This window comes from Vibrio xiamenensis, from assembly GCF_900100015.1.
GTDB lineage: Bacteria > Pseudomonadota > Gammaproteobacteria > Enterobacterales > Vibrionaceae > Vibrio > Vibrio xiamenensis.
Window position 1 is genome coordinate 1 of the sequence record NZ_FNDD01000020.1, and the last position, 57,671, is coordinate 57,671.

39 protein-coding genes (1 of these 39 running past the window's edge) are annotated in these 57,671 nt (G+C 49.2%); 28 read left to right on the forward strand and 11 right to left on the reverse strand.

The window, feature by feature from the left end; all coding sequences use genetic code 11:
- The 6 genes from BLS03_RS15620 to BLS03_RS15645 all read left to right on the forward strand — a co-directional run.
- Positions 1 to 3,726, forward strand: a 3,726-nt coding sequence (locus BLS03_RS15620; protein WP_143015640.1) for a non-ribosomal peptide synthetase, incomplete at its 5' end; no start/stop codon positions are given.
- A complete protein-coding gene (locus tag BLS03_RS15625; RefSeq protein ID WP_176765612.1) occupies positions 3,719 to 11,881 on the forward strand; it encodes a non-ribosomal peptide synthetase in 8,163 nt (2,720 codons plus the stop codon). The genes BLS03_RS15620 and BLS03_RS15625, both read left to right, overlap by 8 nt.
- Before the next feature lie 93 nt (positions 11,882 to 11,974).
- Entirely contained in the window at positions 11,975 to 13,642 is a 1,668-nt protein-coding gene (locus BLS03_RS15630; RefSeq protein ID WP_093275935.1) for a cyclic peptide export ABC transporter, read from the forward strand.
- Positions 13,643 to 13,959: 317 nt separating this feature from the next.
- Entirely contained in the window at positions 13,960 to 14,436 is a 477-nt protein-coding gene (locus BLS03_RS15635) for a GNAT family N-acetyltransferase (protein WP_093275937.1), read from the forward strand.
- Between the two features lie 57 nt (positions 14,437 to 14,493).
- A complete protein-coding gene (locus BLS03_RS15640) occupies positions 14,494 to 14,943 on the forward strand; it encodes a GNAT family N-acetyltransferase (RefSeq protein WP_176765613.1) in 450 nt (149 codons plus the stop codon).
- A gap of 149 nt (positions 14,944 to 15,092) precedes the next feature.
- Positions 15,093 to 15,752: a Bax inhibitor-1 family protein gene (locus BLS03_RS15645; RefSeq protein WP_093275940.1), complete on the forward strand. Its 660-nt coding sequence runs from the start codon at positions 15,093 to 15,095 to the stop codon at positions 15,750 to 15,752.
- Positions 15,753 to 15,892: 140 nt separating this feature from the next.
- On the opposite strand, the gene BLS03_RS15650 is transcribed toward BLS03_RS15645, so the two are convergent.
- Positions 15,893 to 17,011 carry a hypothetical protein gene (locus BLS03_RS15650; protein WP_143015641.1) on the reverse strand — a complete coding sequence of 373 codons (1,119 nt, stop codon included), beginning with the start codon at positions 17,009 to 17,011 and terminating at the stop codon, positions 15,893 to 15,895.
- 681 nt (positions 17,012 to 17,692) lie between these two features.
- Between BLS03_RS15650 and BLS03_RS15655 the strand changes: the two genes are divergently transcribed.
- The 9 genes from BLS03_RS15655 to BLS03_RS15695 all read left to right on the forward strand — a co-directional run bounded on the left by BLS03_RS15655 (position 17,693) and on the right by BLS03_RS15695 (position 27,023).
- Complete coding sequence (locus tag BLS03_RS15655) at positions 17,693 to 18,043, forward strand: hypothetical protein (RefSeq protein WP_093275947.1); 351 nt, start codon at positions 17,693 to 17,695, stop codon at positions 18,041 to 18,043.
- Positions 18,044 to 18,401: 358 nt separating this feature from the next.
- Positions 18,402 to 19,316 carry an EamA family transporter gene (locus tag BLS03_RS15660; protein WP_093275952.1) on the forward strand — a complete coding sequence of 305 codons (915 nt, stop codon included), beginning with the start codon at positions 18,402 to 18,404 and terminating at the stop codon, positions 19,314 to 19,316.
- A 305-nt stretch (positions 19,317 to 19,621) separates the two neighbouring features.
- Entirely contained in the window at positions 19,622 to 20,851 is a 1,230-nt protein-coding gene (gene rbsK, locus BLS03_RS15665) for a ribokinase (protein ID WP_093275957.1), read from the forward strand.
- A 55-nt stretch (positions 20,852 to 20,906) separates the two neighbouring features.
- Positions 20,907 to 21,836 carry a dihydrodipicolinate synthase family protein gene (locus BLS03_RS15670; RefSeq protein ID WP_093275964.1) on the forward strand — a complete coding sequence of 310 codons (930 nt, stop codon included), beginning with the start codon at positions 20,907 to 20,909 and terminating at the stop codon, positions 21,834 to 21,836.
- 43 nt (positions 21,837 to 21,879) lie between these two features.
- The gene (locus tag BLS03_RS15675) at positions 21,880 to 22,833 is read left to right on the forward strand and encodes a tripartite tricarboxylate transporter substrate binding protein (protein ID WP_093275967.1); all 954 of its coding nucleotides are present in this window, start codon (positions 21,880 to 21,882) and stop codon (positions 22,831 to 22,833) included.
- A 99-nt stretch (positions 22,834 to 22,932) separates the two neighbouring features.
- A complete protein-coding gene (locus BLS03_RS15680; protein ID WP_093275971.1) occupies positions 22,933 to 23,370 on the forward strand; it encodes a tripartite tricarboxylate transporter TctB family protein in 438 nt (145 codons plus the stop codon).
- A gap of 9 nt (positions 23,371 to 23,379) precedes the next feature.
- Positions 23,380 to 24,891: a tripartite tricarboxylate transporter permease gene (locus BLS03_RS15685; protein ID WP_093275974.1), complete on the forward strand. Its 1,512-nt coding sequence runs from the start codon at positions 23,380 to 23,382 to the stop codon at positions 24,889 to 24,891.
- 103 nt (positions 24,892 to 24,994) lie between these two features.
- Positions 24,995 to 25,882 carry a LysR family transcriptional regulator gene (locus tag BLS03_RS15690; protein WP_176765614.1) on the forward strand — a complete coding sequence of 296 codons (888 nt, stop codon included), beginning with the start codon at positions 24,995 to 24,997 and terminating at the stop codon, positions 25,880 to 25,882.
- A gap of 106 nt (positions 25,883 to 25,988) precedes the next feature.
- The gene (locus BLS03_RS15695) at positions 25,989 to 27,023 is read left to right on the forward strand and encodes an alpha/beta hydrolase (RefSeq protein WP_218122014.1); all 1,035 of its coding nucleotides are present in this window, start codon (positions 25,989 to 25,991) and stop codon (positions 27,021 to 27,023) included.
- 84 nt (positions 27,024 to 27,107) lie between these two features.
- Here BLS03_RS15695 and BLS03_RS15700 read toward each other — a convergent pair whose 3' ends face one another.
- Positions 27,108 to 29,516: a putative inorganic carbon transporter subunit DabA gene (locus BLS03_RS15700; protein WP_218122015.1), complete on the reverse strand. Its 2,409-nt coding sequence runs from the start codon at positions 29,514 to 29,516 to the stop codon at positions 27,108 to 27,110.
- Entirely contained in the window at positions 29,516 to 30,883 is a 1,368-nt protein-coding gene (locus BLS03_RS15705; protein ID WP_093275983.1) for an NADH-quinone oxidoreductase subunit L, read from the reverse strand. The genes BLS03_RS15700 and BLS03_RS15705 overlap by 1 nt, the downstream gene beginning before the upstream one ends.
- 99 nt (positions 30,884 to 30,982) lie before the next feature.
- Here BLS03_RS15705 and BLS03_RS15710 point away from each other — a divergent pair, with 99 nt between their 5' ends.
- On the forward strand, positions 30,983 to 31,858 hold the full coding sequence (locus tag BLS03_RS15710; protein ID WP_093275986.1) for a LysR family transcriptional regulator: 876 nt from the start codon (positions 30,983 to 30,985) through the stop codon (positions 31,856 to 31,858).
- Positions 31,859 to 32,104: 246 nt separating this feature from the next.
- Here the strand turns inward: BLS03_RS15710 and BLS03_RS15715 are convergent, their stop codons facing one another.
- Complete coding sequence (locus BLS03_RS15715; protein ID WP_093275989.1) at positions 32,105 to 32,344, reverse strand: hypothetical protein; 240 nt, start codon at positions 32,342 to 32,344, stop codon at positions 32,105 to 32,107.
- Between the two features lie 231 nt (positions 32,345 to 32,575).
- The gene (locus BLS03_RS15720; protein ID WP_093275991.1) at positions 32,576 to 32,887 is read right to left on the reverse strand and encodes a hypothetical protein; all 312 of its coding nucleotides are present in this window, start codon (positions 32,885 to 32,887) and stop codon (positions 32,576 to 32,578) included.
- A 253-nt stretch (positions 32,888 to 33,140) separates the two neighbouring features.
- Here BLS03_RS15720 and glk point away from each other — a divergent pair, with 253 nt between their 5' ends.
- Complete coding sequence (gene glk, locus BLS03_RS15725; RefSeq protein WP_093275995.1) at positions 33,141 to 34,112, forward strand: glucokinase; 972 nt, start codon at positions 33,141 to 33,143, stop codon at positions 34,110 to 34,112.
- A gap of 114 nt (positions 34,113 to 34,226) precedes the next feature.
- Here the strand turns inward: glk and BLS03_RS15730 are convergent, their stop codons facing one another.
- The 3 genes from BLS03_RS15730 to BLS03_RS15740 all read right to left on the reverse strand — a co-directional run bounded on the left by BLS03_RS15730 (position 34,227) and on the right by BLS03_RS15740 (position 39,718).
- Positions 34,227 to 36,026, reverse strand: coding sequence for an ABC transporter ATP-binding protein (locus BLS03_RS15730; protein WP_093276001.1), 1,800 nt, complete (start codon positions 36,024 to 36,026; stop codon positions 34,227 to 34,229).
- Positions 36,023 to 37,762, reverse strand: coding sequence for an ABC transporter ATP-binding protein (locus BLS03_RS15735; protein ID WP_093276006.1), 1,740 nt, complete (start codon positions 37,760 to 37,762; stop codon positions 36,023 to 36,025). Before BLS03_RS15735 ends, BLS03_RS15730 begins: the two co-directional genes overlap by 4 nt.
- A 693-nt stretch (positions 37,763 to 38,455) precedes the next feature.
- Positions 38,456 to 39,718, reverse strand: coding sequence for a YeeE/YedE family protein (locus tag BLS03_RS15740; protein WP_093276009.1), 1,263 nt, complete (start codon positions 39,716 to 39,718; stop codon positions 38,456 to 38,458).
- A gap of 558 nt (positions 39,719 to 40,276) precedes the next feature.
- On the opposite strand from BLS03_RS15740, the gene BLS03_RS15745 reads away from it, so the two are divergent.
- Positions 40,277 to 41,821: an EAL domain-containing protein gene (locus BLS03_RS15745; RefSeq protein ID WP_093276014.1), complete on the forward strand. Its 1,545-nt coding sequence runs from the start codon at positions 40,277 to 40,279 to the stop codon at positions 41,819 to 41,821.
- Here BLS03_RS15745 and BLS03_RS15750 read toward each other — a convergent pair.
- Together BLS03_RS15750 and BLS03_RS15755 are read right to left on the reverse strand one after the other, a co-directional pair.
- Positions 41,761 to 42,423, reverse strand: a complete 663-nt coding sequence (locus BLS03_RS15750) for a nucleotidyltransferase family protein (RefSeq protein WP_093276016.1) — start codon at positions 42,421 to 42,423, stop codon at positions 41,761 to 41,763. The two genes, BLS03_RS15745 and BLS03_RS15750, sit on opposite strands and share 61 nt — an antisense overlap.
- A gap of 31 nt (positions 42,424 to 42,454) precedes the next feature.
- Positions 42,455 to 43,435, reverse strand: a complete 981-nt coding sequence (locus tag BLS03_RS15755; protein WP_093276019.1) for an XdhC family protein — start codon at positions 43,433 to 43,435, stop codon at positions 42,455 to 42,457.
- A 436-nt stretch (positions 43,436 to 43,871) separates the two neighbouring features.
- On the opposite strand from BLS03_RS15755, the gene BLS03_RS15760 reads away from it, so the two are divergent.
- The 8 genes from BLS03_RS15760 to BLS03_RS15795 all read left to right on the forward strand — a co-directional run bounded on the left by BLS03_RS15760 (position 43,872) and on the right by BLS03_RS15795 (position 55,044).
- On the forward strand, positions 43,872 to 44,555 hold the full coding sequence (locus BLS03_RS15760) for a (2Fe-2S)-binding protein (RefSeq protein ID WP_093276021.1): 684 nt from the start codon (positions 43,872 to 43,874) through the stop codon (positions 44,553 to 44,555).
- A gap of 6 nt (positions 44,556 to 44,561) precedes the next feature.
- On the forward strand, positions 44,562 to 48,179 hold the full coding sequence (locus BLS03_RS15765; RefSeq protein ID WP_093276023.1) for a molybdopterin cofactor-binding domain-containing protein: 3,618 nt from the start codon (positions 44,562 to 44,564) through the stop codon (positions 48,177 to 48,179).
- Positions 48,180 to 48,261: 82 nt separating this feature from the next.
- The gene (locus tag BLS03_RS15770; protein WP_093276026.1) at positions 48,262 to 48,951 is read left to right on the forward strand and encodes a TetR/AcrR family transcriptional regulator; all 690 of its coding nucleotides are present in this window, start codon (positions 48,262 to 48,264) and stop codon (positions 48,949 to 48,951) included.
- 612 nt (positions 48,952 to 49,563) lie between these two features.
- Positions 49,564 to 50,040 carry a MarR family winged helix-turn-helix transcriptional regulator gene (locus BLS03_RS15775; RefSeq protein ID WP_245696717.1) on the forward strand — a complete coding sequence of 159 codons (477 nt, stop codon included), beginning with the start codon at positions 49,564 to 49,566 and terminating at the stop codon, positions 50,038 to 50,040.
- A 203-nt stretch (positions 50,041 to 50,243) separates the two neighbouring features.
- Positions 50,244 to 51,479 carry an ABC transporter substrate-binding protein gene (locus BLS03_RS15780; RefSeq protein ID WP_093276030.1) on the forward strand — a complete coding sequence of 412 codons (1,236 nt, stop codon included), beginning with the start codon at positions 50,244 to 50,246 and terminating at the stop codon, positions 51,477 to 51,479.
- A 117-nt stretch (positions 51,480 to 51,596) separates the two neighbouring features.
- Positions 51,597 to 53,540 (forward strand): ABC transporter permease, encoded by a 1,944-nt coding sequence (locus BLS03_RS15785; RefSeq protein WP_093276032.1) that lies wholly within the window; start codon positions 51,597 to 51,599, stop codon positions 53,538 to 53,540.
- Positions 53,537 to 54,295 carry an ABC transporter ATP-binding protein gene (locus BLS03_RS15790; protein WP_093276035.1) on the forward strand — a complete coding sequence of 253 codons (759 nt, stop codon included), beginning with the start codon at positions 53,537 to 53,539 and terminating at the stop codon, positions 54,293 to 54,295. Before BLS03_RS15785 ends, BLS03_RS15790 begins: the two co-directional genes overlap by 4 nt.
- Positions 54,296 to 54,306: 11 nt before the next feature.
- Complete coding sequence (locus BLS03_RS15795; protein ID WP_093276037.1) at positions 54,307 to 55,044, forward strand: ABC transporter ATP-binding protein; 738 nt, start codon at positions 54,307 to 54,309, stop codon at positions 55,042 to 55,044.
- 132 nt (positions 55,045 to 55,176) lie between these two features.
- Here the strand turns inward: BLS03_RS15795 and BLS03_RS15800 are convergent, their stop codons facing one another.
- On the reverse strand, positions 55,177 to 56,229 hold the full coding sequence (locus BLS03_RS15800) for a 2,5-dihydroxypyridine 5,6-dioxygenase NicX family protein (RefSeq protein WP_093276039.1): 1,053 nt from the start codon (positions 56,227 to 56,229) through the stop codon (positions 55,177 to 55,179).
- 245 nt (positions 56,230 to 56,474) lie between these two features.
- On the opposite strand from BLS03_RS15800, the gene BLS03_RS15805 reads away from it, so the two are divergent.
- Both BLS03_RS15805 and BLS03_RS15810 read left to right on the forward strand, forming a co-directional pair.
- Complete coding sequence (locus tag BLS03_RS15805; protein ID WP_093276042.1) at positions 56,475 to 57,632, forward strand: FAD-dependent monooxygenase; 1,158 nt, start codon at positions 56,475 to 56,477, stop codon at positions 57,630 to 57,632.
- Positions 57,629 to 57,671, forward strand: the 5' portion of a protein-coding gene (locus BLS03_RS15810) for an alpha/beta fold hydrolase (RefSeq protein WP_093276044.1). Its footprint extends 776 nt past the window's final position; only the first 43 of its 819 coding nucleotides appear in the window; the start codon lies at positions 57,629 to 57,631; its stop codon lies off the right edge, out of view. The genes BLS03_RS15805 and BLS03_RS15810 overlap by 4 nt, the downstream gene beginning before the upstream one ends.

The window sequence follows — 57,671 nt, forward strand, 5'->3', positions numbered from 1 at the left end:
CTGGGTGAAATTGAAGCCTGCATTCGCGGCGTGAGTGGCATTACTGACGCGGCGGTGGTGGCAGATACAGGGGCCTCAGACCAACGTTTGGTGGCTTATTATGTTGGCGAGGTTGAGCGCGACACGCTGCGCAGCCATTTGGTGGCTGAATTACCAAGTCATATGGTGCCGCACGCGTGGATGCAGCTTGATGTTTTGCCGCTTACCAGCAATGGCAAGTTAGACCGCCGCGCTCTGCCAAACGTCAGCGCGGATGGTGTTGTGCGCCATGAGTATCAAGCGCCTAAGGGCGATGCGGAGCAACTGCTGGCGACACTTTGGAGTGAGCTGCTTGGCGTGTCTCAAGTTGGCCGCTTGGATAACTTCTTTGAACTGGGCGGCCACTCGCTACTCGCGGTGCAGCTTAGCGCGCGAGTGCGTACTCACAGCGATTACGAATTGTCGCTGGCAACCCTATTTGCTTATCCGCAGCTTGGTGAGTTGGCAACCCATCTGGTTAAGTCCAACGCCTCGCACATCGAGGCGATCACCGCGCGCCAAGACAAAACTCAAGCGCCGCTGTCACTGGCTCAGCAACGTTTGTGGTTTTTGGCGCAAAGCAATCCGAATCTTGGCGATGCTTACGTGATTCAAAGCGGCGTGCGCCTTACTGGCGCGGTGAATTGTGAAGCGCTTAAGCAGGCGTTAAATCATTTGTACCAGCGCCACAGCGCACTGCGCAGCCGTTTTTCTGACCAGCAAGGTAAACCATATCAATGGGTCGATGACAACGCGCAGTCGTTTCCGCTGCAGATCGTCGATAACGCCGCGCACTTTACGCCAAGCTTTGATTTACAACACGGCCCGCTGGTTGCCGCACAGTTATGGCGCCAATCGCAAACACGTTATGAGCTGCGCATCGCGATTCATCACATCGTGTGCGACGGCTGGTCGATGAGCAATTTCATCAGTGAATTGGCGAAAGTGTATCGCGGTTATGCGACGGGAGAGACCCGCGAACAAGTCGATGCGCAGCTGGAAACATTGAGCATCGATTACGGTGATTTCGCCGCCTGGCAGCAGCAAAACGCCAACGATGACAAACTCGAGCAGCAAAAACAGTATTGGGTCGAGCGTTTAGCGCCGTTCCCTCATGTGCTGGAGTTGTCCACCGATTTTGCGCGCCCAACTAAACAAAGCTTTGTGGGTAGTGAAGTCGCGGTGCGCGTTGATGGCGAGCTTACCCAGCAGCTCAATCAACTCGCTCAGCGCCATGGCTGCACTTTGTACATGGTATTGCTCGCGAGTTGGTCACTGCTGATGTCGCGCTTGGCCAATCAGGGGCAGGTGATTATCGGGTCGCCGAATGCCGGACGTTTGCATGTCGAAACCGAAAATCTGCTCGGCATGTTTGTCAATACGCAGCCGATGGCGGTGAACATCGAGCCAAACGCCAGCTTAGAAATGTTACTGGCCGAGGTTAAACAGCGCGCACTCGAGGCGCAGCAAAATCAAGACTTGCCATTTGAACGCATCGTTGAAGCAGTCCAGCCGCAGCGTAACACCGCATTTAGCCCGCTTTATCAAGTTATGCTGGCGCTGCAAAACTTACCAGCTGCCAATGTCGAGCTTGATGATGTCAGCCTTGAAATGCTGAGCGAGCCGGTGGAATCTGCGCAGTGCGATTTGAGCTTGCTACTTAGTGAGCAGCAAGGTGAACTACATGGCCAATTGGTGTTTGCCAGCGCACTATTTAGTCCGCAAACCGTGCAGGCGTTTGTCGATTATTGGCAGCAATTACTGCGTGGGTTTGTTGCCGAAGCACCATTGCCAGTGAACCAAATGGCGCTGCTCGATAGTGCCCAAACCAAGCAGTTGCTTGAAGAACTCAATTCGGCGGCAACTGAGCTCAACAATAGCCAGTTGGTTCATCAGCAAATAGCGGCGAATGCGGCGGCGTATCCTGATGCGATTGCGCTGCAAACGGCAGACCAAAGCCTAAGCTATGCCGAGCTTAACGCCAAAGCCAACCAGTTATCTCGCTGGTTAACCCAGCAAGGTGTGAGTTCGCAAAGCTGCGTGGCGGTATGTTTTGAGCGCGGGGTGAATTGGGTTATCGCCATGCTGGCGACGCTCAAAGCCGGTGCCTGCTATTTGCCGCTCGATCCGCATTATCCCGATCAAAGGCTCAAGTACATGTTGAAAGACAGTGCGCCAAGCATGCTGCTCACCGACGGCTATCGCGAGTTTGGCTGCTTGCTCGGCGAGCTAGATACTGAGCTTGCTGAGGTGAATATCACCAGCCAAAAGGATTGGCAATCTTGTCGCCAAGAAGAGCGAGATGATTTAGAGGTTAAAGCCAATCAGCTTGCTTACCTTATCTATACCTCAGGCTCAACCGGAGAGCCGAAAGGGGTGATGGTCGAGCATGGAAACTTGCAATGTTTGATTGATTGGCATGTACGCCGATTTGAACTTGGTCAAGCAACAGTGACATCATCGTTGGCTGGCATGGGCTTTGACGCCGCGGTGTGGGAAGTGTGGCCAGCGCTTTGCGCCGGAGCGCGCCTTGTGATGCCAGATCTTGCGACCTCACGAGACCCAGACGCGCTACTCAATTGGTGGGCTGCGCAGCCACTTGAAGTGAGTTTCCTTTCAACCCCCGTGGCTGAGCTTGCCTTTGCTCGCAGCGTTCAACCTGCGGCGCTGCGTTATCTGCTGGTGGGCGGCGATAGGCTTAATCGCCTGCCAAACTCGAACGCGACCTATACCTTAGTCAATAACTATGGGCCGACCGAAACCACGGTGGTAGCGACTTCGGGCGCGGTGCTGGCAAGTGATGAAGCGCTGCATATCGGTAAACCGCTGGATCATACCCGCATCTACATCGTTGATGAATTTGGCGAGCTGGCGCCGCGCGGCGTAGCCGGGGAGTTGTATATCGGTGGGCCGCAAGTTGCCCGCGGTTATCTAAATCAACCCGCGCTTACCGAGCAGCGCTTTACTGCGGATCGATTTGATTCTCGCCAAGGTCGCCGAATGTATCGTACTGGCGATTTAGCAAGATGGCGCAGTGACGGCACCATCGAGTATTTAGGGCGTAACGACGATCAAGTCAAGATCCGTGGTTTTCGTATCGAACTTGGCGAAATTGCCGCCAAGTTGCAGCTTAATGGTGATATTGAAGAAGCCTTGGTGGTGGTCAGTGATGATGGGGCGCAGCACTTGGTGGCCTACGTTACCGCCCGTGATGGCGCCAACATAGTGCCGAATGCATTGCAGCAAAGCCTTAGCGCGTTGCTGCCTGATTACATGGTGCCTCGTGCCTATGTACAGCTGGATAACTTGCCGCTCACCGCAAACGGTAAAGTCGATAAACGCGCGCTACCTGCGCCAAGCGAGAGTGCGTTCGTCCACCGTGAATACATTGCGCCGCAAGGCCCGGTTGAAAATTGGTTGGCTGAGGCTTGGTCTGAGCTGCTAAGCGTTACCAACGTCGGGCGTCAAGACAACTTCTTTGAACTTGGCGGCCACTCGCTGTTGGCGGTGCAACTGGTCTCGCGCCTCAAGCAGCAAGGCTTAACCGTCACGATTGGTGACCTATTTGAACATTCCACCTTGCAAGCGCTCGCAGCGCGAATTGCATACCTCAAATTATTAAATCTAAAACAAAAAAATACAACGTCAGTGGCTAACAACATGTCCAAAGTAAACGCGAATGGGCTTAAGGAGAACAGTAATGGCTGATATCACAGGAGTCGACCTCGACAGCTTATCACCGGAAGAGATGATGGCACTGCTTGAACAGTTAGAAAGTGATGGTGTTGCGCTGTTTTCCGACCAAGAACCCCAAGAAAGCCGCATTGAAGCGCATCATTTGTCCAGTTATCCCTTGTCTCTCGCGCAGCAGCGTCTGTGGTTTCTGGCCCAAATGGGCCAGGCGAGCGATAACGCCTACCTCATTGAGGGCGGCATTCGCCTCAAAGGACATCTAGATCACATCGCGCTTGAGCGCGCCCTCAATCAAATGGTGGTTCGCCATGGCGCGCTGCGCACTCGCATCGCTACTGAACACGGTGAACCTTGCCAGTTGCTTGACAACCAGCAACGCGAATTCGCCCTTGAGCGTGTTGCCATGAGCGAAACTCAGGCTAGGCAGACGCCATTTGCGCCCAATTTGTGTTTGCAAAATGGTCCGCTGGTTGCCGCGCGGGTAGTGGAAATTAGCCCTGATGAGCACTGGCTGCAAGTGGCGATGCATCACATCATTTCTGATGGCTGGTCGATGGGCGTGTTTACCCAAGAGTTTTGCGAATGTTATCGCGCTGAGGTGAGCAATAGCGCCGCGAATCTTGCGCCGCTTGCCATTGAATACGGTGATTATGCGCTGTGGCAACGTCGCTTTCGTGAAAGTGCGCTGCAAGAGCAAGCCGAATATTGGCAGCGCCAATTGCGTGGTGTGCCCGATTGCTTGTCACTGCCTTACGATTATCCGCGCCCCGAGGTGCAAAGTTTCGACGGTGGGGCAGTGGATGTGGCGCTTGATGCGCCGCTGACCCAAAAGCTCAAAGCGCTCAACAGCCAACACGGCTGCACGTTATACATGACGCTACTCGCCAGTTGGGCGTGTGTGCTGGCGCGTCTTAGCCAGCAAGACGATATTGTGATTGGTTCGCCGATCGCGGGGCGCCTTAGCCCGCAAGTGGAGCCGCTTATCGGCATGTTTGTTAACTCGCAAGCGCTGCGGGTGGATTTGTCGCAGCCACTTTCGACGCATCAACTGCTCAAGCAAGTCAAGCAGACCACGCTTGACGCGCAAACGCATCAAGAGCTGCCGTTTGAACGCGTGGTCGAGTTAGTCAAGCCAGCGCGTTCGCTGCAATACAGCCCAGTATTTCAGGTGATGTTTGCGCTGCAAAACTTGCCAAGCGCGGCGATTGATTTGCCGCAGCTAAGCGCGTCAATGTTGGAGCAGCCTACCAGCAATGCCAAATTTGACCTGACTTTGGTGGTCAATGAAGTCGATGGCGAAATTCGCGGCCAGCTTAACTATGCCACTGCGCTATTTAGCCAAGCCAGCGCCGAGCGATTCGTCAAATATTGGCAAACGCTGCTTGGCGCGATGATCGCTAATCCAAATGCCACTGTTCAGCAGCTGGATATGTTGCCAGAGGATGAAAAACATCAGCTGTTGAACGTGCTTAATCCTGCTAAGACAGATGAGAGCGCTCAAGGCAGCGTGGAGCCGATTCATCACCAGATTGAACGTTTGGCAATAGAGCATCCGAACGCAATTGCGCTCGACAGTGAACAAGGCCAGCTTAGTTATCAGCAGCTTAACCAGCAGGCGAATCAGCTCGCCCATTGGATGATCATTCAGGGGGTTGACGTGGAAAGCCGCGTAGCGATCTGCTGCGACCGCGGTCATAGTTGGGTGATTGCGATGCTGGCCGCGCTTAAAGCGGGCGCTGGCTATGTGCCGATTGACCCGCATTATCCAGCCGAGCGTATCGAATACATGCTAAGCGACAGTGAGCCGAGCATGTTGCTGTGTGATGACTATGTGGATTTTACACCGATTGCTTCACGGCTTAGTCTGCCGTTAACAATGGTTAATGTTGAGGTGCAAAATGCGCTATGGAAAGCGTTAAGTACCGACAACCCGGTGCTTGAATCGCTCACTGGCGATAACCTTGCATACGTAATTTACACGTCTGGTTCAACAGGTAAGCCCAAAGGGGTGATGGTTGAACATCGCAATCTGGCGAACTTAATCGCATGGCACAATCGCCGTTTTGATATTCAAGTCGGCACCCATACTTCTGCGGTTGCTGGGCTTGGGTTTGATGCGGCCGTTTGGGAAGTGTGGCCAGCACTGTGCGCCGGCGCGTGCTTGTGTTTGCCAAGTTTGGCGATATCACGTGAGCCACAAGCGCTGCTCGATTGGTGGGTCAATCAGCCGATTGAAGTCGGTTTTCTTTCAACCCCGGTTGCTGAACTTGCGTTTGCGCGCAATTTACAGCCTAAACAGCTGCGTGTGTTGTTGGTTGGCGGCGATCGCTTAAACCGCCGCGCGCCAGCCGGCGCCACTTATCAGCTGGTGAATAACTACGGCCCAACTGAAACCACGGTGGTTGCCACATCCGGTACGCTTTTCGCCGAAGACCCTCTGCTGCACATTGGTCAGCCGCTCGATAACACCCACATCTACATTTTAGATAGCTACGGTCAGCTTGCGCCAAGTGGCACTGCCGGCGAGCTCTACATTGGCGGAGCGAGTGTGGCGCGCGGCTATCTCAACCGTGAAGACCTCACCGCGACGAGTTACCTGCCAGACCCTTATAGTAGCGCGCCGAATGCGCGCATGTATCGCAGTGGTGACTTGGCGCGTTGGCGCGCTGATGGCGTCATCGAATATCTTGGTCGTAATGATGATCAAGTCAAAATTCGCGGTTTTCGCATTGAGCTTGGTGAAATTACCGCCGTGTTGCAGCGTCAAGCCGATATTGAAGAAGCCGTGGTGGCGGCGATTGGCGAGCAAAACAAACGTTTAGTGGCGTATTTTACTCATCGTTTGCCAGCTAAAACAGACATCTCGAAAAGCGAAACCTCGCAAAACAAAATAGACATTGAAGCGCTGCGTCAAGCGCTGGCCGCTGAACTGCCTGATTACATGCTGCCTTCAGCGTTCGTTGAGCTTGAGGTAATGCCGCTGACCGCCAACGGCAAAGTCGATAAACGCGCGCTACCAGCGCCAAGTGACGATGCGATGTTGCGCCGCGATTATCAGGCGCCGGTTGGCGAAGCAGAAATCGCGTTGGCGAAGGTGTGGCAAATGCTGCTTGATGTGCAGAAAGTGGGGCGTTTGGACAACTTCTTTGAACTGGGCGGTCACTCACTGCTTGCGATTCAGCTTATCGAGCGGCTGCAACAAAGCGGTTGGACACTTAGCATCAAAGCGCTATTTAGCCAGCCAACACTGCAAGCGTTGGCGAAGACGTTGACTCAAAGCGGCGATGAAGCTCAAGTGGCGGAAAACGTAATTCCGGCGCAGTGCACGCGTATCACCCCGCAGATGCTGCCGCTGGTGACGCTGAGCCAAACGCAAATTGATGCCATCGCTGAGCAAGTCGATGGCGGTATGGCGAATATCCAAGACATCTACCCATTGGTCGCGCTGCAAGAGGGGATGCTTTATCACCATTTGCTTGAGCAGCAAGGTGATCCGTATGTCAGCCGTTTTGTGCAAGCGTTCTCATCTCAAGGCTCGCTCGAGCAATTTATGACGGCGCTTAATCAAGTCATTGCGCGTCATGATATTTTGCGCACCGCGATGGCTTGGCAAGGGCTAAATGAGCCAGTGCAAGTGGTGTGGCGCGAGGCGCCAGTGCGACTCAATAGCTTACCGGAAACCGATTTCAATCGACCTGGCATGGACGCTGCAAAGCAGCTTCTTGAGCACTTTGATCCGGCGACAACGCGCATGAGCTTAGTGCGAGCGCCGCTGATGGAAGCCTATCAAGTGTACGACCAAGCCAATCAGCGCTGGTTGCTGTGTTTGTTGGTCCACCACTTAGTGAACGATCACACGACCTTGGAATTGATGGTTGAGGAAGTGACCGCGCTACTGACGGGGCAGCCAGAGCTGCTCTCAAAACCCGTGCCGTTTCGCCAGTTTGTTGCCAAGGCGCGCAGTGTGCAAAATACTCCGCAGCAACAGGCGTATTTTGAGGCGTTACTTAGCGATGTCGATGAACCCTCAGCGCCATTTGGTCTGATGGAGGCGCAAGTCGGCAATCAGAGTCAGCACACACTCACTTTGGATGCTCAAATCAGTGACGAAATACGCGCGCTCGTTAAGCAGCATCAGGTGAGCAGCGCTGCGCTATTTCACCTGGCATGGGGCGTGGTACTCAGCGCCGCGGTTGGTCGTGAGGATGTGGTGTTCGGTACTGTGCTGTTTGGCCGCATGGGCGGCGGCGCGAATATCGACCGCTGTATGGGGATGTTCCTCAATACGCTGCCAGTGCGGATTGACCTTGGTAAACAGCAGGTAGGCGATGCACTTTTGCAGGTACAGCGCCAGCTCAGTCAGTTGATGGAACACGAACACGCGCCGCTTGCGCTTGCGCAGCGCTGCAGCGGTCTGGCGGCGCAAACGCCGCTGTTCAGCAGCATGGTTAACTACCGTTATCAGCAAGTGCCGAGTCAGCATACTGATAGCCAATCAAACCCGCTTGGCATTGAGGTGCTGTTTAATGAAGAGCGCACCAGTTACCCGATTAGCGTCAATATCAACGACCACGTTGGCGGCGGTTTCTCACTGGAAATTCATGTTGAAAACAGCATCGGCGCCGCAAGGGTTGCTGAAATGATGCACGCCGCTGTTTGTCAATTAGTTGCCGAGCCAAGTTCAGCGCTGGCGACCATTAACGTGGTATCGAAGGCTGAGCGCGAGCAAGTGCTGGAAGGCTTTAACCGAACGACGCGTGACTACCCGCTGTCAGATTGTATTCATCATCCAATTGAAGCGCGCGCTAAAGCCTCGCCAGAGCGCATTGCGGTAATCAGTGGTGAGCAACGTTTGACCTACGCTGAGCTCAATCAGCAAGCTAACCAGTTGGCGCTTTGGCTTACTCAGCAAGGCGTAGGGCCAGATTGCCGCGTTGCGGTGTCACTTGATCGCAGCTGCGAATTGGTGGTGGCGCTGGTGGCTATCTTAAAAGCCGGCGGTGCGTACGTACCAATGGATCCAAGTTATCCCACTGAGCGGCTAGAGTACATGCTGCAAGACAGTGAGCCTGTGGTGCTGATTACCAGTCAAAGCTTGCAATCTCGCCTTGGTCATATTGATGACAAGGTTCAGGTCGTGCATTTTGACCATCAGCCGCCGTGGCAGCATTTGCCAAGCGACAACTTAAATAGCCAAGCGCTGGGGTTAAGTGAGCGAAATCTGGCTTATGTGATTTACACCTCGGGCTCAACCGGCAAACCAAAAGGTGTGATGAATGAGCATCGCGGCGTGGTTAACCGCCTTGCGTGGATGGCTGAAGACTATGGTTTTAGCGAGCACGATGTGGTGCTGCAAAAAACGCCATTTAGTTTTGATGTCTCGGTGTGGGAGTTCTTCTGCCCGTTGTGGGTTGGGGCAACCTTGGTGATGGCCAAACCCGAAGGGCATAAAGACCCGCGCTATCTGCAAGAGATTATTCATCAGCAGCAAGTGACGATTTTGCACTTTGTGCCGCCAATGCTGCAGCTGTTTTTAGATCAAGTTAGCCGCGATGAATGCGCCAGCCTGCGCTTAGTGTTTTGTAGTGGTGAGGCACTGCCCGCCGAGACCATTCGTCGCACCTATGCCGCGCTTCCGCATGTTGAGTTACATAACCTGTATGGGCCGACCGAGGCGGCGGTGGATGTCACTCAGTGGCACTGCCCAGTTCAGTTGGTGGGGAATCGCGTCACCATTGGTCAGTCGGTTGCCAATACGCGCATGTACGTGCTGGATAAACATCAGCAGCCGGTGCCGATTGGCGTTCCGGGCGAGATTTATATCGGCGGGGTTCAGGTGGCGCGCGGCTATCTTAATCGCCCCGAACTGAGTGCAGAAAAGTTTGTTTGCGACCCATATGCCAGCCAGCCAAATGCGACCATGTACCAAACTGGCGATGTCGGTCGTTGGCTTGACGATGGCAGCATCGAATATTTGGGCCGTAACGACGATCAAGTCAAAATTCGTGGCTTACGTATGGAACTTGGCGAAATCTCTTCGGCGCTTAAGGGTTGCCCAGGCGTTATCGAAGCGGTGGTGATCGCCAAAGGGCAAGCGGAAAATAAACATCTGGTGGGGTATTACACCGCGAGCGAGCCGATGGCGAACGCGACCATCAAAGCTGAGCTTAGTCAAAGCCTGCCCGATTATATGGTGCCGGCGGCGCTGGTGCAGATTGACCAGATTCCGTTAACGCCAAATGGCAAAATGGATCGTAAAGCGCTGCCCGAGCCAAATGATGATGCGTTTGAGCGCCGAGAGTATGTCGCACCGCAAGGACAACTTGAGGTGACGCTGTCACAAATCTGGCAGTCACTGCTTGGAACTGAGCGCGTCAGCCGTTTGGATAACTTTTTTGAAATCGGTGGTCATTCGCTGCTGGCGGTCAAGCTGTGTAATGAGCTGCAGCAGCAAGGTTACGCCATTAGTTTGGCGCAGCTGCTAAGCGCGCCAGTGCTGGCGGATTTGGCCAACACGTTGCAAAGTCATAGCCAAAGCCAAGTGTTGACCATCGCATTTCGTCAAACTGGGTCGCAAACGCCATTGTTTATTGTCCCTGAAGCAAGCGGAGAAACTCTGTATGGCCCGGCGCTTACGGCGCACATAGACAGCGACATTCCGGTTTATGGTTTGGTGGCGCCAAATTCGCACAATACTGAGCAATATTGCCCACTCAAAACCATCGAAAAAATGGCTGAGCACTACGTGACGTGTATTCAGCAAGTTCAGCCGCAAGGACCCTATCGATTAGTTGGTTGGTCGCTGGGTGCGACGCTGGCTTATGAAGTGGCGACTCAGTTGCTCGGTCAAGATCAAGCAATTGAATTTCTCGGCATCATTGACCGTTGGGGCGTTGAGCAAAGCGAGCATCGCGGCGATGTTACGCTCAGCGCTGAAGAGGATATCGAGTTTCTAAGTCGCGATACTGTCAGTTATCTGATTCAGCATCTGCCTAGCACTCAAGATGGTGCCTCGCGCCTTGCGCAGTGTAGCAGTTGGCAACAGCAGTTAGAGCTTGCCAAACAGCTTGGCATTTTGTCGAGCGACTGGAGCGAAGAGCGTTACTACCACTGGCTGCTGCAGCGCCGCAATATGCTGCGCGCGGAATATTGTGCCAAGCCCCTGCCAGTCAATATCGATCTGTTTATCGCTCGAGAACGCCCTGAGCAAGAAGGTGTATTTGATCCTTACTTGGCATGGGATGAAGTGTTACCACGCAGCGCGATTGAAGTGAGCTACCTTGACGGTTCGCACTATGAGTTATTGGTCGAGCCGTATGTCAGTGGCACTGGGCGCGCGCTGTCACAAGCGCTGGCTAAACGGGTTGCGACGTCGTCATCGCTAACGCCTACCGGCGGTCATGATGCAATCATCAAACTGCAGCCAGGTAGAGCAGGGGCAGCGCAGGTGTTTTGCATTCCGGGCGCAGGCGACAACGTCTTTAGCTTGATGGATTTGGTCACCCAACTGGATGATTCACTGCAAGTGTATGGTATTCAGCCTCGCGGTTTGTGGGGCGCAGAGCCGCCACATAGCCAAGTGAGTGCGGCGGCCAAATTCTATCTTGATGCGATGCAAGCGCAGCTAAGCGGCGCGCCGCTGCACCTTGTCGGTCATTCATTTGGCGGGTGGGTCGCGCTTGAGCTTGCTAACCAACTCGAAGCGCAAGGTATTGCGGTCGCGTCATTGACCTTGGCTGATTCACGCGTCCCAGAGGCACAGGTGCAAGAATACAGTGACGTCGAGGCATTGATGAAATTGATTGGGCTATTTGAAATGCAGGGCAGCGCGCTGCACTTAACTCAAGAAATTCTCGAAAGCCTTGAGCCAAACGAGCGACTTCGCCGACTGCAACAGAGCCTTATCAGCCAAAAGCTGATGCCAGCTAACCTTAACTTACAAACTGTGGCGGGAATTTATCGCGTGTTTGCGCGCAATATTCGCACGGGCTATTCGCCAACGCGAGTGCCAATCACTCAAGTGAGTTTGCTATTGGCCAGCGACAGTGAGCGAGGTGAGAAGTGGCAATCCTTGATTGGGCATCTTCATATCGAACAGGCCAAGGCCAACCATGTGATGTTGCTTAAAGGCGAACATGCCAAACAACTGGCCAAGCTGATTAAGGCTTAAGCGCTGATATTGCCGCGCCAGCGCGGCGTGTAATTTGAATTAGTACGGCGAGTGACAAGCACCGCCGTGCGATGGATAAACACCGGAGTAAAGATGTTTCAATCCATTCTCGTTCGTTTTAAATGGCCGATTTTGGCGGCCACTGTGTTCAGCGTTATTGGCGCTGTAGCGGGCATTGCGATGCTCAAAATTATCACCCTGCAACTGAGTAAAATTGGTGAGCAACACAGCGTAAGCGGCGCGGATTTCGCGTTGTTTGTGGTTGCAGTGGTCGCGATATTGTCGTTTGGTTTGGCTTCGCGTTATTTACTCGCCAAACTCAGCGCCCAAGTGGTGTATGAGTTTCGCGACCAATTAGCCAAGCGTTTGTTGTGTACCGATTACGCCGCGATTGAACGCCTCGGTGGGCACCGCATTCTTGCAGCGATGAAAACCGATGCTTCCAAGTTGTCGGCTGGGCTTTTGATCATGCCGGGCTTTATCTACAGCTTGGTGACCGTGCTATTGTGTCTTGGCTATATGATGTTCACATCGATGTCGCTATTTGGCATTGTGTTTGTGCTGATTAGCGCCATCATCTTGCTGGCGAAATCGATATTGACCATCGGGCTGCGCTACTATCAAGCGCTGCGCCAAGATGAAGATGAACTGTTTAGCGGTTTAACCACTTTGGTTCAAGGCGTTAAAGAACTCAGCATCAATACCAAGCGCCGCCGCTTTGTGTACCGCAACATTTTGTTGCCTAATTTTGCCAATATTCAGCAGCGCAGCATTCGCGTGTCGGTCATTTTCACCATGCTCAATAGCATGGCATCGACGCTGGTGTTTTTCGTGATTGGGGTGATCGTGTTCGGCTCGGCGCTGTATTGGCAAGATGTGCCGAACGAGGCGGTGATGAGTTTTGTACTGACCATTTTGTATATGATCAACCCGATGGAAAGTATCATCAGCGCGTTGAACCAGCTCAGTGATTTTGCGGCTTCGTATCGCAATATTCAACGCTTAGAACTCGCCAGTGATGCGCATTTCGAGCAGCGAATCGACACTCAACGCTCGCGCGCTATCGCCCGCGATTGGCAGCGCTTATCGATTGAAGCGGTGAGTTTTCAATACCAAACCGATGGCAGCGACGATTACCAATTTGCCATCGGCCCAATCAGTACTGAGCTAAGGCGTGGCGACGCGGTGTATTTAACCGGTGGTAATGGCAGCGGTAAATCAACATTCGCCAAGTTGATACTTGGGCTGTATCAAGCCACGGATGGGCAAATTTGTCTTGATGGCACAGACGTATCACAAGCTGCGTTTATCGATGAGTATCAGGATTTGTGCTCGGCGATATTTTCCGATTTTCACTTGTTTGAACATGTGCTGGATGACAGTGGCGAACTGGCGGATGATAACGCGATAGCGCAGCATCTCACTGCGCTTGAAATGGCGCACAAAGTGACCAGTCACGGTGGGCATCTATCATCGATTGCTCTGTCGCAAGGGCAGAAGAAGCGTTTGGCGCTGGCGATGTCGTATCTTGAAAATACGCCGATTTGTCTCTACGACGAATGGGCCGCGGATCAAGACCCACGTTTTCGTGAGTTGTTCTACAGCGAAATCATTCCCGAGCTGAAAAGGCAAAATAAATTGGTGCTGGTGATTACTCACGATGACAAGTATTTCCACCTTGCCGATCAACTGCTGCGCTTTGAGCAAGGGCAGTTAGTTGAAGATCTACGCCCGCAAACGGCGAAAGCGCTTATTGCTTAAAGATAAATCGCGCTTAGATGATAAATGACGGCGGCTAAGTCAATCGACTTAAGCCGCCGTTTTTCTGCATTCGCGTTTTTGGTTTTGGCTAAGTTGGTCTTTAGGTCAATTCGTACTTTGAATATTCAAAATTGGTGTCTATTTACTGCGCGAAATATTTTACTGTGAGAAATGTTGCGTTTATGCTGATTGGCGACGCCGCTTAATAAGCGTATTTGCAGGCTTTTATTCAACAAGTAACTTATTGAGCGTCGATGAATAATCTCATTCGTTGGGGGTGAACGCTGCCAACAAATATAATGACCATAGAGGCTGAAATGGAACTTAGAGCATTTGAAAAGGACGACTACGCATTACTTATCGATTGGATTGATTCGGACCAATTGAATTATCTATGGGGCGGGCCTACTTTTCAGTTTCCACTCGATTATGACCAAATTAACCAGCACTGTTTAAAAGCTGAAGTGTTGCCGTTTGTTTGCGTCGTCGATGGCAAAAATGCCGGTTATATTGAGCTATTTAAAGTCGCCGATGGGCATTATCGTATTTGCCGAGTCTTTGTTGCCAATGACTTTCGCGGCCGTGGGGTTTCAAAGCCAATGTTAAAACAACTGATGGAACTGGCTAAGACACAATACAGTGCTCATCTGCTGTCGTTGGCGGTGTTTGCGCATAATGATGTGGCGAAACATTGCTATCAGTCTTTGGGTTTTGAGGTTACGTCAGAGGAAGCGGGGACTCGCTCGTTTGCTGGTCAGGCTTGGCGGCTGTTAAAAATGGAAAAGTCGGTATAACCATGATTTAGCTTGTGTCACCTTTGGCGTCTTAATTTCAGAGGAAATGGAGAGTTCGTGGAATACTGTTTGAGAAAAGCGCAGCAAAGCGATTTGGAATTTCTGCTTGATTTACGCGAAGCCACGATGGGCGGCTATATCAGGCAACTGGGCATGTCGACCAGCAAAGAGGCGTATTTAAGCCGTATATTTTATGAGTTTGAAGCAGCACAAATTGTTGAAGTCGACGGTATTGCGGCAGGTCTGTTTAAAGCCAAATATACCCCTGAGAACAATGAGTGGTATTTGGTACAAATTCAAATTCATCCGAATTATCAAAATAACCAGTTAGCCAGCCGTTTAATTACCGCGCTCATCGAGCGCGCTGATACCACTCAAGCTCACATTGGTTTAAGTGTACTTAAAAATAATCCGGCCCAGCATTTATATTTAAAGCTCGGCTTTGTTCAAATTGATGAAAACGACCATGAATATATTATGCAGCGCCGTTATTCGTCACCTCACTAAAGTGAAAATGAAAATAATAGCCTCATCAAATAAATGACTTAACCACATACCATTCATCATTTAAGCGCTAATCTCTTATTAAGAACATCTTATTTTCTGCCGCATATTCAAAGCGATACAAATCACAATAATCATAAGGAGTGACTTGGATGATGGAATCCAAAGTTTTTGAGCGTACCAGTAATGGCGAACAAGAAATCAGCCCGAGGCTGTATAACCTAACCATAGGGGCAACACTCTGTTGGGGCTTTTTGGTCAACTGGTTAATGGTTGACAATATTTCGGTTGAATCAATATTAGCTATCCACCCTTTGGCCTTTATTATTGGCTACTTCGCAAGTTGTTTTCTAGGCGTATTTTTGTTTAGAACTTCTTCAAACGCTTTCGTCAGCTTTATTGGTTATAACTTAGTGGTGGTGCCATTTGGTTTAATCATCAACTTGGTGGTGTCTAATTACGATTCGTCAATTGTACTCGAGGCGATTCAAGTCACCGGGTTAGTCACTGTGGTGATGATGACACTTGGCACCCTGTTCCCCGCATTTTTCCAGCGTATTATCGGCGCATTGACCATTGCGTTATTGGTGGTGATTGTGGTTGAGGTGGTGCAAGTGTATTTCCTAGATATTCATCAACAGTGGATAGACTGGGCGGTGGTGATGATTTTCTGTGGTTACATTGGCTACGATTGGGGACGCGCAAACCAAATTCCAAAAACGGTAGACAACGCTATCGACAGCGCCGCCGCGTTATATATGGATATTATTAACTTGTTTATTCGCATTTTAAGAATATTAGGGCGTAAATAGGTCGCTAAAATTCAGTGTGGTGACATTGAGTTGTTTGAGCGCAATAATAGAGGGCCAGTAGGCCCTTTATTATTGCGCTCATATAACTCTATCGATGAAAAGAGCGCGCCAAATCCGTATTGACGAAAATATGCATATCGCTAAGCAACAAGTAACCAATCACTGTCGAGCACGTTGGTCGATATTGTGTAGCTTGCATCATCGTAAGTGACTGTAACAGTGTAGTGATTGTTAGATGTTTCGGTTGCAGTGATGGAGTCATAGTCATCACTGAATTCAAGTAAAATATCATGGACGCCTAAATTCTCATTTTCAGCCAGTTGTTCTTCGCTTATCGTCAATGTAATAACGTCTTCATCACTCGTGTTGGTGATGTATTCAATGTTGCTGAAATCTAAATCTGCGGTGTCACGATAGAGATAAATGGTGTCGTAGCCTTCACCTCCGTCGACATAACGCACTTGGCTGCTACTGGCTGCTTCTGCCAGAGAATATTGGAAAAGATCGTTACCCATGCCTAAGTCGACGGTAAACTCGGTCCATTTCGAAGAGTCATCCAACTCGACTTCTTCGCCATAACGGGTCATGAAATAGCCATCGTCGACACCATCACCATCATAATCGTTGTCATCGTAGATGCCGATGAAGCATACCTCGTCATCACCGTTGCCAGTCGTCACTTCAAAGAGATTACTCCATGAACTGCCGTTACTTTTAGGGTAGATCATAATATTGTCGATATATTCAGTGCCTTCACCATCTTCATCGCCCAATGTGGTTGTGTCGATGACCCCTCGCTTTGCATAAAGCACGGTGATGTAGTCATCGAGGCCTGGATAATCAATGTATTCACCATCTTCATCTTCGTAGACTTGGCGATAGTCAGAATCGCCTTCTTCGTCGGTATGCAGGTAAATGGCGACATCGACAAAATTTTCCACTCGTATGTCGAGTGCTGTTCCTGAATCGCTAATCAGCACTTCTTTCAACCCGTCGGCATTCCACTCGGCGGTATTGACTATTGTGAGAGGATAAAAGTATCCGCTGTTAGACGTGTTATAGCCTGTGACTTGTTGGACGTAGAAATCATCGGTGTAATAACCCTCTGAATAGGTCAAGTAGTGTGAGTCTTCTTCATCCGATTCGGTGCGCTTCTCTGTGAGCATGTCACTGGTAATTTCCGTGCCGTTATCCGCGGTAAGATTGGCTGCTGAACCACTGCCATCGGTATTTGTTGTACCTACAATAACTTCCATCATGTTCTCCCTGTATGCTTATTAACCATATTTATTTTATGGTTAATGGTTTTGTGGTAGGGATGATTTTTTGACCATTTTATTGATAAGCGAAAGGTTGGATTTTAGACAATAAAGAGTTGGCAGTTGAAAGCCAAAAGACTTGGCACTTCATGGTAGGGTGCCTAGGCGCTTACTAGGCGTAAAGTGAAAAAACAGCAAGGCGAATAGAAATGCTTCGCCTTGTTCGGTTAATTTCAGAGCGCTTTAACGTTGCAGGAAAGCGTTTTTAAAAACACTCCACTAACACGTTTAACACCTCATCTTTGCTGAGCTTTTTATAGCCGTTACCGATAATGATGTTCGAGCGTGTGATTTAATTTGGGCAGCATCTCTTTACTGGCGCCAAATTCTGGGCAGTTATCGGCGAAGCAGGGTGTTTGTGCTTGATTCATCATAGCGGCAAATTGATGTGGCGAGCTTTTATCCAATGTCAGAAATCCACACCAAGCACGCACTTTACGTTAACGCAAACTTACACGGAATTAGCAAAAAGTCAGAGTGAATTTATAAACTAGTCAGCAAGAATTAATATGAATATTTACAATTGGTTAGGTTAAATAAACGTCGTTTGTTTATTTCTCGAGCAGGTCTGAAACACATTTGTTTCAGCACGCAATAACCCCTGATTAGGAAACTTTGAACATGAAAAAACTGCCGCTGATGACGTTTGCATTACTGATTGCTGCCCACACCTCAAGTACTTTTGCCGAGGTGCAAGTTAACTCGATGGCGCTAGAGCGCGTGCAATACTCGGACTATAAAGGGCTTCCACAAGAAAATGCCGAGGAAGTGCAGAAGTATCAAGATATGATGAACGAAGTGATGGAAGAAGTGGCGAAATGGCGTGAAGAACATCCAAGCGAAGAGATGTCGGATGAAGATGTGGCCGAACTGACGGATGATTATTCTGAAGAAAAATACGGTATGAGCTCTGATGAAATTGTCGAGTCGTATCAAGCCGCGCTCGATGTGACAGAAGAAGAGCAATATTAAACCTTTGCCAGCCGAGTATACTGCTGATAATTGTTTCTCTCGCCCTTAAATTTTCCATGAAAGACAAATGCTTATTTAATTCTCTACATAAGCATTTGTCTTTTTCGTTGTAACTTTCTGCTATCAAACCTTTGCTCTGTATTCCTTTCAGCGACCGCTTTAAATATGACATTGAGCCATGTAACACAGATTTTTCCAGCGTTGAATGCGGTTTAAATCTTGTTCAAAGTTATGTTTTGCGGCAATCTAATCGTTCCTCTTTATAGATAAGTCTGGTTCTCTTCGGCGGTGACTCACTTCAACGAGCGCCGTGCTCGCATATCTTGCGAACGCAGTAGGAAGCTTGTAAGGATACTGAATGTCTTTTCGTGATCGACTCCTGGCCCTAACCATTGTCTTGGTTTGGGGGGTTAATTTCGTGGTGATCAAAGTTGGGCTGCAAGGCATGCCGCCTTTGCTGTTAGCTGGGCTGCGTTTTGCGCTCGTGGCGATCCCTGCTGCGTTCTTTGTGCCGCGACCCAAATTACCATTTAAGTGGCTGGCCTGTTATGGCTTGACCATCAGCTTTGGTCAATTTGCCCTGCTATTTTGGGCGTTAAAAGTCGGTTTGGCCGCAGGGCTTGCATCACTGCTTTTGCAAGCCCAGGCGTTTATTACGCTGGCGTTTGGCGCGCTACTGCTGCGCGAAAAAATTCAGCGCCACAATTTGATTGCCGTGGTCATTGCCGGGATCGGAATTGTGATTTTGGCGGCGGCCCAAGGCCACGCAGCCACGTCATTAACCGGTTTTACCTTGGTGCTGATTTTAGGCGCCGCCGCGTGTTGGGCGCTGGGTAACATCACCAATAAAGTCATCATGCAAAATTATGCGGTGCCGACCATGTCGCTGATTGTGTGGAGCGCTTTTATTCCTATGCTGGCATTTTTGGCCGCGTCTTGGTGGATTGAAGGTGAAACTGTGGTCATCAGCGCGCTACGCGGTATTGAATGGCATAATCTGTTTTCGATTGTCTATCTATCGTTTTTGGCGACCATCGTTGGTTATGGCGGTTGGAGTTATCTACTGAGCCGTTATCCAACCTCGCTGGTGGCACCGTTGTCGCTGCTGGTGCCCGTGTTTGGCTTGCTCAGTGCTTGGGTGTTGCTGGGAGAAAGCTTAAGCGGGCTGCAAATTTTTGGCGTGGTAGTGGTTGCCATAGGCTTGGTGATCAATGTGTTTGGTAAAATCTGGTTTAGCCGTAAGGTGGTTGCCGATAAAGCAGTGACCGAATAGCGCCGAGTCGCTTGGCGATGACGTAGTGAACATCTGCTGCTATTGCAGCAATAAAGCCTAGATAAAAAGAGTGAAAGCAAGCCTAGCCGTTCACTCTTTTTTTATGTTCGAACTTGGCAAAATAGTCCTTTTATTGTGGTCTTTAAATCATTATTGGTGATTATTATTGATTGAAGTCACATTTATAAAACGATTGTCTACCGCATTTTTGTTTTCTTTTGTTTTCCTGTTTTTTGTTTGAATAATGTCCCACCAATTCCTGCCAGACTTCCTAGAATGGCTTTCAACAACAGGGTGGGGCAAGCATGTACAAAGAACAACGCCAAGAAAGAATCATTCAGTTATTGCGCCAGCAAGGGCAAGCCAGTGTGACGTTTCTGTCTCAACAATTAGCAGTAACCAAAGAAACCATTCGCACCGATTTGGCTAAATTACAACGCGATGGTTTGGTGGTTAGACACCACGGCGGCGTCTCTTTGAAAAAGCATCTGATGCAAAATGAGCTATTGCAGGATGACAACCTCGACATTAGCCATTTAATGCCAACCCATTACCGAACGCATTCCGTGCATCATCAAAAAGGAGCAGCAAAGGATATGGTGGGAAAAGTTTGTGTGTTTGGCTCTTTTAACGTCGATATTGTCGCCAAAGTAGACCGTTTCCCGAAAAATGGTGAAACGTTAATAGCCAAAGAAACCACATTTGGTCCCGGCGGTAAAGGTGCGAACCAAGCGCTGGCGGCTCATTCGGCAGGCGCGCGAGTTCACTTCGCCACGAAAGTGGGTAAAGACCAGTTTAATCAATTCGCCAAGAATCATTTTGACAGCAGCGGCATGGAGTCTTTCTCCATCTATGAAGCCGCTGATGCCACAACCGGCAGCGCGGTAATTTACGTCAACGATGCCGGCGAGAATTTCATTGCGATTTGCCCGGGGGCAAACCAAACCGTAAGTGATGTCGAAGTGGCGGATTTAATGCCATTTTTGCGCGAATCGAAAGTGTTGTTGGTGCAGCTTGAAAATAACTTCGATGCTATCGATGGCGTGATGAAGCTGGCGAAAGGGCTCAATATTCAAGTGATTTTAAACCCAGCGCCGTACGCGCCCGAGGTTGATACCTTTATCGCCAACGCCGATATCATTACGCCGAATGAAACCGAAGCATCGCAAATCTCAGGTGTGGAAGTGATCGACATTGAATCGGCCAAACAAGCGGCGCAAGTCATTCATCAGCGCGGCGCCAACAACATCATTATTACCATGGGCAAACAAGGTGCGCTGCTGTTTGATGGCGAGCAGTACTCGCATATTCCGTCTTATAGCGCAGTGGCAGTCGACACCACAGGTGCTGGTGATGCGTTTAACGGCGCGTTGGCGGCATCGCTGGCGAAAGGCAAAAATCTTGCCCAATCCGCACTGTATGCCACCGCGTTTGCCTCGCTGGCCGTGGAGCGCGAAGGCGCGGCCAATATGCCCAATAATTCGCTAGTTGAAGCGCGCATGCTTCAGCAGCAAGTGTCCATCACAGCACTTTAGTGACCCCTTTATACCCCAAGTACTTTGGGTATAAAGGCTTATTTAGGATAAGAGAATGAAATCGATCGAAGGAATTGTACCGGTAATGTTGACCCCATTTACCGAGGATAATCACATTGACTACCAGGGTTTGAAACATCTGATTGACTGGTATATCGACAACGGTGCCGACGCGCTATTTGCCGTGTGTCAGTCAAGTGAGATGCTGTTTTTGTCGCTTGAAGAGCGCGTTGAGCTGTCGAAATTTGTCGTCGATTACACCGCAGGGCGTGTACCTGTGATTTCATCTGGGCACATTTCGCCAGCGCTGGCGGATCAAATCACGGAGCTTAATGCAAATGCGCAAACTGGCGTGGATGCATTGGTGTTAGTGACCAACCGTTTGGATGCCAACAACGACGGCACCGAAGTCTTTATGCAAAACCTGACTACCTTGATGGACGCGCTGCCAGCGGACATGCCACTGGGTCTGTACGAGTGTCCGGCGCCTTATCGTCGTTTGCTGAGTGATGAAGAGATTCAATTCTGCGCGAACTCTGGCCGCTTCGTGGTGCTTAAAGATGTTAGCTGCGATCTCGATACCGTTAAACGCCGCGTTGAACTGGTCAAAGGCACGCCATTTAACATCATCAATGCCAACGCTGCTATTGCCTATGAAGCGATGCAACACGGCTCAAAAGGCTTTAGCGGCGTGTTTACTAATTTCCATCCGGATCTGTACCACTGGCTGTATCACGATGCGCAAACCGCGCCGGAATATGCTGAGCAATTGGCGTGGTTCCTGTCGCTCAGCGCAGTCACAGAGACTCTGGGTTATCCGAAAAATGCCAAAGTGTTCCATCAACGCCTAGGAACCTTTACCTCAACACACAGCCGCGTGACCGATGCGGACGTATTAGAAAAATTCTGGGGACTTGGCGTTATCCTCGACCAAATTGCAGCGTCAGCCGAATGGCATCGTAAAACTATAAAAACATTAAATTAAATCCCCGACCTGAACTGATAAAGAATATAACAGGAGTTCTCGCATGAAACGTACCCTACAAATCAGCCTTCTGACTGCCACGCTACTTGCTTCAACTGGTGCCCTGGCGGCATGGCCTGACAAACCGATTCAAATCATTGTGCCTTGGGGCGCTGGCGGTAATACCGATACGGTGGCACGCCTTGTTGCTGAAGGCTTGCAAGAGCAACTTGGTGTGAACGTCAACGTTATCAACCGTACTGGCGGCGCTGGTGTGGTTGGTCACGACGCGATCGCAAAAGCCAAAGCCGATGGCTACACCTTAGGTGTGGCAACGGTGGAAATTGCCATGATGCGTCACCAAGGCATGACCAAACTAAGCTATGAAAACTACACGCCAATCACACGCTTGGCAGTGAACTTGGGCGGCATTCAAGTGGGCGCCGATTCTAAGTTCGAAAACATTCAACAGCTGACCGACTACATCAAGCAGAACCCAGGCAAACTTAAAGCATCGGGCAGCGGCTTGAACTCTGGTTGGCACCTTAACCTAATTGGTATGCTGGATGCGATGGGCGTACCGACCAATTCGGTCACTTATGTTCCGTCTGAAGGTTCGAGCTCGGCGTTAATGGAGCTGGTTTCTGGCGGCATCGACTTCACCACATCGTCACCGGGCGAAGCGAAAAGCATGGTCGAAGCGGGCATGGTGAAAAACCTTGCCACTATGGCGGAAACCAACACCGGTCTTTACAAAGACATTCCGGTGTTCCAACAAGCCACGTCATACAAATATGCGTTTTCAACTTGGAACGCGTTAGTCGCGCCAGCGGGCATTCCAAAAGAGGTGCAAGACAAGTTGGTTGCGACCATGCAAAAAGTGTTTGCTGAAGGCAAATTGCAAAACTACGCCACTAAGCAAGGCTTTGAAGTCTACCCGCTGTACGGCGAAGAGTTAGGTGCGTTTATGAAAGCAGAAGACGCTAAGTATCAAAAGCTTATTGGCAAACTTAAATAAGTTTTCTCGGTGTCACGACCTTTCATGGGTGAAAGGAATTTCACCCATGAAAGAATACCTATAGCGCTAAGTCGCTGGAATTTTTTATGTAGGTAGCTTATGCGTTCATTACCTCTTTCCCAATTTATTATCGGCGTGTTTTCGTTGCTGATTTTGCTCACCAGTTTGAGTCAATACGGCGGTGTAAGCAGCTATGGCGCTGGTTTTATGCCGACCATTCTCAGTGCATTGTTGCTGGCGTTTACGTTGCTCGACGCTGTGATTCAACTCAAACAGCGGCGCGAAAAATGGGTGCTGAGCGGCGAAGAAGTTCGCGCTTTGGCGCTGATTATTGTCGCCATTGGCCTGTTCACCGCGCTGATTTCTTATTTAGGCTTTTTGATTTGCGCGGCGCTGTTACTGTTTGGCTTGATGAGCCTGCGTAATCCGAAAAAACTGCTGATGAATGCGGTGTACGCCGTGGTGTCTTCGGCGGTGATTTATTATGTGTTTGGCCAAGTGCTGATGGTGGCGCTGCCACAAGGCTTTTGGTCTTAGGAGTTAAGTATGTCAGTCATTATTGAAGCGTTTCAGTATATCGATCTTAACTCGATTTTAGCGGTTATTGCTGCGGGTCTGTTTGGTTTAATCGTCGGTTCAATTCCGGGATTAACCGCGACCATGGCGGTGGCATTGATGGTGCCGTTTACCTTTTTCATGGACCCGATTCCCGCCTTGGCGTTGATGATCTCCATTGGTGCATCCTCGATTTACGCCGGTGATATTCCCGGCGCGCTGCTGCGCATTCCGGGCACACCCGCTTCGGCGGCGTATGTGGCCGATTCCAACGAATTGGTTAAGCAAGGCAAGCTTAACCGTGTGCTTGGTATTGGGCTAACCAGTTCTGTGATTGGCGGCCTTATTGGCGCCTTGATCTTGATGCTCGCAGCGCCAGCGCTGGCGAAATTTGCCCTCAAGTTCAGCTCGTATGAATACACTTGGTTGTCGCTGCTCGGTTTAACCTGTGCAACACTTGTGGTGGGTAATCAGCCGCTTAAAGGCATGGTGACCTTGTGTTTAGGTTTGCTTTTGGCCTGTGTCGGTTATGACCAAATCACTGGCGTGCCGCGCTTTACTTTTGGTCAAGTGAGTATGCTACAAGGGGTGAGCTTTATTCCTGCCATGATAGGTCTATTTGCGATTTCTGGTGCCATCGAATACTACGCTGGCAGAATTTCCAATAACAAGCAGGATGTGATTCCAACCCAATCAAGCTTTAACTTGTTTAAAGGCGTATCAAAAACCATGTGGCGCTATAAGTTCAATATCTGCCGCAGCAGTGTGCTTGGTACTTTGATTGGTGCGTTGCCGGGCGCTGGCGCGGATATCGCTGCGTGGATCTCCTACGCCTTGTCGCAAAAATTCTCCAAACATCCGGAAAAATACGGCAAAGGTTCGGAAGAGGCGATCATCGATTCATCATCGAGCAACAACGCCAGCCTAGCCGGTAGCTGGATTCCATCTCTGGTATTTGGTATTCCTGGCGATTCGGCTGCGGCGATCATTATTGGCGTGCTGTACATGAAAGATATGAACCCTGGGCCAACGCTGTTCTTGTTCCAACCGGAAAAGCTTTACGCGGTGTTCATTCTGTTCTTTATCGCCAACCTTGCGCTGATCCCGCTGGCGACGTTAGTAGTGAACTTTATCAAACGCGTAATCTTTATTGATAAAGCGGTGCTGTATCCCATCATCATTATTTTCAGTACCGTGGGCTCGTTTGCCATCAACAACTCCTTGTCATCGATTGTGGTGATGCTGGTGATGGGTGTGGTCGGTTATTTGCTGCAACGCGCGGAATACCCAATTTCGCCAATCATTTTGGGTATGATTTTGGGGCCGATGCTGGAGAAAAACTTGCTCTCTTCAATGATTAAATCCGATGGCAGTTTGCTGGCGTTTGTTGAGCGCCCGGTGTCTATGGTGCTTGCGAGTTGCTTTGCCTTGGTGGTGGTATTGCAAATTCGCTCGGTGGTGAAATCTTTCTCTCCGGCGAAAAAGTTCGCAACCGAGTCATAACTCAATCGCTTTGATAAGCCCTCAATTTTGGAAGTAAATTGAGGGCTTTTTCATGGCCGGAATATGCTATGGTGAACGGCTGTGTTCCTCGCTTGTGCTTAGTATGTATAAAACGACGCTTGATCAATGGCTTGTGTTCAAAACTGTCGCCGAACAAAAAGGCTTTTCCGCCGCGGCCAAAAGCTTAAATCGCAGTCAATCGACCATTAGTTATTCGATAGCCAAATTGCAAGACCAACTTGGCTTGCAGTTGATTGAGGTGCAGGGTAAGCGCTGCGAATTGACTCTGGCTGGGCGCAATTTGCTCACCAAAGCGAAAGTGGTGCTGAGTGGGCTTGAAGCGCTTGAACAAACCGCCAGTTATCTTGCTGGTGGCGTGGAGTCAAACTTATCGCTGGCGGTCGACAGCATTTTTCCTAAGCCACTTTTGTTTGCCGCCATTCGCCGTTTTAGTCAGCACTTTCCCCATACTCAAATTGATATCGAAGAGTCTTTTCGCTTGATGCCGGCCGATGGCAGTCATCACGATATGGCGATCACTGTGTCACAAGGCGGTATGACGCCGGGGCCAAAGTTGGTGGATGTGACGGTAATCCCGGTTGCCCATCATCAACACCCGGTGTTTGGACAGTATGAGGATGAAATCGAAAAGTCGGCGCTCGCCAATTTTAAACAGATCTTCTATCAAAATTTTCAGCGTCAAGAGCGAGAGCAGTTGGCGAATGTGCCGCATCAAATTTGGTCAGTGCAGTCGCTGGGGTCGGCCATTGCCGCGATTGACGCCAAACTTTGCTATGGCTGGCTGCCTCGCCATCATGTGCAAAGCCATCTCGATAGTGGCAAGTTTCGGCAAATCGCGATCAAAGCTATGCCACCTAGCCTCATTTCGCTTTATCTGGTTGAAAATAAAGTGACTCACAAAGGCCCGGCGTTTGAGTTTTTTCGCCAAGTGCTGATGGAAAGCTGCGTATCACCCAATGATGTTGTGTGATTTTCTATCGAAATTATCGATTAATTATGGCGATAATTTGAATTTATAAATCGAATTTTTCCATGTTAGTTTAGTGCTGCATTCGAACTAACATGAGAATTTTTTGATGAAATCGACTCTAACGACTTTGATGAGCAGCGTGGTGATTGGCGGTGTATCCATGGCTGCGCAAGCGGCAGACAACACGGAACTTCACGGCTATACCGAGGGCGCCGAGGTGATGGCAGCAGTGACGCCAACTCAGGATAAGCTCAATAGTATCTCTGGCATTATTTATTCTCAAATCAAGCAGCCGCTGAAATATCGTCAGCTACGTATGTCGGTTATTTATCCACAAAACAACGACTTAAAACCAGCGATCGTCTATTTTCCGGGCGGCGGTTTTATTTCCGCAGAGCACGATAAATACCTGCAAATGCGCGTCAAGTTGGCAGAAGCGGGCTATGTGGTTGCGGCTGCCGAATATCGCACGGTTCCAGATACATTCCCAGCCCAAGTCGAAGATGGTAAGGCGGCGGTGCGTTATCTGCGCGCTCACGCTGAGCAATTTGGCATCGACCCAGAGCGCATCGGTGTACTTGGTGATTCCGCTGGCGGTTATATGTCGCAAATTGTTGCGACCACCAATGGCGAAACTCAATACGACAAGGGCGACTTTTTAAACCAGTCGTCAGATGTTCAAGCGGCGGTCACCATTTATGGTATCTCGAACCTTGCCAACATTGGCGAGGGTTTTTCTGAGCAGGTTCAGCAGGTACATGCTTCGCCCGCGGTAACTGAAGCCTTGATTGTTAACGGCCCGGCATTTGCGACGTCAAAAGGTTCCAGCGTCTTGGATACGCCGGAAAAGACTCGCGAAGCGAGCCCGATTGGCCATGTTGATGGTAACGAACCGCCGTTTTTAATCATGCACGGCAGCAGCGATACATTAGTGTCGCCACAGCAAAGCGTGCAGCTATTCCAAGCGCTCAAAGAGCAAAAGCAAGATGCGGAATATGTGCTAGTGAAAGGCGCTCAGCACGGCGATATCACTTGGTATCAACCAAAAATCATCACCAAAGTGGTCGAGTTCTTTAAGCAAAAACTCGGTGCGCCGAAGAAAAATCAAGCCTCAAGTAAGGCGCAAAGCTCAAATTTATAATGGTGATTTCTATCTATCTTAACCAACAAAGCCCGCTCGATAGAGCGGGCTTTTTACGACGATGGATTCAAATCTTGGGGGGATTTAATGATTCGCAGCGATCCACATGCCATTTTTATAGTGGCTAATTTTCTGGGAATCGTCGATGTGATACAGGAATAACCAGCCGTTGTTGACCAGAGACGCAACGTCAGCGTGTTTGGCCATAATCCCTTCAATCGCCGATTGTGGCGCTTGAATAAACACGCTCAAGCGCACCGGTTGGTGGCGATAGTGTTTGCCATCATGGACCGATTGTTCAGACAAACCGATACGCAAGTCACCACCGTTGCCCTCAAATACACCGATATGTCCGCCCACCACGTTATGTAAGAGCTTATTGCCGCTGCCAAATTTTTCAGGTGAGGTGACGGAGGCGTAATATTGCAAGTTAATCCAGTTCATCACCAACAGTGGCGCGGTGAGAATCTTCTCTAATTGGCTGAATTGTAAGTCCTGATCGGCATGGTATTCATGCAAAAACGCCCGCCCGGCAAAATCGAGATTGCGGGTTAGATTGCGCGGCGCGATAAACACGCCGGCATTATTACACAATCCCCATTCTGGTCGCATTTGCGCCCAGTTAGTGGCTCGCTGGTTAAAGAAGCGCTTGAGGTCAGCATTGGTTGGCGAGCTTGGCGCGGCAAATTGCTCGGCGCGATTTTGGCGTGCGGTGTGACTGGCCGCAATAATGGTTTTACGCCAATCGGCGCTTGGCGCGTCAAACACCGTAAAGTCATCGGTCGTGGTGTTGTGCAGCGCGGCGTAAAACTTTGTGTCTTGTGGAATTTGGACGTCAAACTGCGGCATTTCGCGACGTACCTCTGGATCATTGAGTAGCGACGCCAAGACTTTTACGTTCACTTCGCCACTTTGTCCGCCACAAGCGCCGCAATCAAGGCTCGACGAGGTGTGGTTATTGCAGGTTTGGCTACCGTGGCCGGTTAATAGCACCACGTTGGCAAGGCGTTTGGCAATCCCCATCGCGGTTAAAATGCCAGCGCCAAGTTCGGCTTTTTCGGCAGCGCTTAATAAGGTCTGCTGACGTTTAAGCTGCCAAGTCTCATTATTACGTAAATCTTTATTGACGGGGTTTTCAGTGCCGTGCTGCATGACCACCCGTTTAAACAAGCTGACCAACTTAAGCAGTCCGCCGGCTTCGACCATACCAAGGTTGGACGACGGCTTATCTAAGCTGTTTTGCCAGCCCAGTTTAGTCAGACGCAGCCAACGTTCTGGCTGCATGCGAGTTTGCTGCGCGATTAAATCTGGTGCCAGTAAGCCCGGCAGTTGCGGGCGTAAAATACTGCCATCGTGGTTTTGATAGGCGATAGGAATACCAAAAAAGCCCGCAAAGCCGATGGTTTCAATATCACTGCCTTGCGCTTCCAATGCGCGGCGCATCGGTTCTGAACGCACATCGATGCAAAATACCGCCTGCATTGCTGGCCGAGTATTTAGCTTACTCGGTTTCACGGCCTGAACTTGGTCAATCCAAGGGCGCTTTACACTGATTTCCAACGCGCGTTGCCAAACCCACATTGGGGCTAGGTTCTGCTTGGCAAGAAAATACAGCTGGTTAATATTGCGCGCTTGATGGCTCAGCGCTTGGTTAATACGCTTGGCAATCTGAGGTTGATGCTGCGTTAGCCACATCATCAGAACTTTGTCCCACGCCAGTAAAATTGTGGTTAAGCCAAGGGTGTGTGACAAACTGCTTGGCTGCTTGGCAAGCGTCGCCTGCCAATCAAGCCAAGATTGCCAACCCGCCCAGCCAGACAATTGCTGCAGTGACCCGCGCATAAAGGCATCGCAGCCGGATTGGTCATGCCAGGTGGTTTGCCAAGTTTCGGCACTGGCATCCAGAGTGTCTAACAATGATGTCGGCAGTTGCTGAAAGTAGGGCAGCAGGTCCACACCCAGCAGTGTTTTCATGCCTTTGTCACGGCAGATGACTTCCAGCCAGCTTTGATAGAGATGTTCGCCATCTTTGCCAGATGCATCAAAGCGCTCCGGATACAGGTGATAGAGGGCGATAAATTGGCTGACTTGCTGCACTATCTCTTGCGCCCAACTATGACCTTGAGGGGAAGGGATTTCTTCGTCCATCAACATAGCCAAGGTTTTCCAACGCATTAGGCTGGGCTGCGCGCGCTTGAGATCTTCCACCACTTGTTCAAAACTGAGCGGCGATTTCAGTTCTTCAAGCGCTTGTTGAACATGTTCAGGCTGAATTTGCTGATTCCACAATTTTTGAAAATAACTTTTAGGCATCAAGCTGGTTTCACCGCAAATCACCGCTTGTTCAGCAAAGGTGGTCTCGATGGAACGATGACGTTGCGGCCACCACGGATTAACCGCGATGGATTGGTCAAGCGGCCAAGCTGGCGCTATCGAGGCGGAAACCGATTTGGCAATGTCGAGATAAGGTATTTGGGTTTGTTGTTCAATCATTATTTTGCCTCCGGTTTGGTTTGCCATTGCGCATTTTGTAATTCAAGCAGTGATTGACTTGGCCACCACTTCAGAGTCAGGCGCGTTGCCCATTCATCGAGATAGGCTCCGGCGTTAAGGTAAATAAACAATCGTTTGACCCAGCCGACGTGCGGCCAGTATTGCAGTGCCATCGACAGCGCAAACAAGCTGACAAACAGCAGCGCGACAAAGCTATCTGCGATGAGATTGAGTGGCGTATCTAAGCCAATCAACTGCGCCAAAGCGTGTTTGGCACTGGTATAGAGGGTTAACAGGGCGGCAGCAAACACCAAGGTGATTGTGATGCGCGGTAAGCTGGCTCGGTCCCAGCGCGTGACGCTTGGCAAAATGAGTGAGCTAAGCGCAAACCATACCAAGATGGTGGCGGCGAGGCTGGTCATTACCGCAAAGTGCCACTGTGCAAACGTCAGCATTATCAGGGACAGAGTCAGTGCGATACTCCAATGGCGAACACGCGGTTTGACTTCGCCGGCGAGTTTTGCGGCCAAGTAGTGATTGACGGTATTGCCGCTATTAAGAAATGAATAGGCTTTGTAGAACGAGTGGGCAAACAAGTGCAGCAGCGCCATTTCATAAAGGCCAAGTGCGATTTCAACTAACATCAGTCCCATTTGCGAGCTGGTTGACCAAGCCAATTTCACTTTGATTGAAATGCGCGTGGTGCTAACCAATCCGGCAATCACTGTACTGAGCCCAGCAAAGACAATGAGCACGCCACAGGCGATCGAACTTGAGGCCAAAACCGGGGCGAAGAAAAGTAGTAATATTCCACCAAGGTTAACAATGCCAGCGTGAAGCAGCGCCGATACAGGCGTTGGCGCTTCGACGACTTGAATCAACCAGCCATGAACGGGCAGTTGAGCACATTTTATCAGCGCGACGATGGCCAGCAGGATGGCGGCGCCTTGCAATTCAGGGCTATGTGAGTTGAGCGAAACTTGAGTGATGATGTCGCCGATGTAAGGTGTATCGAATGTGACGTACAGCAGCATGAAGGCCGCCGCCAGTAACAGTTCGCTAAAACGGGCCAAAAGGAATTTTTTGTGCGCGGCAAGTTGAGCACGAGGGCGGGTTGGATAGAATAAAATCAATCGGTTAAGACATAAACTGACACTCACCCAAGCACACCAGAACAGCAACAGATGATTGCTGATGATCACCAAAATCACAGAGCAAATGGTCATGGCTAGCGAACGTAGAAAACGCCCGCGATCGATTTCACCCGCAAATGCCACCCAACTATAACGAACAATGGTGAACCCAAGTATGGCAATCAAACCGAGCAACATCAGTTTGAGCGGGGTAACTAAAAACACAGACAACATGACCAACCTCACATTTAAAATTATGACGAGTATTGTGAAATTTAGTTACAGTTAAGTAAAATATATAATAATTAACAAACCATTCTATTTTGGAGAACTATGAGTCGACTTAACTATCATCATCTGTACTATTTTTGGCAAGTGGCTAAGCAAGGAAATTTAACCCAAACGGCGCAAAAGCTACATATTTCCCAGTCGGCACTTTCCTCGCAAATCAAACAGTTAGAACAAAGTTTGAATGTTCAGCTGTTCATTCGCAAAGGCCGTAGTTTGGCGCTGACAGAAAGCGGTTATCACGCTCTGAGTTACGCCGATGAAATATTCAAAAATGGTGAAGAGCTGGAAACGCTTCTGACCAGTGGTAAAGCATTACCTGGCGCGACGATTCGTATCGGGATTTTATCTACCATTTCCCGTAACTTTATCGAGCAATTTATTCAGCCACTTATCAATCAAAACGACTGCCGTTACACCTTGCAGTCAATGAGTCAGACCGGTTTGTTAACCGCGCTTGGCGAGTTGCAACTCGATATGGCGCTGACCAATATTCCGGTGCGTGGGTCGAATAAACAGAACTGGCAAAGCCGCGTATTGGCACGTCAGTCGGTAGCGATTATTGGCCCGCCAGGACTTGAGTTGGGGCAGGACTTAACCAATGGTTATCGCCAGCAGCGTTGGGTGCTGCCATATGGCGAAAACCCGCTGCGCTCTGCGTTTGACGCCTTTGCTGCCCAGTATCAACTGCAGCCAGAAATCATTGCTGAATCGGATGATATGGCGATGCTGCGTTTGCTTACTCGCGATACTGGCGCACTGGCGGTGATGCCGGAAGTGGTGGTTAAAGATGAACTCGACCAAGGAATGTTGAAAAGTTATATGTTACTTCCAAATGTCTACGAGAATTTCTATGCGGTGACGGTGAAACGGCGAGTTGTGCATCCGAAATTGGATATGCTGATCAGGCCGCTGCGCTAAACATTTGCTAATAAAGTGACGAAAAAAGCCTACAGTTTTTCTGTAGGCAAACACACAAGTACGAGAATTTTGAACTTCTACGCTGTATTCACCTTGGCTGTATTCACCGGCAGGATGAGCTTTGCATCATGGCAATGTCGCATGACACAAATGTGTCGTATTGATGAAAGAGCAGTGAATTCCAAGGCTACTCCTACTAATGGTACGTTTAAGATACGTAGGCATCGGATTGGCGAAACGTATCTTTTAGCGTGCGTTTGTAAGTAATTGCGCGCGCAACTGTTCACGGCGCAGTTCCAAGATCTCATCTATCAACGTCTGTTTGGCTTGAATTCCAAAATGGGTGGCGTATTTCTTTATTTTCGCGACTTCATCCGCGTGTAATGTATAGACGTGTTGCTTGAGGTAGCGCTGAGCTTCTCTCTTAATCAGCCCTTGGTTTTGCAGCAATCTTATGATTTCGGCATCTAAGCGAGATTGTGCCATTACGAAGTCAATGTCCTGGTTGGTGAGGCAGTTGCGTCGCAAATTAGCAAGCCAATATGACAGTTAAGTGAAAATGCATTAGTTAAACAATGTTTTAGGTTAACAACGCTCTAGGTAAACAATTGTCTAATTAAACAATGCACTAGGTAAACGATGGCATTGCGCAAACAAAATAATTAAGGCGCTGATAACCGCGCCTTAATCATCTAAATAAAGCTTGAAAGTGAGTGCCTAGGGCCAAGCACGTTTTTTGCTTCCGCCGCTGGCTTTGATAAGCTCCATGGTTTTTTTCGACTGATCTTCAATTGAGCGAAGTCGTTGATTAACCGTATCTTGGAACTCATGTTGTTCATGCTCAAACTGATCCACAGCGGGTGCCGCCGGAGACTGTAATTTGTACACCAATTGGACTAGCTGTTTGTTTTGTCCTTCCAAGGCGTTGACCTTGGCGAGCAGCTCTTTGATGGTGCCGCTTTGTTCCGTGAGTTTGGATTCGATACTGTTAAATGCTTGAAGTATTTGCCCAATATTTTGTTCTGCCATTAAGACTCCCAGTTGCGCTAGCCAAAAGTAACTAAAGTATAGGCGATGGTTTTGAGTTTATGATTTCTATCGAACGTTTGATGCTAGCCAATGTTGAGCGAGGCTTCTCTTGACTGAAACTCAAGGCACTTTTTGTGGCGGATCTTGTGATTTGCGCAGCTAACTTTTGGTATTTTGTTTATCTTAAGTCGTGAGCATTCTGTGCGGACACAATATTTAACGGCCATTCATGTGGCTGAGAGAGGGGAAATTCATGTCAGAACAATGGGCTTTAGTGGGTGATATCGGCGGTACCAACGCGCGTTTGGCGCTGTGTGATTTGCAATCGGGAGAGGTGAGCCATGCGCAAACTTACTCTGGCGCCGAATATGACTCCTTGCAGGCGGTGATTCTAGATTATTGCGCTCAGCAGCCTCAAACGCTTAAGCACGCTTGCATTGCGATTGCTTGCCCAATTACCGGAGACTGGGTGTCGATGACCAACCACAGTTGGGAATTTTCCATCGCTGAACTTAAAGCCAACTGCGGATTTGACACTCTCGAGGTGATTAACGATTTCACCGCGGTGTCGCTCGCGATACCCGTATTGCCAGACCACGCTTGTGTGCAAATTGGCGGCGGTGAAAAGCAAGCGCACAAACCCGTGGCGGTATACGGCGCTGGCACCGGGCTTGGCGTGGCGCAATTGATCCATGGCGCGGGTATGTGGCATAGCATTCCCGGCGAAGGTGGTCACGTTGATTTGCCAACTTGTAACGCGCAAGAAGATGCACTGGCGGTGTATTTACGTACCCAATTTGGCCGAGTCTCGGCAGAGCGCTGTTTATCTGGGCAAGGTCTGGTCAATATTTATCAGTTTATTGTTGCCAACCAAGGGCGCGAACCCGAGCCGTTAGAGCCAAAACAGATCACCGAGCAAGCCTTAGATAACAGCAACCCAGATTGCGTCGCGGCACTTGATTTGTTTTGTACCTTGATGGGGCGATTTGGCGGTAACTTAGCGCTCACTACCGGCGCGTTTGGTGGCGTTTACATCGCTGGCGGCATTGTGCCGCGATTCCAAGATTGGTTTGCCAATTCCGGTTTTCGCGCCGCGTTCGAGGAAAAGGGCCGCTTCAATACCTATTTGCAGCAGATTCCGGTCTACCTGATCACTCATAATGAGCCTGGGCTGCTGGGGGCAGGGACCTACATTCGCCAGAGCTTAAACTTTATTGTTGAATAAGGTTTATTTATTGAACATGGTTAATTGTTGAGTAACGTATATCAACAAATTCAAGCATCTTGATGTAAAAACACCGCCTTAAATTGGCGGTGTTTTTGATCGAGACACAAAGCGCTACTCACAGGCGGCGTGCACCTTCTCTTCGGCTTGGAAAACCATTTTTTCTTGCTGTTGAAGCTGATACATAGCGCGATAACGCCCTTGTTCAATGGTCATCAACTGGCTATGGTTGCCTTGCTCAATCAGGTGGCCTTTATCGAGCACCAAAATTCGGTCGGCATGGTGAATGGTCGATAAACGGTGCGCAACCACAATCATAGTCACGTTGCCTTGCAGTTCGTTTAGCGCGCGCTGCACCACCTGTTCGGTTTCACTGTCGATGTTGGCTGTCGCTTCATCAAGCATCAGAATCTTAGGTGATCCTGCCAGTGCTCTGGCGATGATCAATTGTTGGCGTTGTCCAGTGGATAAACGCAGCCCGCCTTCTCCAAGCTCGGTTTGATAACCGGCGCTCATTGCCGCAATCACGTCATGAAGGTGCGCTTGTTTGGCGGCGTGCTCAACGGCATCTTGAGTTAAACCTCGTCCCATATCGATGTTGTCAAACACGCTGGTTGCCAGCACAAACGGTTCCTGAGGAATAAAACCAATGCCGCTACGAATCGCGCTTTGGGTGTAATCGTTAATCGGCTCGTCATCAATGCGAATCGTCCCTGCTTGCGGCTGATAAAAATTGAGTAGCAAGTTAAGCAGAGTTGACTTGCCGCTGCCAGTATGGCCAACAATGGCGTAAAAATGCCCAGCCGGAATTTCAACATTGATATTGTGCAGAACCGGTTTCTCGACTTGATAGCCAAATTGCAGTTGGTCGATGGACAATTTGCCATGTGAAATTGCGTTTAAGCGCTCAGAACCGGTGTGGGAAGCAGGTTCTTGAAGCAGTTCATAGACGCGATCGCCAGCCACGATGGCTTGTTGATACAAACTAAAGCGCTGGGTGATTTCGACTAAAGGCTCGGTAAAACGGCCCAAGTAATTTAAGTAAGCGTACAGTACGCCTACCTCAGCAAAACCTTGTACCACTTTCAGGCCAAAGAACCATACCACGCCGCCGAGAATCAAAATGCTCAGTAAGTTAATTGCAGGGCGCAGCAGCAGTGAACCGACCGTCACTGATTTGAGCCGTGTGGTGTAATAGTTGTGGTTAATATCTTGGTACTGGTGATATTTCGCATCTTGTTGATTGGTGGATTGAATCACCGCCATGCCGCTTATCGATTCGTTCATCGTGGCGTTGATATCCGAGCGTAATTGGCGGCTTTCGGTGACCGCTTTAACGCTGAATTTTTGATACAGATAAATCAGTCCGGCGACGGCTGGGATCAGCGCGAGTGCAACCAGCATCAGTTGCAGATCGAGGATCGCCATCGCGGTTAAAATTCCGATAAGCAGAATCAGGTTTGCCAAAATGTTCGACAAAAACTGTACGTAGATGTCTTTGATTGATTCGGTATCGTTGGTCAGACGGCTGACCAACTGACCGGTGCGCGCATAATCAAAAAACGCTACGGGCAAAGTCAGTACATGCTTAAACAACCGCTTGCGAATATCGAGCACCGCATTGAGGGCAATATCCAAAAACTTCAGTGTTTGCTTATATTTCAAATAAGTACCGGCCAGCACCGAGACGATAAACAGCGTCACGACACCGGCCACCGGCCAAACGGGGTAGTGATTTGGCATCACAAAGTCATCGATAAATACTTTGCTGAGCATTGGACCGAGCACTTCAAAGCCGGTGGCCAACATGACCAAAAGTAGCGTTCTAATAAATAGCGCTTTATCGGCAAAAACATAACCCATCAATAACTTAAGTGAGCCTGATGCGTCTTTTTTGTTGGCTACCTTACTCATGCCAGTTGCTCCTCCATCGCTTGCTCCATTTGTTGATAGGCGGCCATCCGTGAATACCAGCCATCTTGGCGAATCAATTGCTGATGTTGACCGTGTTCAATCACCTCTCCGTGGGCCAGCACCATGATTTGATCCGCCGTTTCAATCGCCGAAAGGCGATGACTGACGATAATCAACGTTTGTCCTTGACGCTGGCGAAGGTGGTCGATAATGACTTTTTCGGTATTAATATCGACGGCTGATAACGCATCATCGAGCACTAAAATCGGCGCTTGGCTTATCAGCGCACGCGCAATCGAGATGCGTTGCCGTTGTCCGCCTGAAAGTGTCACACCACGCTCGCCAACCAGAGTTTGGTAGCCTTCGGGGAATTGCAAAATATCATCATGGACGGCGGCCAATTTCGCGGCTTGGTAGACCTCTTCATCACTTGCCTCAGCCCGACCAATACGAATGTTTTCCAAAATGTTCATGCTAAATAGAAAAGCATCTTGCGGCACATAGGCATAAAGGGAGCGCAGCGGTTTAAGGGCGATATTTTCGATCGCATGACCGCCAACTTGGATTGCGCCAGCTTCAGATTGCCAGTAACGCATCAAGAGTTGCAGTAGCGTCGATTTACCCGCACCGGTTGCCCCGGCAATGCCCAGCACCTGATTGGCATTAAGCGTAAACGAGACTTGCTGGAGCGTCGCTTGCTCGGTGTCCGGATAGTGAAAGGTTAAATTGTTCACCTGAATATTGTAGCCATCTGGCGTTTGCTTGCCGCTGTCTTGAATGGAGTCGGGGAGTGTGAGCAGTTCATCCAAGCGGCTTATCGCTGCGTTACCACGCTGAAGAATATTCATCAGCCAGCCAAACGCGTACATCGGCCAAATAAGCTCAGATAAATACAGGGTGAAACTGGTTAACTGGCCAACGGTAAGATGACCTTGATTGATTTGCCAGCCGCCGACTAACAAGGCGATCAACAGTGCAGCGCCAAGGCTGAGTTGAATAATCGGGTCAAACAGCGCTTCCGAGCGTTGAACGCGGTAGGTGGTTTGCGCCGCTTGTTCAGCGATCTGTGCAAATTTCTGGCTTTCCAGCGACTCACGCCCCATGGATTTGATCATGCGAATGCCAGACACCGCTTGCTGCGCTTGTTCATTGAGCGTCGAAAAGCTATCAAGCGTGTGTTTAAACTGATGGTGAATGCGGTTGGACAAACGATAAAAACCGTACCCCATAAAAGGAAACGGTAAGATTGCCAGCATCGCCAAGTGCCAATCGATAAACACAAACATCATGATCAGCACCAAAATGAAGGTGATTAAGCCGTCAAAGCCCGACAAAATGCCTTCGCCAGCGGCCATTTCGACTGCATCAATATCATTGGTGGCACGCGCCATTAAATCGCCAGTGGAGTGGGCGTTATAAAAGGATTGTCCTTGACGTAATAAGCGCTGGTAAAACTGTTCGCGTAGGATGTTGCCGAGCTTATAAGAAGTACCAAACAGCACTCGTCGCCAGCCATAACGCAACAAATACACCAGAATACTCACGCCCAGCAGTGCAAACAGATAAAACTCGGCTTGTTCAAACTCGCGAGTTTGCAGCAAGTTATCGATGGCGCGACCAATAAACCATGGCACGGTCATGTTCAGCATCGACACGCTGAACAGCATTAATAATGCGATGCTGTATGTGAGTTTATGTTGGCGAAAAAACCATTTTAATTGGAAAAATAACTGCATTTACCACGGCCTGAAATAGAAGTGTGAAACGTGTTAGCGTACGGCTTTGATTGACAAGATACGCGAAAGTGAAGATATAAAGCCTTATTTTCTAAAGGCAAATACTTTTAGTAAGGATTTGCTCGGTGGTGATTGTAGCACTGTTAATCAATCAAGGTGCAGCGTTAATTGGTTGGATTTTCTTCCTAATTGAGTTGGGAATAGATCATTGTCAGGGTGAAAGCTATCGGTGAGCTTATTGAAGTCACTAACGCAAAGTATTGATATTAAACTGAGTTACTATATTGGTGCTTGCTGCATTTTAGAAAAGCCTGTCGGTCTTATAATATGGTTTCGTTGCTGGCTTTGTATTATAAACTGCTGGCGAAATAATATTTCTTATGAGTAATGTTTATTTTTTTTGCCACTTAAATTACGATTTATCTTATTTCAATGATTGAAAACGGTTTTTCGTTTTATATTCAGCGAACGATTTTAGAGCAGCAGCGATGTTCCGGTTTTATTTGTTCGGTTTCATCGTGTAACTGATGCAATGTTTGGCTATCTGGTTTATAAAAACGTTTGCGATATACAAAATTGCTCTCTTAGATAAAAAGCGTCGATAAAAACGCTGCGTGTAACTAAAAACGAGTTTGAACAAAAAAAAGCGGCATACGCCGCTTTTGAAAGGAAAAAGCTGTATTTTTTCGTCTGTTAGCACTGCTTTAATATAACGGCGTGAAAGCGGTTGCCAAGTATACCGCCAAGTAGCAGGAAGATGAGGAAAACCCAGCCGGATAATGAAAAGTTGGCGATTGGGGTAAATAATGCACCGACATTACATCCATTCGCAAATCGAGTACCGAATCCCATTAACAAGCCGCCAAACGCAAATAAGCTGTAGTGACGCAGGCTATAACGAGCTGTAAGCGACAGTGAAAATTTGCCCAGCAGCAGCACTGCAATCAAGGTACCAATCAGAATCGCGAGGTTTTGGACACTCACGCCGTGAGAGAAAAACGCCATTTCAAATAGCCCTTGAGGGCGATGTGTGAAGGCTGCAATATCACTGGCATTGACACCTCCAGCTATCAATAGCTTACCAAACCAGATGCCAAATGGCGTAGAGGCGCCCCAGCCAGAACCGGTGGCAACCATCATGATGCCAAAAATCAGCGCAATCACCAGTGCTGTGGTTCGCATTCGCCATACATTCCCAAACCAGCGTTGGTAGGTCTCGACACTGAGCAGTTTCGCAGGCGTTTGAACATTTGAAGCCGTTAGGTTTTTCTCGCGTAAAATCTCGCCATCGACACCAAGAAAGGTGCCTGCTTGCTCGCGGCGTGCCTGATAGGCTTTGGCCGCCAAGCTTATGATGGTTGCGAATACTATGGTGACCAGTACCGACATAAAGTAGCCATTAAGCGGGTCAAAGGAGAACAGGTCAGGTAAGAATACGCCTTTGCCTTGGTAGCTCGCGGTTGAAACTAGGGTATCGGTTATCCAGCTTTGTGTTGCTTGTAGAGGAAAGCCCAAAAACACGCCCGCACCAAAGAAAATCAGTGTGACTAGGGCTCTTGGAATGTCGCTAACCATTTCGACCATCACACCCGTGGCGCAACAGCTCGATAGGCTCATGCCAAAACCAAACATGACTCCGCCCACAATGAGGCCTAAATTGATAGGGTTAACCCATAAGCCAAAGCGCTCTGGCGGCGCGTTAAATAAAATGCCGGCGTTAATGATTGCGGTGACAACAAACATGAACATCAATACTTGCAACAGTTGCGTCGAGCCACGGCGATAGGCGCGGTTAACGCTACCTGCAAAACCAATCGAACCTTTGGTCAAGGCAAAACCAAGACTTAGCCCCAGCAATAAGCGCAAGAAAAGCGCTTCGTTATCAAGATATACCGCACCAAGCAGCACAGTGATGAGGGTGATGAGCACGCCCCACCAAGCCTGAGTTTTATTCATATTAAACCTACTTACCACTTATCTTTCGACAGGATAGAAACATAAAAGATAGAAACTCTGCGAATTTGTTCGCAGACAAACAACAAAGGGGACTAAGGCTAACAGAGACGACGAGCATTTTTATAAATTGGATTAGAATTTTTTGTTCTAACTTAAACTCGCACAGTAAAGATTCGGTTCAATTTGCCGATAAATAGAATTGCGCTAAATAAACGGGGCGATATTTTCTTAACGAATAAGAGTGTGAATGATATTAATTCTCAATTTTGGTGGTAATTAATTTTCTTGAACAATGACAACTACTTGATTAATAGCTGTGATAACTATTGAAAAGAAAGAGTGTGCGACTGGTCAAATCACTTAAATAAACTGACCTTTCAAGGAAAGGTTCGGTTACAATCAATAAATTATCGTTCATAAGACTTAATTCACATTGTGCAATGAATATTTTTAGTATGAATCATATATTGCCAATGTTAACTCTTAACTATTAATTGTTGGCTAATAAAATAGGGTATGGTATTCAACAGCATGATGAGTCTTTAGAAGGTTGGCGCGATGAGAGTATGGCTTCGACGTATATTGGTAGTGACGTCATTTTTTATTCTGCTGTTGACGTGCGTCAATTTGGTCACTTTTGTTGATCAGAAGGACGACCAAAACGCGTTTGCTCAAGATTTGCTCACCCATGCGGAGTTGGTGACGGTTCAGCTCACCGATGCGCTGCAGGCGATAAGTGAGCAGGGGATCAGTAAATGTAACCAAGCCAGCATCGATGAACTGCGTACACAAACCAATAGCTTTGAAAATGTCTATGATCTTGGTTTGGTGGTGGATGGCGAAGTGACTTGCACCGCAAATTGGGGCGTGTTACTTAACCCGGTAATACTGCCCAAAGCACAATACATTAGCCCGACTGGATTTGAAATCTATTCGCATCTTGGTTCAATCTTACCGCTTAAAGACCGTTTTGATGTCACTAAGCTTGAGAATGTTATTGCGCTGACAGTTCAAAACCCATTTAAGCAATTTAGTGACCGAAACCCAAAATTCTCCTTTGATATTCGCACTAAAGCGCAAAATCATGTTTTTATGCATTATCGCCCTCAAAGCCCGCAGCCGATGTTTCGCCTACCTTGGTCATCAAAGACGACGTTGTGCAGTGACAAATTTACCTATTGCGTAAACATCTATAATAAACGAGTTGGTTTAGCCTTTTATGAAACCAGCACGATTTTACATATTCTCGGTCTGTGCTTTTTGGCCAGTTTGCTGCTGAAATATTCGTTGCGTTCGTTTTTAGACAAACGTCAATCGATGGAGTTTCGTTTTCGCCGCGCTATTTCCCAGCGCAAATTGTACATGGAATATCAGCCGATTCTCGAAGCGTCGACCGGTAAATTGGTCGGAGTCGAAAGTTTGATTCGTTGGCGCGATGATCGCTATGGATTTGTCTCCCCGGAACTGTTTTTGAATATTGCCGAAGAACTTAAGTTGTACCCTAAAGTGGCACATTTCACCATTGAAACCTCGATTAGTGAGATGGCGTCGCTGCTTAGCAAAAATCCTCATTTTAGCTTGGCGCTCAATGTGAACACTTACGAGATCAACGATGAATATTTCCTTCAGGAACTCTACGCGTTAGCTTGCGAATATCAGGTGCGACCAGCGCAGATCAAAATTGAGATTACAGAGCGAATTGCGGTGCCGCTAGACGAGTTGTCCCAGTTTTCTCAGCGCGCGAAAGCGTTCGGTTTTCATATCGCGTTGGATGACTTTGGCACTGGGGTGTCAAACTTAGTGTGGCTGACGGAAATTGATTTTGATGTGATTAAAATTGATCGCGTGTTTACTCAGGCGCTCAGCAATGACTTTAAGAAAAATATGGTGTTTGCGATTTTGGACCTGCTCTCAGGTTTGGAAAAACAGATCATCTTTGAAGGCGTAGAGACCGAGCAAGAATTGAATATGATCATTCAATCCTGCCCATATGCCCATGTACAAGGTTGGTACTTTTACAAATCGCTTACTAAGCGCGACCTTTATCTGATGTGCTCGACGAATGTTAACGAGCAGAGTGACTGCGGATTATCGATGTCATAAGTGACGCCGCCATCATCGACATTGACAAACTGCAGCGCCTGGCGATGTCTTGCCACAACCGCTTTAGCGCCGTTATCACCACTAAGTCCTGCCAGTTCCGTCCAGTATTGAGCGCCAAATAGAACCGGATGCCCAGCTTGACCTTGAAAACGCGGGCGGACAATATTGTCGTGTTTCGCTTTAGCGGTTAAAGCGTGAAAGCTCGGCGCTTGGATAAACGGCATATCGCCAAGAATAACCGCGGCGCAATGGAATTCAGATTTGAATGAAGACGTATTGAGATGTCGAAACGCAGCCGCGATAGAAGAGCCTATTCCTAAAGGATACTCTTGTTGGTCAACACGGCTTGGCACAGCAATGGTTTGGCAACCGCTCGGCAGGCCTAAGTCACTTGGCATTTCATTTTCCTTTAACACCACCCACACATGGCGAAACGCGGCGCTGCATTGACGATACACATAAGCGAGCATAGTGTCGCCGCTCTCCAATTTGGCTAGACGCTTATCTGCTGCGCCAAAGCGTTTAGAGTCGCCCGCCGCAATAATCAGCGCGGCGACCTTGCCATTTGGAATCGATACAGCGTTATTGGTTGTTAGCGTCATCAGATTCGCTTCTCGCTCGAAGTGGTTTTGATTACAGTTCGATGCGCTTAATGCCGCGCTGAACGCGTAATATGTCGGCCACGATGGCGAGGGCAATTTCAGCCGGTGTTTTACTGCCAAGATTTAAGCCAATCGGCATTTGAATTCGCGCCACTTGCTCAGCGCTCAGCCCGCCAATCTCGACCAGCCGAGTCGCGCGCTTTTTCGATGTCAGTTTTGAGCCCATCACACCAAGATAAAACGCCGGAGTATCAATCGCTTCAAGCATCGCAAAGTCGTCCACTCGCGGGTCATGGGTCATGGCTACGACGGCAGTGTTCGCGTGGACATTGCCGGCTTGCTGCAAATACTTACCGGGAAACATCGCTTCAAGGCGAACGTTTTGCGCTGCATTAAGCACTAGGGATTCAAGGGCGTGTTCATCCGCATCACAAATGATCACTTCATAGCCAAGAGTGCTGGCAAAATCGGCGCAAAATGGTGTGATGGACGATACTCCCGCAATGATTAGCCGCGCCGCTGGGCCGATTCGTACTTGAATCGTGGTGGCGGCCAGTTGCACTTTGGGCCCGAGCCCGCTGTCGTGGGCGAAATGATGAGCGCCGCGCTGTAAGTCAATAACACGCAGCGCCGGTTCATGCCCGACAAGAATTTTATGCAGTGTATCGATATGGGCAAGGCTGTGCGTAGACGGTTCAAGTTTCTCAACCAACACTTCAAGTTGTCCGCCGCACGGCAATTCCACCTTGGGATGCTCACTGCCAGCGCCATAACGTATGATTTCACAGGGTTTTTGATAGTGATGATCGACCAATCTGGCAAGGAAGTGTTCCTCAATGCAGCCGCCGGAGAGGGAGCCGATATGAGTGCCATCAGCGAGTGCTGCCATCATGGCGCCCGGCTCACGAGGCGAGGAGCCAAATGTCGATAATACCGTACATAGCCAGACGGTTTGTCCGTGGGTTAACCACGCCAAGGTTTTCTCAACCACTTGTAAATCTAAATGTTGCAAAGCTGTTCTCCTTAACGGCTCAGAAGGGGAGATAACGACCAGTTTGGTCGTCGTACAAGCATGTTTTAACTCTGAAGTAAGCCGCAAATAACACCAATGGTTAACTTCCTTGTAACGCATTTTGTTACCGCACGCGTTTGCATAAATCCTAGCAGCTTTGGTTATTTTCGTGAACGAAACTCGGTTGTGGATGGATTTGAATGTAAGCGGTTTACTCGACGAGCATAAGCATTTATTGACGGTTTGTTAATCGAAAGTTTCACCATTTTTATGCTCGCTGATGGTTAGAAGGGCGGATCGCTATGGTGCAAAAGTAGCCGTATTTGGTACTTTCCGAATGTTAACTTAATGAATTTAAATGTTAATTTTCTTTGGCATTTTTTTTGCTGTTTCATTAAGTAAGTATTTAATGAAATTAATTTATTAAGGTCGCGTAATGAGTGACGAGGTGGTTTTTTCCCTGAACGGTAAAGCAGTGATGGCGAGCGTCGCGCCAAGTACGCCACTGCTGTATGTACTGCGCAATGATTTTGAACTCAATGGCCCAAAATATGGGTGCGGTCTTGGTGAGTGCGGCGCGTGTTCTGTCCTGATTGATTCCAAAATCGCGCGCAGTTGCGTAATACCGGTAAGCGCGGTAAATGGTAGAAAGGTCGAGACGTTAGAAGGATTGGGCAGTAAAGCGCAGCCCAGTATCGTGCAACAGGCATTTATCGATGAGCAAGCCGCCCAGTGTGGTTATTGTATGAACGGTATGATAGTGACCGCCACCGCATTTCTTAATCGTTGTTCCGAAGTACCGAGTGAAACGCAGATTAAAGCCGCGTTGCGCGCCAATTTATGCCGCTGCGGCACCCATGTTGAAATCGTCAAAGCGGTGCAAAGTGCGGCAAAGATTATGTTCGCGACAGAGCGCGATGATGTATCGGCATGCTCGGCTGAATCGCAATTAGAGAGCGAGCTGTTATCGCACTGCTTATCGAAGCAAAGCGATTGTCTAACGCAACCACATAAACCTCAATCAAGTCTGTCACAAGCAAATCCGTCACAGCTAAGTCCGTCACAACAAGGAATGTTGTTTTCACCCATTGCTGCGCAACAAGAGCTCAACAAGGAGTAAGTTACGATGTCACAAGATAGCGCAGTTTTGCTGCCAAGCCGCGAGCAAATGCTAGCCAAACCACAAGGTCTGTTTGTGGTCAAAGAGAGCAATCCGCCTTTAAGCCCGGCGCAAAAAGCCGGCGACATAAAAGTAGATACCGAACTTGAAATTTATATTGCCATCGAAGCCGATGGCAAAGTGACGGCGTTTAACGGTCATGTCGATTTAGGCACCGGTGTGCGCACCGCACTGGCGCAAATTGTCGCTGAAGAGCTTGATCTTCGCGTTGACCAAGTCACCATGGTGCTTGGCGATACTGAGCGAGTACCTAACCAAGGCGCAACGATCGCCAGCTCAACGCTACAAATCAGCGCAGTGCCCCTTCGCCAAGCGGCGGCGACTGCGCGTGCTCACTTGTTAACGCGCGCAGCTCTGTTACTTAAAGTTTCACCCGACAAACTCACTTGTCGCCACGGCGCAGTGACAGTGAAAACGCTTGATGACGAAGCAGGCAGCGAGTCGCAAGTGGCGCTCAGCTTTGCCGATCTGGTGGTGGGTGACAAAGTGACACTTACCATAGACGAGCACGCGCCGCTCAAACCGGTTAATGACTATCAAATTGTCGGCAAATCCGCCAGTCGCAGCGATATTCCGGCTAAAGCCACTGGCGAGTTAACTTATGTCCACGATGTGCGTGTCGCCAATATGCTCCATGGTCGGGTGATTCGTCCGCCATACGCAGGGCGAGATAGCGGCGAATTTATTGCTCAGAGTTTGATTGAGGTTGAGCGCGAATCCATTAGCCACATTCCAGGCATTGTTGCCATTGAAGTGATTGGTGATTTCGTTGGTGTGGTAGCCGAGCGAGAAGAGCAAGCCATTCAAGCGATGAAAGAGCTCAAAGTTCACTGGAAGCCGCATCCCGATATGCCGGATCTCACCGATTTGGAATTTGCGGTTAAAGCTAATCCTTATACTCAACGTGAACTGCTGAATGAAGGCGATATTGAAACGGCGTTGGAGAACGCCGATAAACGCTTAACGCGCACTTACGTATGGCCGTATCAGATGCATGGTTCGATTGGCCCGTCATGTGCAGTCGCTGACGTATGCGCTAACAAAGTCACGGTGTGGTCGGGGACGCAAAATCCGCATATTTTACGCGCCGATTTGGCGTTTTTGCTCAACATTGATGAGCGGATGATTGAAATCATTCGCTATGAAGCGTCGGGTTGTTATGGTCGCAATTGCGCCGATGATGTGTGCGGCGATGCGGTGCTGCTCTCGCGCGCGGTTGGACGTCCGGTGCGAGTGCAACTGACGCGCGATCAAGAACATTTATGGGAACCCAAAGGCTCTGGACAGTTAATGGAAGTCGACGGCGGCATTGATAATACTGGCCGCCCTGTGGGGTATGATTTTGTCTCGTCGTATCCGTCCAATGGCGCGCCAATGTTAACGCTGCTTCTCACCGGGATTGTCGAACCTGAGGCGGCCGCGCTGGAAATGGGCGACCGCACCATTATTCCGCCGTACCATTTTGACAACATTCGTGTGCGAGTTAACGATATGGCGCCGATGGTGAGAGCGGCTTGGCTGCGCGGCGTTTCGGCGCTGCCTAACACCTTTGCCCACGAATCGTATATTGATGAACTGGCCGAGGCCGCAGGCGTTGAACCGGCGGAATACCGCTTGCGCTATCTTAAAGACGAGCGCGCTGCCGAGCTTTTGCAATCGGTGCTAGAACGTGCCGATTGGCAGCCGAAACGTGGTCATTGGCAGCCCAAACAGAAAGTCGGCTCAATTGTAAAAGGTCGCGGTCTGGCTTACGCGCGTTATATTCACAGTAAATTTCCAGGGTTTGGCGCGGCTTGGGCTGCGTGGGTTGCCGATGTGGAAGTCGACACCGATTCTGGTGAAGTGAATGTGACGCGAGTGGTGGTGGGCCACGATGCTGGGCTCATGATTAACCCCGATGGCGTGCGTCATCAAATTCAAGGTAATGTGTTGCAGTCGACCAGTCGCGCGCTGAAAGAAGAGGTGTCGTTTACCCAAAATGCGGTGCTGGATAAAGAGTGGGGTGCCTACCCAATTTTGACCTTCCCTGAAATGCCGGATCTTGAAATCGTGATGGCGGATAAACCGGAAGAACCGCCACAAGGCGCTGGTGAGTCGGCATCCATTCCTAGTGCGGCGGCGATTGCCAACGCGATCTTTGATGCCACTGGCGTTCGAATGCGCCAGCCGCCATTTACCGCCGATAAAATGAAAGCGGCGCTGATTGAAAATGGTGTCAGTGGCGCAAATTCGCCGTCAAAGGCTAAAAAAAAAGCCCCGCGAGCTAAGTGGTTGGCGCTAGCGGCGGCAACGGTAAGTTCAGCGCTGGTCATGTCGCCGTGGCGCGCTGAAATTGCGCCAGTGAGCGCGCCGAGTTCAACGCTGTATTCGCAAAAAACGCTGGCGCGCGGCGCCGAGCTATTTGCGGCTGGCGACTGCGCGGTATGTCACACCGCAGAAGGCGGCATTGCCAATGCTGGCGGACGGGCGCTTGATACGCCGTTTGGCAAAATCTACTCAACGAATTTAACCCCCGATCCTGAAACCGGTATTGGAAATTGGTCGTTTAGCGCCTTTGAGCGTGCGATGCGCCAAGGTATTAGCCGTGACGGTAAGCATCTCTATCCGGTGTTTCCTTATACTGCGTATCAAAATATCACCAACGATGATATGCAAGCGCTGTACGCCTATATTATGTCGCAGCCTGCGGTGAAAAATGCAGTGCCAAGCAATGAGCTGAGTTTTCCGTTTAATTTGCGCCCGTTAATGGCGGGATGGAACACGCTGTTCAAATCAAGAACCCAATTCAAAGCCGATGCAACCCAAAGTGAGCAGTGGAATCGCGGCGCGTATTTAGTCAACGGCCTTGGTCACTGCGGTGCGTGTCATTCACCGCGTAATCTGATGGGCGCTGAAAAAGTGGGCGCGAGTTTTCTGGCTGGCGGCGAAGTTGATGGTTGGGAAGCGCCAGCGCTGACCGCATTAAGTAAAGCGCCGACAGCCTGGAATGAACAAACCTTATACGATTATCTGCGCTCGGGGTATTCCAGCGAACATGGCCCTGCGACTGGCCCAATGGGGCCTGTGGTTGAGCAGCTTGGTAAACTGCCCGATAGTGACATTCGCGCCATGGCGAATTACTTAATCAATATCGATGCTCGCCCACAAACTGCGCCTAAACCGGCCAATGACCAAGCGGCTTCGCCACTCAACACTCAAACCGCGCAAGAGAGCCGCGACTTGAAAGCCTATTATGCCGGACAACGAATTTTCAATGGCGCGTGTTCGGCATGTCATAGTGAGCGTGAACAGCAAGATTGGTTTGGCACACGTCCAGAAATGCAAACCAACACCAATATTCATAGCGATAAACCTGATAATCTGATCCGCACGATATTATATGGGGTGCAAAAACCGGTAGACGCTTCGTTAGGTTATATGCCGGGCTTTGATACCAGCTTAAGTGATAAACAAATTGCTGATTTGATGCGCTATATTCGCGCTGAATTTGCACCGGGCAAACCAGAGTGGCAAAATCTAGACGCGCGCATCGCTTATGCACGTGCAAACCCAGGAAGCCATTAAAGTTTAACGTCCATTTTCTCCTCTTCTATAGATGGAACATGTTTATAGAATGGGAAATCGAGACGTCAGTCATAGGGATGTAATGAACAGCCAATCTGATTCAACGGATAAGCCGGGCCGCAGCGCCGGGGGAAAACGAGCCATGCAGGCTCGTGAAACCAAAAATCGAATTCTCAAAGCCGCAGTCAAAGAGTTTGCTGAGGCTGGATTTTCTGGCGGTCGAATCGACAGAATTTCTACTGAGGCCAACTCGAACGATCGCATGATCTATTACTATTTTGGGAATAAAGATAAGCTGTTTTTGGCGGTACTTGAAGCCACTTACATTGAATTTTATGAGGCGGAAAAAGCGCTTAATTTGGATACCTCGAATCCGATTGCCGCGCTGAAACAGGTGATAAGTTTTACCTTTGACTATTACCTGCAGCATCCTGAATTTGTGGCGATATTAAATGATGAAAACTTGCATCGCGCTAAACGCTCCCAGCAATCGGAAAATATCAAAAATATCTCTGGCAACATTCAAGGTAATTTAGAGCCGATTCTGCAAGTGGGCAAACAGCAGGGGCTGTTTCGAGATAGCACGACGGCAAGCCATCTCTATTTAACCATTTCTGCGTTGACCTACTTTTACTGCTCAAATCAACACACCTTAACCGTGTTCGTCGGTGAAGACTTTCAAGCCCCAGAGTTTCAAACCCAATGGCTTGAGCACATTTGTGATGTGGTACTGCGCTCGGTGTTGATTGATCCCGCAGCGTACGGTCGTTAGTTTGCGTAACGCCATTTGTCGTCACACACCTCAATCTTTCTAAGTAGCATATCGAAATTTAACTCCCTCAAAGGCATCATCTTCGTCGATGCTTTTGAGGGCGGTTTTGCGTTTTCAATCAGCATGACTGTCAGAGTAGACCGCGCTTTGTCGCTGCCTATTGTGAGTTGTTTTGGTTAAATTTTAAGCGCGGTGTTTGCTTGGTTAGTTTTGATGTATGCGTTATAACTCAGTTTTGGGTTTTGGCGCTGTGGTGTGGTTGGTAATTGATGCGGGCAGCGCTAATATGGCTGGCGTTTTTACATTGCTACAGATGGCAGTTGTTACTATGGCGCATTAAAAGTGACTCACTTTTTCATTGTAAACACTTAACTTGATGTCGAAGCAGTGGTTTTTGGTGCGCGGTTAGCGGTTTCGCTTGGGGTGTTATGTAATTGTGACAAGCGGGTTTTATAGCTGCAATAGAGTCGATTTTATTTATGATTAATTGTAATGTACACATTAAATAATTGAGCGTAAATAAAGCAAAATGTGTTACATCTGTGTTCCATTTTGTAGCGTATGCACTGTTATGGTGATCTTTTTTTGAACATTTTGATAGGGAGTGAATGGGTGAACGGCGAGAATGCGTCGAGTTTGGATTCAAACTCACAAACAGATAGCAACGATTATATTTTTAGTGAGCAAGTTGGCCATCTGCTGCGTAAAGCCTACCAAAGGCACATGATGATTTTTCAGGAGCTGAGTTGTGAAGCCAATTTGACTTCACCACAGTTTGTTGCGCTGTGCACCATTCAAAGTATGGGAAGCTGTTCCATCACCGATATTGTGACCGCCACAGCCGTCGACCAAGCGACCATGCGTGGTGTTGTAGAGCGTTTAAAATCAAAAGGTTGGATAGACTTATCCGCTGATCCTAATGATAAGCGTAAGGTGATGATTTCGCTAAGTGAGAGCGGCGCGGCGCTGCTCGACAAGATGATTCCATGCGCCGTTGACATCACCGAAGCGACCATGGGCTCGCTCAATCCCGCTGAGCGAGTAGCGCTGATTTATCTGCTGAAGAAGATGAACGACTCGGGAAAATAACCACTATTTCACCTGTGTAAGGGAGGCTTAAGCCTCCCTTTTTTGATCTAACTGTTAAGAAAACTGCACTTTTTTATGATGCAGGTCATTTTTTGGTCTGATGATTGCAATAGTTCATGAAGTAATTACTACATGACTTTTACAAACCGACACATTTAACACGGAATGAAAACAAAATCGCAACGAAGCGAACAGAGGTGATTATGAACAAAGTTGTACAAGGAATTTTAGGGAGAAGTTTGCTGGCCAGAGTCTTGGTTTCTGGGGCCTTGGTTTCAGGGTCTCTGGTTTCAAGCTCATCTTGGGCAGCAGATACGATCAAAGTCGGAGAAATTAACAGTTACAAAGCCATGTCTGCATTCCTGGGTCCTTATAAAAAGGGTTGGCAGATGGGGCTTGATGAAATCAACGCCAATGGTGGTGTGCTGGGTAAAAAGCTCGAAGTGGTTTCCCGCGATGATAACGCTAACCCAGGTGATGCGATTCGCGTCGCAGAAGAGCTGCGTGCGCGCGAACGCGTGAGCATGATCTTTGGCGGATTCTTGTCTAACACAGGTTTGGCTCTGAGCGATTATGCCAAACAGCGCCACATCGTCTATCTGGCAGCAGAGCCGCTAACCGACAAAATGGTTTGGTCAGATGGCAACAAATACACTTACCGATTACGTCCTTCAACCTACATGCAAGTGGCGATGTTGATTCCTGATGCAGTCAAGCAGCACAAGAAGCGTTGGGCGCTGGTTTACCCTAACTATGAATACGGACAATCGGCGGTAGAGACATTTAAGAAGCTGCTCAAAGAGCAGCAACCGGATGTCGAATTTGTCGCTGAACAAGCCTCGCCACTGGGTAAAATTGACGCCGGTTCTGTGACTCAAGCTCTCGCCGATGCGAAGCCGGATGCGATCTTCAATGCCTTGTTCGGTGCTGACTTGTCGAAATTTGTTCGTGAAGGTAACACCCGCGGGTTGTTTAAAGACAAAGCGGTGTTCTCGCTGTTGACGGGTGAGCCGGAATACCTTGACCCTATGGGGGCTGAGGCGCCAAAAGGTTGGTATGTGACCGGATATCCGTGGAGCAAAATCAATACGCCAGAGCACAATGCGTTTAAAAAAGCCTATGAAGCCAAATATGGCGAATACCCACGCGCAGGCTCTGTGGTTGGTTATACCGTGATTAAGAGTGTGGCTGCTGCGCTAGAGAAAGCGGGTTCGACTGACACATCAAAGATCATTGCAGCGCTAAGCGGCTTGTCTCTTGATACGCCATTTGGCCCAATTACTTACCGTACCCAAGATAACCAATCAACATTTGGTGCGTTTGTTGGCCAAACCGCGGTAGAGGATGGCAAAGGAACTATGGTTGATTTCCATTATGTTAGCGGCGCAGAGGTGCAGCCATCAGATGATGCGGTTGCAGCAATGCGCCCAAGCAATTAATCGCTTTGCCAAGGTTAAGGTTGCTCGCATCGCGAGCGACCTTTGGCACATATAAGCGCTTTCATTATTAGAACGCCGCATAGAGCGGTGTGAGCATGAAGGGGTAGGGGAAGAAAGATGACGATATCAGGATTATTGATACAGCTGCTTAACGGTTTAGTAGATGCATCATCGCTATTTTTAGTCGCGTCAGGTCTGTCACTGATTTTTGGCGTGACTCGAATCATGAATTTTGCCCATGGTTCGTTTTACATGTTAGGCGTATACCTTTCATACACTTTGGTTAGCCATTTTGGCGATTCAGTATTGGGTTTTTGGGGCTCAGTTTTATTCGCCTCAGTTGCGGTTGCCTTGATTGGCGCACTGATTGAAATGGTGATTTTGCGCCGCGTGTACCGCGCGCCAGAGCTGTTTCAACTGCTGGCGACGTTCTCACTGGTGCTGATTTTGCAAGATTTGGCGCTGTTTATCTGGGGGCCTGAAGAACTGCTCGGGCCTCGTGCGCCTGGGCTTTCTGGTTCGGTAGAAATTCTTGGCCGCAGTTTCCCGCAATACAATCTGGTGATGATTGTGATTGGTCCGCTGGTACTGGGTGCGTTGTGGATGCTGCTTAACAAAACCCGCTGGGGGGTATTGATTCGCGCGGCGACACAAGATCGCGGCATGGTTGCTGCCCTTGGGGTCAATCAAGCTTGGCTATTTACCAGCGTGTTTGCGCTCGGCTGCTTTCTCGCAGGTCTTGGCGGCGCGCTGCAGGAACCCAAAATGCCCGCCAACTTGGCGCTTGATATGGAGTCGATCGGCACCGCGTTTGTGGTGGTCGTGGTGGGCGGCATGGGCTCGGTCTCGGGCGCGTTTCTCGCCGCACTCTTGATTGCCGAAATCAAAGCGCTGTGTATTGCACTTGGCACCATTCATCTATTTGGCTTTGATTTTCCAATGTCGAAATTAACGCTGGTGGCAGAGTTTTTAGTCATGGCGGTGATTCTCGTGATTCGCCCTTGGGGGCTATTGGGTAAACCTCAGGTTGCTGCGCGTAACGATCATAGCTCAGAGTCGCCGCTTCGTGCGGCTACGCCAAGCTACAAGTTTGCATCGATTGCATTAGTGATTGCGCTGATGTTGGTGCCGCTGTTTCAAGATGCTTTCCCTTACGCAGAAATCATTCTGGTTGAGATATTTATCGCGGTGCTATTTGCGGCAAGCTTGCACTTTGTGATGGGCCCGGGGGGCATGCACTCTTTTGGCCACGCCGCCTACTTCGGGCTTGGCGCATATGGCGCGGCGATTTTGGTCGCCACTTGGCAACTTCCTATGGAAGTGGCACTGATTGTTGGGCCGCTGTTTGCGGTGTTTGGCGCGGTGGTATTTGGCTGGTTCTCGGTGCGCTTAAGCGGCGTTTACTTAGCCATGCTGACCTTTGCCTTTGCACAAATTGTGTGGTCAATCGTCTATCAATGGGACGATGTCACCGGCGGCAGTAACGGCATTTATGGCGTGTGGCCTTCAGATTGGTTGTCTTCAAGTACCGCGCTCTACTATTTGACCCTAGCGATCACCATCGTTGGCGTGTTGGTGCTAAGACGAATTTTGTTTGCACCGTTTGGTTTATCGCTGCGCGCGGCGCGCGATTCATATCTACGCGCAGATGCGATTGGTATCGATGTCAAGCGAGTACAGTGGGTGGCGTTTATCGTTGCAGGCCTATTTGGTGGCATTGCCGGTGCGATTTACACCTTCTCTAAAGGCGGCATTTCACCTGAAGCCATTGGCGTTGAACGTTCTATTGATGGCTTAGTGATGGTGTTACTTGGCGGCGTACAAACCCTGTTTGGGCCGATTGTTGGCGCCACAGTCTTTACTTGGTTACATGATCTGGTGGCACGCGACACCGACTACTGGAAAGCGGTGCTTGGTATGATCATCTTGCTGATCGTATTACTGTTTCCTGCCGGCATCGTGGGGACGTTATCGCACCTGTGGCAGTGGGGAAAGCACGCCGAATTCACGGCGCCTAAGCGCGGCGTGATGATACGCAAATCCAAGGAGGAAGCGCGATGAGTTTATTGAAAATTGAGTCGATCAGTAAGTCGTTTGGCGGCGTAAAAGCGGTCAATAATGTGTCGTTTGATCTGCCGCGCGGTCAACTGCTGGCGTTGCTTGGGCCAAATGGCGCTGGCAAATCCACCTGCTTTAATATGCTCAATGGTCAGCTTAAGCCAGATACAGGTTCCATCAAGCTTGAAGATATTGAACTTGTTGGCATGCACCCGCGCCAAATTTGGAGTGAAGGCGTGGGGCGTACGTTTCAGATCTCGGCCACCTTTGGTTCGCTGACTGTGCTGGAAAACATGCAAATGGTGCTGTTGTCTAAGTACAAAAAATTGTTCAGTTGGTGGAAACCCGCGGCGGGGTACTACAAACAGCAAGCACTGGATTTGCTTGAGCAAGTGGGCATGGCCGATCAAGCTAACCGTGCGTGTAACGAGTTGGCGTATGGCGATGTTAAACGTGTTGAGCTGGCGATGGCGCTGGCACACGAGCCAAAATTGCTGTTGATGGACGAACCCACTGCAGGCATGGCACCGAAAGAGCGTAATTTGCTGGTGGCATTGGTGAAGAAGATGGTTATCGAGCGCAATTTGTCGGTACTGTTTACTGAGCACAGTATGGACGTGGTGTTTGAACACGCCGATCGCATGATTGTGTTTGCCAGAGGCGAACTGATTGCCGACGGAGGCGCCGAAGAAATTCGGAGCGACAGCAAAGTACGTAAAGTCTATTTCGGCAGTGGCAAATCGTTTGAAGTAGCGTGATGGAGAAAGCTATGCAGCAACAACTACAGCAAGGAACGCAGCAAGAAATTTTAAATGTTAGCGGCTTAAACGCCTTCTATGGCCGTGCGCATATTCTGTTTGACGTTAATCTCAAGGTTAAACGCGGTGAAGTGGTGGCTTTGATGGGGCGTAACGGCGCTGGTAAATCCACCACTATGAAAGCGATCATGGGCATGCTCAATCGAACTCAAGGTGAGATTTCATTTGTCGGTGAGGATATTCGTCAAGCTCCGCCGCATACCATCGCCAAAATGGGCATGGGGTTTGTGCCAGAAGATCGGCGCATCTTCACCGACTTAACCGTATTGGAAAATCTCGAGGTGGGCATGCAGCCGCCTCGTGAAGGTGCGCCGCACTGGACTGCGCAAAAGCTGTTTGAGCTGTTTCCCAATCTTGGGGAGATGCCAAACCGCCCCGGCGGGCAAATGAGCGGCGGCGAGCAGCAGATGCTCACCGTGTCACGCACCCTGATGGGGAATCCGTATTTGGTGTTGCTTGATGAGCCATCGGAAGGGGTTGCGCCAGTCATCGTTGAGCAGATGGCGGAAATGATCATCGAACTGAAAAAGCAAGGGCTGACGATTCTGCTCTCGGAGCAAAATTTGCAGTTTGCCGATCTGGTATGCGACCGCGCCTATGTACTTGAGAACGGTCATATTCGCTTTGAAGGCAGTATGGAAGAGCTCTCAGCCAATGACGAAGTCAGGCGTAATTATCTTTCGGTCTAAAGGTTGCTTAGCGTTGAAATGCAGATAGCGAAACGGCTTAACGCTAAGTTAAGCCGTTTTTTTATCATGCAAATAGCGAATTCGAGATACAAAAAAGCGGCGCTTAACGCCGCTGGATTGTTTGGCCAGCACTTAGCCAATGGATTCTGGTGGGTACACCACATTGCCGTTATCGACCACCACAATTTCATCATCCAGAGTAATGGTGCAATTGCGCAGTGGAATGTCCATGTGGCAAGGCGTTTTGCGTGTGCCGCCCACTTCGGTATTTGGCCCGGTTGAGAATAGGAAGTTACCGTCAAACGCGCGGGCGTCCATACACATACCATCGTTTTTATCGTGTAGGCCCATTGCGGTCCACTGAGCACGAGGTTGCAAACCCCAGCCGACATGAGAAATGCCGTACACTTCAGGATCGTCAAAATAGCGCATGTAATCGGCGAGATATTGTGCCTCAAAGCCGCCAGAGATATCGGTAATAAAGCCGTTATCTATGGTGAGGATAATTTGTTCGCGGCAGTAGTTTTTAAATGGCAGCAGAATATCGCCAACATCGATGACGATTTTACCATTCGCGCTGCCTTCATTTGGCCAGCTAAACAAAAAGCCGCTTGGCCAGTGGTCCCAGCGTCCTGGTTCGTCAGCAAAACCGTATTCGGTGACCGTCGGGTATTGGCCAAGTTCCATGGTAATGTCGCTGCCTGATGGCGAAGTGACACGCATTTTCTTCGCCCCTTGCAAAACTTTTTGCGCCGCGACCACGCGCGCTTTGTCTTCTAAGGTCGGCAGAATGCGAGCAAGCACTTCCGGCGGTTCGACGGCGAGTAGAATACGCGTACCGGTTTTTAAGATCTGCTCTTGCTCGGGTGAGTGCAGTAGCATCATGGTATCAACAATCAAATCCGCCGCTTCAAGCGCAATTTGCGCAGCTTTGTTACCCGTCAGCGGCGTATCGCCACAATAGGCGGTCATATCATTGCCCATCGCTTTGGGCATGTTCAGTGCGGGCAGTTCAACGCCATACACTTTGGCACCAAGGCGCTGCGCTGCGCTAAAGGCAGCGTCGACAATTCGCTGGTTGGAGTAATGACTTTTCAAAATCGCCACACTTTCGCTGCTGGTGACTTTGGATAGGGTAAGTACCTGTTCAAACATTTCCACTAATTGGCTATCGCTTACGGCCATAATTTATCTCCTTGTGAATGATTTAAGCCCTATTAAAGTGCAGCGAGCATTTAAATGGGTATTTATGGTGCATGCACTATATTGAAATTTAACCTCAAGTAACAAAAAGTGCACTTTTTACTGAAGTAACTGGTTATTTAGCAACTTTCGCGCCATGAAAAAATTTAAAAATTAACATTTACAACAATAATAAATAACGTATACATTATAAATTCACTTCTCGATACGATTGAAAGGATGCAACGATGAAAGACAAAAAAACCTTCGCAGTGATTGGTGCTGGCCTTGGTGGCGCCGCGGTCGCGGTATTACTGAAACAAGCAGGATTTGACGTGACGGTATACGAGCGTGCTCCGCATTTTTCACGCCTAGGCGCGGGTATTCATATGGGGCCAAACGTGATGAAGATTTTCCGCAAAATGGGCATCGAAGAAAAAGTCAGCATCATGTCTTCGCACCCGGATTTCTGGTTTAGCCGCGATGGCTTGACTGGCGATTACTTGTCACGTATTCCACTTGGCGATTTTGCGCTTAAAGAATACGGCGCGGCTTATGTAACCATACACCGTGGCGACCTGCACGAAGTGATCTTGTCACCTTTAGACGAAAAGGATGTCGTGTTTGGTAAGCATCTTGAAGAAATTGAAGATACCGGTGATGAAGTGCTGATGAAGTTTGCTGACGGCACTCACGCCAAAGCGGATTTCGTGATTGGCGCCGATGGCATTAACTCAATGGTGCGCGAAAACTTACTGGGCAAAGAAAAACCGACCTACAGCGGCTGGGTGGCTCACCGCGCGTTAATTACTGGCGAGCAATTGGCAAAATACCAGCACAACTTTGAAGACTGTGTGAAATGGTGGACGGAAGATCGCCACATGATGGTGTATTTCACCACCGGACGCCGCGATGAATACTACTACGTAACAGGCGTTCCTGATCCAGATTGGAACAGCGACGCGCCATTTGTCGACAGCAGTAAAGAAGAGATGAAAGAAGCGTTTGTTGGCTATCACGATACCGTACAAGCTCTGATTGATGCCACGACATCGGTGACCAAATGGCCTCTGAAGAATCGCAGCCCGTTGCCATTATGGCGTCGTAACCGCATGGTGCTGCTTGGCGATGCATGTCACCCAATGAAACCGCACATGGCGCAAGGCGGTGCTATGGCGATTGAAGATGCAGCAATGCTAGTGCGTTGTATTGAAGAAGTCGGCACCAGCGACTATCAAACCGCATTTGAGCTATACGAAGCTAACCGTAAGGATCGTGCAACTCGCGTGCAAGCGAACTCCAATGCCAACACTTGGCTTTACACCCAAGAAGATCCGGCTTGGTGCTTTGGTTACGACTTGTATGCCGAGCCACTCAAAGACTTGGTTAAGAAGGAGTTGGCATGAGCAATTTTCTCTATGGGGCTCAGGTCAATGCCAATGGTA

What these genes read in the sequence shown, in the direction of transcription:
- BLS03_RS15625 (WP_176765612.1), top strand. Translation starts at nt 3,719, where the DNA reads ATGGCTGATATCACAGGAGTCGACCTCGACAGCTTATCACCGGAAGAG.
- BLS03_RS15630 (WP_093275935.1), top strand. Translation starts at nt 11,975, where the DNA reads ATGTTTCAATCCATTCTCGTTCGTTTTAAATGGCCGATTTTGGCGGCC.
- BLS03_RS15635 (WP_093275937.1), top strand. Translation starts at nt 13,960, where the DNA reads ATGGAACTTAGAGCATTTGAAAAGGACGACTACGCATTACTTATCGAT.
- BLS03_RS15645 (WP_093275940.1), top strand. Translation starts at nt 15,093, where the DNA reads ATGATGGAATCCAAAGTTTTTGAGCGTACCAGTAATGGCGAACAAGAA.
- BLS03_RS15650 (WP_143015641.1), bottom strand. Translation starts at nt 17,011, where the DNA reads ATGATGGAAGTTATTGTAGGTACAACAAATACCGATGGCAGTGGTTCA.
- BLS03_RS15655 (WP_093275947.1), top strand. Translation starts at nt 17,693, where the DNA reads ATGAAAAAACTGCCGCTGATGACGTTTGCATTACTGATTGCTGCCCAC.
- BLS03_RS15660 (WP_093275952.1), top strand. Translation starts at nt 18,402, where the DNA reads ATGTCTTTTCGTGATCGACTCCTGGCCCTAACCATTGTCTTGGTTTGG.
- rbsK (WP_093275957.1), top strand. Translation starts at nt 19,622, where the DNA reads ATGTACAAAGAACAACGCCAAGAAAGAATCATTCAGTTATTGCGCCAG.
- BLS03_RS15670 (WP_093275964.1), top strand. Translation starts at nt 20,907, where the DNA reads ATGAAATCGATCGAAGGAATTGTACCGGTAATGTTGACCCCATTTACC.
- BLS03_RS15675 (WP_093275967.1), top strand. Translation starts at nt 21,880, where the DNA reads ATGAAACGTACCCTACAAATCAGCCTTCTGACTGCCACGCTACTTGCT.
- BLS03_RS15680 (WP_093275971.1), top strand. Translation starts at nt 22,933, where the DNA reads ATGCGTTCATTACCTCTTTCCCAATTTATTATCGGCGTGTTTTCGTTG.
- BLS03_RS15685 (WP_093275974.1), top strand. Translation starts at nt 23,380, where the DNA reads ATGTCAGTCATTATTGAAGCGTTTCAGTATATCGATCTTAACTCGATT.
- BLS03_RS15690 (WP_176765614.1), top strand. Translation starts at nt 24,995, where the DNA reads ATGTATAAAACGACGCTTGATCAATGGCTTGTGTTCAAAACTGTCGCC.
- BLS03_RS15695 (WP_218122014.1), top strand. Translation starts at nt 25,989, where the DNA reads ATGAAATCGACTCTAACGACTTTGATGAGCAGCGTGGTGATTGGCGGT.
- BLS03_RS15700 (WP_218122015.1), bottom strand. Translation starts at nt 29,516, where the DNA reads ATGATTGAACAACAAACCCAAATACCTTATCTCGACATTGCCAAATCG.
- BLS03_RS15705 (WP_093275983.1), bottom strand. Translation starts at nt 30,883, where the DNA reads ATGTTGTCTGTGTTTTTAGTTACCCCGCTCAAACTGATGTTGCTCGGT.
- BLS03_RS15710 (WP_093275986.1), top strand. Translation starts at nt 30,983, where the DNA reads ATGAGTCGACTTAACTATCATCATCTGTACTATTTTTGGCAAGTGGCT.
- BLS03_RS15715 (WP_093275989.1), bottom strand. Translation starts at nt 32,344, where the DNA reads ATGGCACAATCTCGCTTAGATGCCGAAATCATAAGATTGCTGCAAAAC.
- BLS03_RS15720 (WP_093275991.1), bottom strand. Translation starts at nt 32,887, where the DNA reads ATGGCAGAACAAAATATTGGGCAAATACTTCAAGCATTTAACAGTATC.
- glk (WP_093275995.1), top strand. Translation starts at nt 33,141, where the DNA reads ATGTCAGAACAATGGGCTTTAGTGGGTGATATCGGCGGTACCAACGCG.
- BLS03_RS15730 (WP_093276001.1), bottom strand. Translation starts at nt 36,026, where the DNA reads ATGAGTAAGGTAGCCAACAAAAAAGACGCATCAGGCTCACTTAAGTTA.
- BLS03_RS15735 (WP_093276006.1), bottom strand. Translation starts at nt 37,762, where the DNA reads ATGCAGTTATTTTTCCAATTAAAATGGTTTTTTCGCCAACATAAACTC.
- BLS03_RS15740 (WP_093276009.1), bottom strand. Translation starts at nt 39,718, where the DNA reads ATGAATAAAACTCAGGCTTGGTGGGGCGTGCTCATCACCCTCATCACT.
- BLS03_RS15745 (WP_093276014.1), top strand. Translation starts at nt 40,277, where the DNA reads ATGAGAGTATGGCTTCGACGTATATTGGTAGTGACGTCATTTTTTATT.
- BLS03_RS15750 (WP_093276016.1), bottom strand. Translation starts at nt 42,423, where the DNA reads ATGACGCTAACAACCAATAACGCTGTATCGATTCCAAATGGCAAGGTC.
- BLS03_RS15760 (WP_093276021.1), top strand. Translation starts at nt 43,872, where the DNA reads ATGAGTGACGAGGTGGTTTTTTCCCTGAACGGTAAAGCAGTGATGGCG.
- BLS03_RS15765 (WP_093276023.1), top strand. Translation starts at nt 44,562, where the DNA reads ATGTCACAAGATAGCGCAGTTTTGCTGCCAAGCCGCGAGCAAATGCTA.
- BLS03_RS15770 (WP_093276026.1), top strand. Translation starts at nt 48,262, where the DNA reads ATGAACAGCCAATCTGATTCAACGGATAAGCCGGGCCGCAGCGCCGGG.
- BLS03_RS15780 (WP_093276030.1), top strand. Translation starts at nt 50,244, where the DNA reads ATGAACAAAGTTGTACAAGGAATTTTAGGGAGAAGTTTGCTGGCCAGA.
- BLS03_RS15785 (WP_093276032.1), top strand. Translation starts at nt 51,597, where the DNA reads ATGACGATATCAGGATTATTGATACAGCTGCTTAACGGTTTAGTAGAT.
- BLS03_RS15790 (WP_093276035.1), top strand. Translation starts at nt 53,537, where the DNA reads ATGAGTTTATTGAAAATTGAGTCGATCAGTAAGTCGTTTGGCGGCGTA.
- BLS03_RS15795 (WP_093276037.1), top strand. Translation starts at nt 54,307, where the DNA reads ATGCAGCAACAACTACAGCAAGGAACGCAGCAAGAAATTTTAAATGTT.
- BLS03_RS15800 (WP_093276039.1), bottom strand. Translation starts at nt 56,229, where the DNA reads ATGGCCGTAAGCGATAGCCAATTAGTGGAAATGTTTGAACAGGTACTT.
- BLS03_RS15805 (WP_093276042.1), top strand. Translation starts at nt 56,475, where the DNA reads ATGAAAGACAAAAAAACCTTCGCAGTGATTGGTGCTGGCCTTGGTGGC.